The 57,671-nt window shown below is 55.8% G+C and carries 51 protein-coding genes, 1 tRNA gene, 1 other RNA gene and 2 pseudogenes (1 of these 55 running past the window's edge); 20 read left to right on the forward strand and 35 right to left on the reverse strand.

The features are described from left to right. The first annotated feature begins 357 nt into the window (after window positions 1-357). Together OCH02_RS24175 and OCH02_RS24180 are read left to right on the forward strand one after the other, a co-directional pair. The gene (locus OCH02_RS24175) at window positions 358-642 is read left to right on the forward strand and encodes a winged helix-turn-helix transcriptional regulator (RefSeq protein WP_261433338.1); all 285 of its coding nucleotides are present in this window, start codon (window positions 358-360) and stop codon (window positions 640-642) included. A gap of 196 nt (window positions 643-838) precedes the next feature. Then, complete coding sequence (locus OCH02_RS24180) at window positions 839-967, forward strand: hypothetical protein (protein ID WP_261433339.1); 129 nt, start codon at window positions 839-841, stop codon at window positions 965-967. Between the two features lie 15 nt (window positions 968-982). Here OCH02_RS24180 and OCH02_RS24185 read toward each other — a convergent pair whose 3' ends face one another. Then, a complete protein-coding gene (locus tag OCH02_RS24185) occupies window positions 983-1,924 on the reverse strand; it encodes an AraC family transcriptional regulator (protein ID WP_261433340.1) in 942 nt (313 codons plus the stop codon). Between the two features lie 161 nt (window positions 1,925-2,085). On the opposite strand from OCH02_RS24185, the gene OCH02_RS24190 reads away from it, so the two are divergent. From OCH02_RS24190 to OCH02_RS24200, 3 genes are all read left to right on the forward strand, one after another. Continuing rightward, window positions 2,086-2,919 (forward strand): oxidoreductase, encoded by an 834-nt coding sequence (locus OCH02_RS24190; RefSeq protein ID WP_261433341.1) that lies wholly within the window; start codon window positions 2,086-2,088, stop codon window positions 2,917-2,919. A gap of 177 nt (window positions 2,920-3,096) precedes the next feature. Beyond that, entirely contained in the window at window positions 3,097-3,711 is a 615-nt protein-coding gene (locus tag OCH02_RS24195) for a 2OG-Fe dioxygenase family protein (protein ID WP_261433343.1), read from the forward strand. Continuing rightward, complete coding sequence (locus OCH02_RS24200; protein ID WP_261433344.1) at window positions 3,708-4,949, forward strand: cysteine desulfurase-like protein; 1,242 nt, start codon at window positions 3,708-3,710, stop codon at window positions 4,947-4,949. The genes OCH02_RS24195 and OCH02_RS24200 overlap by 4 nt, the downstream gene beginning before the upstream one ends. A gap of 84 nt (window positions 4,950-5,033) precedes the next feature. Here OCH02_RS24200 and OCH02_RS24205 read toward each other — a convergent pair. The 8 genes and pseudogenes from OCH02_RS24205 to xerD all read right to left on the reverse strand — a co-directional run bounded on the left by OCH02_RS24205 (window position 5,034) and on the right by xerD (window position 12,851). Further along, window positions 5,034-5,390: pseudogene (locus OCH02_RS24205) on the reverse strand (putative T6SS immunity periplasmic lipoprotein). A gap of 2 nt (window positions 5,391-5,392) precedes the next feature. Then, window positions 5,393-5,934: pseudogene (locus tag OCH02_RS25455) on the reverse strand (type IV secretion protein Rhs). A gap of 499 nt (window positions 5,935-6,433) precedes the next feature. Next, window positions 6,434-6,507: transfer RNA gene (locus tag OCH02_RS24210), tRNA-Gly, on the reverse strand. 168 nt (window positions 6,508-6,675) lie between these two features. Next, window positions 6,676-8,193: a lysine--tRNA ligase gene (lysS, locus tag OCH02_RS24215; protein ID WP_261433350.1), complete on the reverse strand. Its 1,518-nt coding sequence runs from the start codon at window positions 8,191-8,193 to the stop codon at window positions 6,676-6,678. Window positions 8,194-8,202: 9 nt separating this feature from the next. Then, a protein-coding gene (gene prfB, locus OCH02_RS24220) for a peptide chain release factor 2 (protein WP_112363199.1) occupies window positions 8,203-9,301 on the reverse strand; the annotation gives its coding sequence in 2 pieces (ribosomal slippage) (window positions 8,203-9,225 and window positions 9,227-9,301; 1,098 coding nt in all). Between the two features lie 166 nt (window positions 9,302-9,467). Beyond that, window positions 9,468-11,201: a single-stranded-DNA-specific exonuclease RecJ gene (recJ, locus tag OCH02_RS24225; RefSeq protein WP_261433353.1), complete on the reverse strand. Its 1,734-nt coding sequence runs from the start codon at window positions 11,199-11,201 to the stop codon at window positions 9,468-9,470. Between the two features lie 6 nt (window positions 11,202-11,207). After that, the gene (gene dsbC, locus OCH02_RS24230) at window positions 11,208-11,924 is read right to left on the reverse strand and encodes a bifunctional protein-disulfide isomerase/oxidoreductase DsbC (RefSeq protein ID WP_099063839.1); all 717 of its coding nucleotides are present in this window, start codon (window positions 11,922-11,924) and stop codon (window positions 11,208-11,210) included. A 27-nt stretch (window positions 11,925-11,951) separates the two neighbouring features. Further along, the gene (gene xerD / locus OCH02_RS24235; protein ID WP_261433355.1) at window positions 11,952-12,851 is read right to left on the reverse strand and encodes a site-specific tyrosine recombinase XerD; all 900 of its coding nucleotides are present in this window, start codon (window positions 12,849-12,851) and stop codon (window positions 11,952-11,954) included. Between the two features lie 107 nt (window positions 12,852-12,958). Between xerD and fldB the strand changes: the two genes are divergently transcribed. Beyond that, the gene (gene fldB, locus OCH02_RS24240; protein WP_017893855.1) at window positions 12,959-13,477 is read left to right on the forward strand and encodes a flavodoxin FldB; all 519 of its coding nucleotides are present in this window, start codon (window positions 12,959-12,961) and stop codon (window positions 13,475-13,477) included. A 36-nt stretch (window positions 13,478-13,513) separates the two neighbouring features. Here the strand turns inward: fldB and creD are convergent, their stop codons facing one another. From creD to sdhE, 5 genes are all read right to left on the reverse strand, one after another. Further along, window positions 13,514-14,878 (reverse strand): cell envelope integrity protein CreD, encoded by a 1,365-nt coding sequence (creD, locus tag OCH02_RS24245; protein WP_261433356.1) that lies wholly within the window; start codon window positions 14,876-14,878, stop codon window positions 13,514-13,516. A gap of 82 nt (window positions 14,879-14,960) precedes the next feature. Next, complete coding sequence (gene creC / locus OCH02_RS24250) at window positions 14,961-16,379, reverse strand: two-component system sensor histidine kinase CreC (RefSeq protein ID WP_261433357.1); 1,419 nt, start codon at window positions 16,377-16,379, stop codon at window positions 14,961-14,963. After that, window positions 16,376-17,071, reverse strand: a complete 696-nt coding sequence (gene creB / locus OCH02_RS24255; RefSeq protein WP_261433358.1) for a two-component system response regulator CreB — start codon at window positions 17,069-17,071, stop codon at window positions 16,376-16,378. Before creB ends, creC begins: the two co-directional genes overlap by 4 nt. Further along, window positions 17,071-17,493 carry a protein YgfX gene (locus tag OCH02_RS24260; protein ID WP_261433360.1) on the reverse strand — a complete coding sequence of 141 codons (423 nt, stop codon included), beginning with the start codon at window positions 17,491-17,493 and terminating at the stop codon, window positions 17,071-17,073. Before OCH02_RS24260 ends, creB begins: the two co-directional genes overlap by 1 nt. Then, complete coding sequence (gene sdhE / locus OCH02_RS24265; protein WP_012146600.1) at window positions 17,474-17,740, reverse strand: FAD assembly factor SdhE; 267 nt, start codon at window positions 17,738-17,740, stop codon at window positions 17,474-17,476. The genes OCH02_RS24260 and sdhE overlap by 20 nt, the downstream gene beginning before the upstream one ends. Before the next feature lie 323 nt (window positions 17,741-18,063). Here sdhE and ygfZ point away from each other — a divergent pair, with 323 nt between their 5' ends. After that, on the forward strand, window positions 18,064-19,056 hold the full coding sequence (gene ygfZ / locus OCH02_RS24270) for a tRNA-modifying protein YgfZ (protein WP_261433362.1): 993 nt from the start codon (window positions 18,064-18,066) through the stop codon (window positions 19,054-19,056). 37 nt (window positions 19,057-19,093) lie between these two features. Here ygfZ and OCH02_RS24275 read toward each other — a convergent pair whose 3' ends face one another. Beyond that, window positions 19,094-19,591, reverse strand: coding sequence for a DUF2165 family protein (locus OCH02_RS24275; RefSeq protein WP_261433364.1), 498 nt, complete (start codon window positions 19,589-19,591; stop codon window positions 19,094-19,096). A gap of 162 nt (window positions 19,592-19,753) precedes the next feature. After that, window positions 19,754-20,428: a PAQR family membrane homeostasis protein TrhA gene (trhA, locus tag OCH02_RS24280; RefSeq protein WP_012146602.1), complete on the reverse strand. Its 675-nt coding sequence runs from the start codon at window positions 20,426-20,428 to the stop codon at window positions 19,754-19,756. Between the two features lie 183 nt (window positions 20,429-20,611). Here trhA and OCH02_RS24285 point away from each other — a divergent pair, with 183 nt between their 5' ends. Then, the gene (locus OCH02_RS24285; protein WP_261110523.1) at window positions 20,612-21,220 is read left to right on the forward strand and encodes an HD domain-containing protein; all 609 of its coding nucleotides are present in this window, start codon (window positions 20,612-20,614) and stop codon (window positions 21,218-21,220) included. A gap of 50 nt (window positions 21,221-21,270) precedes the next feature. On the opposite strand, the gene OCH02_RS24290 is transcribed toward OCH02_RS24285, so the two are convergent. The 4 genes from OCH02_RS24290 to OCH02_RS24305 are packed head-to-tail and all read right to left on the reverse strand — an operon-like array spanning window position 21,271 to window position 25,361. Then, a complete protein-coding gene (locus OCH02_RS24290; RefSeq protein ID WP_261433366.1) occupies window positions 21,271-22,596 on the reverse strand; it encodes an MFS transporter in 1,326 nt (441 codons plus the stop codon). After that, window positions 22,593-23,246 carry a DUF4286 family protein gene (locus tag OCH02_RS24295; RefSeq protein WP_261433367.1) on the reverse strand — a complete coding sequence of 218 codons (654 nt, stop codon included), beginning with the start codon at window positions 23,244-23,246 and terminating at the stop codon, window positions 22,593-22,595. Before OCH02_RS24295 ends, OCH02_RS24290 begins: the two co-directional genes overlap by 4 nt. A gap of 52 nt (window positions 23,247-23,298) precedes the next feature. Next, window positions 23,299-24,648: an amidase gene (locus tag OCH02_RS24300; protein WP_261433368.1), complete on the reverse strand. Its 1,350-nt coding sequence runs from the start codon at window positions 24,646-24,648 to the stop codon at window positions 23,299-23,301. Continuing rightward, on the reverse strand, window positions 24,648-25,361 hold the full coding sequence (locus OCH02_RS24305) for a DUF2848 domain-containing protein (protein ID WP_261433369.1): 714 nt from the start codon (window positions 25,359-25,361) through the stop codon (window positions 24,648-24,650). The genes OCH02_RS24300 and OCH02_RS24305 overlap by 1 nt, the downstream gene beginning before the upstream one ends. Window positions 25,362-25,490: 129 nt before the next feature. Between OCH02_RS24305 and OCH02_RS24310 the strand changes: the two genes are divergently transcribed. After that, a complete protein-coding gene (locus tag OCH02_RS24310) occupies window positions 25,491-26,168 on the forward strand; it encodes a GntR family transcriptional regulator (protein ID WP_261433420.1) in 678 nt (225 codons plus the stop codon). A gap of 265 nt (window positions 26,169-26,433) precedes the next feature. Here OCH02_RS24310 and OCH02_RS24315 read toward each other — a convergent pair whose 3' ends face one another. Then, complete coding sequence (locus OCH02_RS24315) at window positions 26,434-27,180, reverse strand: SDR family oxidoreductase (protein ID WP_261433371.1); 747 nt, start codon at window positions 27,178-27,180, stop codon at window positions 26,434-26,436. A gap of 546 nt (window positions 27,181-27,726) precedes the next feature. Here OCH02_RS24315 and OCH02_RS24320 point away from each other — a divergent pair. Further along, a complete protein-coding gene (locus tag OCH02_RS24320; protein WP_261433372.1) occupies window positions 27,727-28,395 on the forward strand; it encodes a response regulator in 669 nt (222 codons plus the stop codon). Continuing rightward, a complete protein-coding gene (locus OCH02_RS24325; protein WP_261433373.1) occupies window positions 28,392-29,798 on the forward strand; it encodes a sensor histidine kinase in 1,407 nt (468 codons plus the stop codon). Before OCH02_RS24320 ends, OCH02_RS24325 begins: the two co-directional genes overlap by 4 nt. Before the next feature lie 97 nt (window positions 29,799-29,895). On the opposite strand, the gene OCH02_RS24330 is transcribed toward OCH02_RS24325, so the two are convergent. The 9 genes from OCH02_RS24330 to OCH02_RS24370 form a co-directional block, all read right to left on the reverse strand. After that, on the reverse strand, window positions 29,896-30,861 hold the full coding sequence (locus tag OCH02_RS24330) for a zinc-binding alcohol dehydrogenase family protein (protein WP_315899247.1): 966 nt from the start codon (window positions 30,859-30,861) through the stop codon (window positions 29,896-29,898). 134 nt (window positions 30,862-30,995) lie between these two features. Continuing rightward, window positions 30,996-34,271, reverse strand: a complete 3,276-nt coding sequence (locus OCH02_RS24335) for an autotransporter domain-containing protein (protein ID WP_261433375.1) — start codon at window positions 34,269-34,271, stop codon at window positions 30,996-30,998. A 248-nt stretch (window positions 34,272-34,519) separates the two neighbouring features. Next, complete coding sequence (gene gcvP / locus OCH02_RS24340) at window positions 34,520-37,399, reverse strand: aminomethyl-transferring glycine dehydrogenase (protein ID WP_261433376.1); 2,880 nt, start codon at window positions 37,397-37,399, stop codon at window positions 34,520-34,522. Between the two features lie 92 nt (window positions 37,400-37,491). Beyond that, window positions 37,492-37,878: a glycine cleavage system protein GcvH gene (gcvH, locus tag OCH02_RS24345; protein ID WP_261433378.1), complete on the reverse strand. Its 387-nt coding sequence runs from the start codon at window positions 37,876-37,878 to the stop codon at window positions 37,492-37,494. A 165-nt stretch (window positions 37,879-38,043) separates the two neighbouring features. After that, window positions 38,044-39,141, reverse strand: coding sequence for a glycine cleavage system aminomethyltransferase GcvT (gene gcvT, locus OCH02_RS24350; protein WP_261093500.1), 1,098 nt, complete (start codon window positions 39,139-39,141; stop codon window positions 38,044-38,046). A 545-nt stretch (window positions 39,142-39,686) separates the two neighbouring features. Further along, the gene (gene ubiI, locus OCH02_RS24355) at window positions 39,687-40,889 is read right to left on the reverse strand and encodes an FAD-dependent 2-octaprenylphenol hydroxylase (protein ID WP_261433380.1); all 1,203 of its coding nucleotides are present in this window, start codon (window positions 40,887-40,889) and stop codon (window positions 39,687-39,689) included. 83 nt (window positions 40,890-40,972) lie between these two features. Beyond that, on the reverse strand, window positions 40,973-42,151 hold the full coding sequence (ubiH, locus tag OCH02_RS24360) for a 2-octaprenyl-6-methoxyphenyl hydroxylase (RefSeq protein WP_261433381.1): 1,179 nt from the start codon (window positions 42,149-42,151) through the stop codon (window positions 40,973-40,975). Between the two features lie 4 nt (window positions 42,152-42,155). Then, window positions 42,156-43,469 carry a Xaa-Pro aminopeptidase gene (gene pepP / locus OCH02_RS24365; protein ID WP_261433382.1) on the reverse strand — a complete coding sequence of 438 codons (1,314 nt, stop codon included), beginning with the start codon at window positions 43,467-43,469 and terminating at the stop codon, window positions 42,156-42,158. A 60-nt stretch (window positions 43,470-43,529) separates the two neighbouring features. Continuing rightward, complete coding sequence (locus OCH02_RS24370) at window positions 43,530-44,108, reverse strand: YecA family protein (RefSeq protein ID WP_174355284.1); 579 nt, start codon at window positions 44,106-44,108, stop codon at window positions 43,530-43,532. A 321-nt stretch (window positions 44,109-44,429) separates the two neighbouring features. Here OCH02_RS24370 and zapA point away from each other — a divergent pair, with 321 nt between their 5' ends. The 3 genes from zapA (at window position 44,430) to OCH02_RS24385 (ending at window position 45,619) form a co-directional block, all read left to right on the forward strand. Beyond that, on the forward strand, window positions 44,430-44,759 hold the full coding sequence (gene zapA / locus OCH02_RS24375) for a cell division protein ZapA (protein ID WP_012146623.1): 330 nt from the start codon (window positions 44,430-44,432) through the stop codon (window positions 44,757-44,759). A 41-nt stretch (window positions 44,760-44,800) separates the two neighbouring features. Then, window positions 44,801-44,983, forward strand: a non-coding RNA gene (ssrS, locus tag OCH02_RS24380) — 6S RNA. Window positions 44,984-45,010: 27 nt separating this feature from the next. Beyond that, entirely contained in the window at window positions 45,011-45,619 is a 609-nt protein-coding gene (locus tag OCH02_RS24385; RefSeq protein ID WP_261433383.1) for a 5-formyltetrahydrofolate cyclo-ligase, read from the forward strand. Window positions 45,620-45,663: 44 nt separating this feature from the next. Here the strand turns inward: OCH02_RS24385 and serA are convergent, their stop codons facing one another. Further along, on the reverse strand, window positions 45,664-46,902 hold the full coding sequence (gene serA, locus OCH02_RS24390; protein WP_261433384.1) for a phosphoglycerate dehydrogenase: 1,239 nt from the start codon (window positions 46,900-46,902) through the stop codon (window positions 45,664-45,666). Window positions 46,903-47,203: 301 nt separating this feature from the next. Next, a complete protein-coding gene (gene rpiA, locus OCH02_RS24395; RefSeq protein WP_135317847.1) occupies window positions 47,204-47,860 on the reverse strand; it encodes a ribose-5-phosphate isomerase RpiA in 657 nt (218 codons plus the stop codon). Between the two features lie 203 nt (window positions 47,861-48,063). Between rpiA and OCH02_RS24400 the strand changes: the two genes are divergently transcribed. Continuing rightward, complete coding sequence (locus tag OCH02_RS24400) at window positions 48,064-48,957, forward strand: LysR family transcriptional regulator ArgP (RefSeq protein WP_012146627.1); 894 nt, start codon at window positions 48,064-48,066, stop codon at window positions 48,955-48,957. Window positions 48,958-49,148: 191 nt separating this feature from the next. Here the strand turns inward: OCH02_RS24400 and OCH02_RS24405 are convergent, their stop codons facing one another. From OCH02_RS24405 to OCH02_RS24415, 3 genes are all read right to left on the reverse strand, one after another. Then, window positions 49,149-49,880, reverse strand: a complete 732-nt coding sequence (locus OCH02_RS24405) for an oxidative stress defense protein (protein WP_012146628.1) — start codon at window positions 49,878-49,880, stop codon at window positions 49,149-49,151. Between the two features lie 111 nt (window positions 49,881-49,991). Beyond that, entirely contained in the window at window positions 49,992-50,609 is a 618-nt protein-coding gene (argO, locus tag OCH02_RS24410; RefSeq protein WP_261433385.1) for an arginine exporter ArgO, read from the reverse strand. Window positions 50,610-50,732: 123 nt separating this feature from the next. After that, window positions 50,733-51,551, reverse strand: a complete 819-nt coding sequence (locus OCH02_RS24415; protein ID WP_012146630.1) for an IclR family transcriptional regulator — start codon at window positions 51,549-51,551, stop codon at window positions 50,733-50,735. 363 nt (window positions 51,552-51,914) lie between these two features. Here OCH02_RS24415 and OCH02_RS24420 point away from each other — a divergent pair, with 363 nt between their 5' ends. The 5 genes from OCH02_RS24420 to yiaK form a co-directional block, all read left to right on the forward strand. After that, a complete protein-coding gene (locus OCH02_RS24420) occupies window positions 51,915-53,468 on the forward strand; it encodes a sugar ABC transporter ATP-binding protein (protein WP_261433386.1) in 1,554 nt (517 codons plus the stop codon). After that, window positions 53,461-54,543, forward strand: a complete 1,083-nt coding sequence (locus OCH02_RS24425; RefSeq protein ID WP_261433387.1) for an ABC transporter permease — start codon at window positions 53,461-53,463, stop codon at window positions 54,541-54,543. The genes OCH02_RS24420 and OCH02_RS24425 overlap by 8 nt, the downstream gene beginning before the upstream one ends. A gap of 15 nt (window positions 54,544-54,558) precedes the next feature. Continuing rightward, window positions 54,559-55,659, forward strand: a complete 1,101-nt coding sequence (locus tag OCH02_RS24430) for a substrate-binding domain-containing protein (protein WP_261433388.1) — start codon at window positions 54,559-54,561, stop codon at window positions 55,657-55,659. Window positions 55,660-55,670: 11 nt separating this feature from the next. Then, the gene (locus tag OCH02_RS24435) at window positions 55,671-56,531 is read left to right on the forward strand and encodes an SMP-30/gluconolactonase/LRE family protein (RefSeq protein ID WP_261433389.1); all 861 of its coding nucleotides are present in this window, start codon (window positions 55,671-55,673) and stop codon (window positions 56,529-56,531) included. 256 nt (window positions 56,532-56,787) lie between these two features. After that, window positions 56,788-57,671: the 5' portion of a 3-dehydro-L-gulonate 2-dehydrogenase gene (yiaK, locus tag OCH02_RS24440; protein WP_261433390.1), read on the forward strand. It continues 115 nt past the right edge of the window; the window shows 884 of its 999 coding nt (coding positions 1-884); it begins with the start codon at window positions 56,788-56,790; its stop codon lies off the right edge, out of view.

A 57,671-nucleotide genomic window follows, 5' to 3' on the forward strand; every position in this document is an offset into this window, starting at 1 on the left:
TTTTGAATTCTTCAGTGAAATTTTTGGCTGACATAAACACTCCTTCATTAAGCCTCTATTATGAGGCAAAAAAGTGTCTATAAAACCCGGGTCTATTCACTATAAATTACCCTTAAGACTGCCGACAATGCCGGCAGTGATTAATCAAACGTCTGGGCAATGTTGCTTCAACCATCCCCGAACATCCGTCACCACAATACCCTGCCGAGCATTGTAGGTTTTCGCTTTATCCCAGGAGACACCATCAGCACGGGCAAACGCCAGCCGGTAGGCCGCTGTGAGACTTTCAGGTGACGCAGCCACAGCATCCTGCAAAGCCTGATGATCCTCAACCACCAGCGTATAAGGACATCAGTCATGCTCACCAAGCAGTTCAGCCAGCTGACGGTGGCGCATACCGGCAACCGTTGGTCCCTGAGTATCCTCTATACGCTGGGCACCCATGGGCCTTTACGCCATGCGGAACTGGGTCGGACACTATCCGGTGTAACACGGCGCATGCTGACAAGAACGCTGCGCCATTTGGAGCGTGACGGATTGATTACTCGTCATGACTACCAACAAAAATACCCCCATCCTCACGTCGAATATCAATTAACCTCAATCGGGGAAGGCGTGCTGGTTAATATGCTGCCAATGTGAGAATGGATCCTGTCAAACATGTCCGAGATCCGGGATTCCCGTAGCAAATTTATGGCTGACGCGATGAAGGGTTAAGGTGAAAAGACAGCGCGAAAATTAGGATTTTTACCTAAAAAACAGTTTTAAATTCAATGGAATTAGGATTCATCTTAAAATACACCGGCATATTTATGGATATTAAATGCCAGGGAACAGGATGAACAAAAAGGAGCCTAAACCCGATTACCAGGTTGAATATGGCGAAGAATGGAAACCGGAAAAAACCTCTAAATGGTTTTGGATCATACTCATCGCCATCATCGGTACTCTGGTCGCCATTTCGTGAAGCGCAGGCTCCCCTTCAGTGAGAAGAAATAAAATCTGAAGGAGTCACAGGCGCAGGCAGCGAAAAGTTCTGCCTCATACGCTCAACTTCATTGAGCGGTGTTAGCCCGAAAAGACGTTTAAACTCACGACTGAACTGAGAAACGCTTTCATACCCTACCCGCGCACAGGCTGCCGAAGCTGTGAGATTATTTCGCAGCATCAGCAATCGAGCCTGATGCAACCGCGTAGATTTAAGATATTGCATCGGGGACGTGTTGGTCACGTTTTTGAAATGACTGTGGAATGTTGGCAGGCTCATGCCCGCCTCTTTCGCCAGCGCCTTCACATCCAGATACGCGTCATACTCGGCGTGTAATTTTCGCAGCGCTTTTGCCACTTTGCCAAACTGCCCCTGCGTGGTCAGCGCATTTCGCAACATCTGCCCCTGCGCCCCGGTCATTACGCGGTAATAGATTTCCCGCATCATCGCCGGCCCCAATATCTCGGCATCCAAAGGTGAAGCCATGACCTGCAGAAAACGCAAAACCGAGAGGCTCATAGCGTCATCCATCGGACTCGATACCATACTTCGCGGAGGCTCGCTGGGGTGCGGACGATGAGCATCGAGTTGCAACATCAAATCAGCCGCCAAACTGAAATCCAGCCGCATATAAATCGCCAACATCGGCTCTGAAGCACTGGCATCCGTTTCCATGGTAAAGGGCACCGGAACGGACACCATCAGATAATGCTGCGCATCATACAAATAGACATCATTACCCAAAAAGCCGCGTTTTCTCCCCTGCACCACAATGACGATCCCCGGTTCATATAAAACTGGTGTGCGCAGTAATGGGCGGTTGGAGCGTAGAAAACGCACGTCCGCCAGGGCCGTTAGGTTGTAGCCTTCATGCGGTGTCAACCGATCCAAAAGCTCAATCATCTGGTCCGTAACCGTTGGCATGAAAAAGGTCATAGGCGTCTGAAAAGAGAAGTGGGAAGTCATTGAAGTGTGACAGTCAGCAATGGGCCTGTCCAGATAACTCAGAGGAATAGGCAAACATCAGAGAGGATCCGGGCTACGGGTTTTATCTTGTCCACCCTAATCTGTCAGTCCACCCTACTGAGGATAATGCCATGAATCGATCAAAATTATTTTTCATCACCGGGGTCAGCAGCGGTTTAGGTCGCGCACTGGCAGAAGAAGCGCTTAAAGCGGGTCACCGCGTGGTCGGAACGCTGCGCAACAAGCAGGCCAAAGATGAATTCGAAACCCTGGCACCGGACCGCTGCTTTGGCCGCATTCTCGATGTCACTCATTTCGCTGCGATTGCCCCACTGGTAGACGCCGTAGAGCGGGAACTGGGAGCTGTCGACGTTCTGGTCAATAACGCCGGTTATGGCCACGAAGGGATTATGGAAGAATCGCCGCTGAGTGAAGCTCTCCACCAATTTGAGGTCAACGTGTTTGGCGCCGTGGCCGTAATTAAAGCTTTCCTGCCTTATTTTCGGGCGCGTCGGGCCGGCCATATTCTCAATGTGACCTCCATGGGCGGCTTCATCACCTTGCCGGGGATCAGCTTCTATTGCGGCAGCAAATTTGCCTTGCAGGGAATTTCAGAAACGCTGACCAAAGAACTACAGCCCTTTAATATTGCGGTCACCGCCATTCAGCCAGGATCTTTTCGAACCGACTGGGCCGGGCGCTCTATGGTGCGTTCACCACGCAGCATCAGCGATTACGATCAGAGTTTTGGACCGATCCGTGAAACGCGCGAAAAACGCAGCGGCCATCAACCCGGCGATCCGGTTAAGGCCGCCAAAGCCATGCTGCAACTCATCAACAGCCCTGAACCCCCGGCATCACTGCTGCTGGGCAGCGATGCCGTCATGTATGTGAGGGAAAAGCTGCACCAAATGAACAGAGATATCGATACCTGGGAAACCCTTAGCCGCTCAACCGATGGCTAATACTGCCTGCGTTCATTCTTGTTTACAGCAACATATAGCTTGAAGGTAGTCGGCGCTGGCTAAAAATTGCGTTGGCAATAGTGTCGACTACAATTCAATCGAAATACCTCCCTACAAAGTCAGTCTTGATTCATATTTGAGGTGATTATGTTACATAAACACGAAAACGTAATAAGTATGACTGCACTTAGCCACCAGGCCACCCAACAATTAATGCCGTCGTTTTCTGGCTTGCCCCATACACAACACGCCGACGGCAAGTACCGCTTGCGCCGCTATTCGGTCGTCAAACATCTCAATGGTCATGTGGTAGAAATTGGACCACGCAATTTCGTTCAGTCTGATGAAATCAACCACTTTCAGGGCAACGTGGTGCGCCATTTCGAGCCGATTGACGACGCCGTATTGCAAAGCGCCGCTATGGAAGAAATGTGCAATCTGTTTGCTGAAAGCAATGATTTACCTGAAGGAACGGAAATAGAAATCCATCAGATGCGCGTGGTCGCTATTGATAATGAAACGCAGGTGGCGCCGGAAGGGATACATCAGGATGGTTTTGACCATATCGCCATGATTGGCATCCATCGGCAAAATATTGTCGGCGGCGAGATCATGCTATACGCCGATAATCACCAGCCCCCGTTCTTTAAAAAAGTGTTGGCGGATGGTGAAGCCGTTTTGCTGGCGGACAGTAAACTATGGCATAACGCCACGCCGATCAGCGCCATTGTCCCGGAACAAGAGGGGCATCTTGACCTGTTTGTTCTGACCGCACGTGGGGAAAGAGCATGACATTTACTGCCGAACTCGCCCGCGCCCAGTTTAGTGCGCTGACCCAAAGCTATGATGATAAACCCGTTATCTTTTTCGATGGGCCTGGCGGTTCTCAGGTTTCGCAAAGCGTGCTGGAGAAAATGACCCACTACCTGGGGAAATATAACGCCAATCTGGGCGGGCATTATTTTTCCAGCCATAAGACTACTGAGGTGATGGATAATGCAAGGGAATCAGTGCGCACCTTCTTGAATGCGCCCTCACCCGATAATATCGTTTTTGGCATGAACATGACCTCGCTGACGTTCCACCTCAGCCGCATCATTAGCCGTGATTGGCGAGCCGGGGACGAGATCATCGTTACCGAGCTGGATCACTACGCCAATGTCTCCGGCTGGCAGCAGGCGGCAAATGACAAACAGGTCACCATGCATCAAATCCCACTGCAACAAGCGGATTGTTCTTTGGATACCGCCCGGCTGTGCGAAAAAATCACCGCAAAAACTCGCCTGGTCGCGGTCACTTATGCATCTAATGTCACGGGCAGCATTGTCGATATTAAAGCCATCACCGAGGCCGCCCACCGGGTCGGCGCGCAGGTTTACGTCGACGCAGTGCATTATGCTCCGCATAACCTGATCGATGTGCAGGCGCTGGGTTGCGACTTTCTGGTGTGTTCTGCCTATAAGTTCTTTGGCCCGCATATCGGCATGGCCTATATCGCGCCGCAATGGCTGCAACGGCTGCAACCCTATAAAGTCGAGCCGGCCACCGACATTGGCCCAGGCCGTTTTGAGACCGGCACCCAAAGTTTCGAAGGGTTGGCCGGCGTAACGGCAGCCATTGACTACCTGGCGCAATGGGGCACGCCAGGCGCTCCTTTAAGGCAGCGTTTGCAGGAAAGTTTTGCCGACTATCACCGCCATGAAGAGAACCTGTGCAGGCACTTCCTGCAAGGCCTGCAGAACGTCGACGGCGTGCGGCTTTACGGTACCTCGCAGGCAGACATTCACCGTCGCACTCCGACCTTTGCTCTGACCTTTAGCGGCCATGCGCCTGAGGAAATTGCCCGTCGACTTGGCCGGCACAATATCTGCGCCGGCAGCGGGCACTTCTATGCACTGGGGTTAATTCGGCGGTTGAACCTGCAGGACAGCGGCGGCGTGCTGCGCATTGGAATGATGCATTACAATACTCAGCAGGAAATCGACATGCTGTTTGAGGTGCTCGCCAGCGAACGCTTGATCCATGCGTAAAGTCTATTGGTGGAAACGCCGAGTCGTGAGGACAGATATTGTCTATGGGATCGGAGTCACTCCATGACAGGGGCGCAATGCCCCTTATTCTTTGGGATAAGAAAATTCAGCAGTGACTAAATGTGACTCTAATTTCTCAGATTGAACAGCGTACGCGAAGATATACCGCTCTCCAGATGTAAACTTAAATCCGAACACAGGAAGACACTCCCCCTTCGGTACATAAACAGGCTTGTCATCAAAAATCTTGTGAAGAGAGTCGCTTTTATCGCTGTTGATTTGAATAGCAGTGATCCGTTCCTGTGGCTCCAGTGGCGACACCACACAAACATGATTGTCTTTGATAAATGCCGTTGTAGATTCTCGATCTACCATTCAATCACCAAGCCCAGGGCATCCCGTTAAGAGAAATACGACAGCCAGCAACATTCTATTTTTCATGATTAACGCCCCTTCCCTGTTACGATTTTCTGGTAAAGCGAGGGGACATCCTGCAACTTATCTCCCCCCTGTACATCCCCATTCGCCCAGGTCTCTGATAGTAAGACCACTTACTGATCCCATAAACCAGCAGTAGCCAGTAATCAGCTAAAATAGAGGCTTGCTGTTCAAGAGAATAATCAGTGAGTTTGTCTTTATCCAGTCTGTAGGTATATTCAGCAGCCCAGCTAAAAGCACCCCGCATTCTCACCCATTGCCCGTGTTGGTGTTGCCACACATGCCCCAGTTCATGGATGAAAACATATTTATCTTCGACGAAAACCGAGTTTGCGGAGAAGTCTTCTCTATACATCGGCTTTCTGTACCATAACTCCCCGTTGGGCGTCATCGTGTAGTTCTGTTTCTGTAGGCCGAATGGTAATTAGCTGTCGCAATGAATCCAGACACGGCTATAAACTATCGAATCACCGAACCCCGTGCGAGCCATTGCAATCTCGCCCAACGTCATCCGGCGTAATGTTCCTTCCTCAACCTGTGCGCTCATAAACTGCCCTCCTTGTCTGATTTATTTCAGGTTATCCAAGGTACAGAAAACGTGCAACTAACGGATTTTGGACAATAAAGCCTTATTGCCCGTTGGTGGTAAGACAACGTGCGGAGCCGTCAGGCGACTTCATTAGGGTGTGTCAGACAGTGATACTCATCAGTACCCGAAGGAGCGAGGCCGAACCGCTGGCAGAGCCTACATTTCGTGTGCAGGGACGAAAACCGCCATGAACCTGTTTAGTGACATCGGGCTTAAATGCGCCTTGCTATGAGCTTTCTGCGAGTATTTAGAGCCTAGGGTGGGGCTTAGGTTTCTTGTTTTACTATCGCGGTAAGACGCTGGAACGACCGCCAACGGTTTAATATGCTCGCAGATCAACTACACACCAAACAGTGACATTTACGGATGTAGTTCAATGGCACGGATAGCGTTATAGGTGAGAAATCACCTTAGCTAGAGGTATTTATAAATTAATGCATTGATTTATAAGTGGAAATGGAGCGGGTGAAGGGAATCGAACCCTCGTATGCAGCTTGGGAAGCTGCCGTTCTACCATTGAACTACACCCGCATCGGTGTGCGGCTGTCATTATAACCGGTTATCCCTGCCGGGCAAGCGGAGATAACGCGTAACTGCTGGTGTTTTAAGCAGTTAGCGATAATAGGCACTATCCTCACTCATCAGACGAAAAAAAACCGGCACAGTCGCCTGCGCCGGTTGATATTCATTACTGCGAAGTTATTTCTGTGGGCGCATTGCCGGGAACAGGATCACGTCGCGAATGGTGTGGCTGTTGGTGAACAGCATCACCATACGGTCGATACCGATGCCCAGACCTGCGGTTGGTGGCAGGCCGTGCTCCAGCGCGGTAACGTAGTCTTCGTCGTAGAACATCGCTTCGTCATCACCTGCGTCTTTCGCATTAGCCTGGTCAGCAAAACGCTGCGCCTGGTCTTCTGCGTCATTCAGCTCGGAGAAGCCGTTACCGATTTCACGGCCGCCGATGAAGAACTCGAAGCGGTCAGTGATTTCCGGGTTAACGTCGTTACGGCGCGCCAGCGGCGAAACTTCTGCCGGGTATTCAGTGATGAAGGTCGGCTGAATCAAATGACTTTCCGCCACTTCTTCGAAGATCTCGGTCACTACGCGGCCCAGACCCCAGCTCTTATCAACCTTGATACCGATGGATTCAGCGATAGCCACCGCTTTACCCATATCAGCCAGGTCAGCCAGATCGGTTTCCGGACGGTATTTTTTGATCGCCTCGGTCATGGTCAGCTTCACGAACGGCTTACCGAAGTCGAACACTTCATCACCGTACTGCACTTGAGTATTGCCCAGCACGTTCTGGGTGAGGGTGCGGAACAGCGACTCGGTCAGTTCGATCAGATCTTTGTAATCCGCGTAAGCCATATAGAGTTCCATCATGGTGAACTCTGGGTTATGACGCGGAGAAACGCCTTCGTTACGGAAGTTACGGTTGATTTCGAATACGCGTTCAAAACCCCCTACCACCAGACGCTTCAGGTACAGCTCAGGGGCAATACGCAGGTACATATCGATGTCCAGCGCATTGTGGTGAGTCACGAATGGACGAGCAGAAGCCCCGCCCGGGATCACCTGCATCATAGGGGTTTCGACTTCCATGAAGCCGCGTTCCACCATGAAGTTACGCATTGCCGCCATGATCTGAGAACGCACCTGGAAGGTCTTGCGCGATTCGTCGTTGGCGATCAGATCCAGGTAACGCTGACGATAACGGGTTTCCTGATCGGCCAGGCCGTGGAATTTGTCCGGCAACGGGCGCAGGGCCTTGGTCAGCAGGCGCAGTTCGGTGCAATGGATAGACAGCTCGCCGGTCTTGGTTTTGAACAGCTTGCCACGTGCGCCAAGGATGTCACCCAGGTCCCACTTCTTGAATTCTTCGTTGTAAACGCCTTCCGCCAGATCGTCGCGGGCGACGTACAACTGGATGCGGCCACCGACGTCTTGCAGCGTGACAAAGGATGCCTTGCCCATGATACGGCGGGTCATCATACGGCCGGCAACGGTGACTTCTACACCCAATGCTTCCAGCTCTTCGTTGTCTTTATCGCCGTACGCAGCGTGCAGCTTGTCGGACGTGGTGTCGCGACGGAAATCATTCGGGAACGCAATGCCGTTCTCGCGCAGCGCAGCCAGTTTTTCACGGCGTGACTGCAACTCGTTATTGAGATCCAGCGCCTGTTCGGCGCCTTGTGGTTGTTGCTCAGACATTTCTGTTCCTTATAACCCGGCTTTCAAACTTGCCTCAATGAATTTATCCAGGTCGCCATCTAATACGGCCTGCGTGTTGCGCGTTTCAACGTTAGTGCGCAAATCCTTGATTCGGGCGTCATCCAGCACGTAAGAGCGAATTTGGCTGCCCCACCCGATATCGGACTTGTTGTCTTCCATCATCTGTTTATCAGCATTTTTCTTTTGCATCTCAAACTCGTACAGCTTGGCTCGCAGCTGTTTAAACGCTTGATCCTTGTTCTTATGCTGAGAACGGTCGTTCTGACACTGCACTACGATGTTGGTCGGCAAGTGGGTAATACGCACCGCCGACTCAGTTTTGTTCACGTGCTGACCACCCGCCCCCGAGGCGCGGTAAACGTCGATTCGCAGGTCCGCCGGGTTGATGTCGATATCAATATCATCGTCCACTTCCGGGTAGATAAACACCGAACTGAACGAGGTATGACGACGGCCGCCGGAGTCGAACGGGCTCTTGCGCACCAGGCGGTGTACGCCGGTTTCAGTACGCAACCAGCCGAACGCGTAATCGCCGATGATCTTGATGGTGGCGGACTTCAACCCTGCCACATCGCCGTCGGACTCTTCAATCACTTCGGTCTTGAAGCCCTTGGCCTCTGCCCAGCGCAGGTACATGCGCAGCAACATGCTGGCCCAGTCCTGTGCTTCGGTGCCGCCGGAACCCGCCTGGATATCCAGATAGCAATCAGCACTGTCGTATTCACCAGAGAACATACGACGGAATTCTAATTGTTCCAGCTTGGCAGACAGTTGATCAAGCTCAACGACGGCTTCGTTAAAGGTTTCTTCATCGTCGGCTTCAATCGCCAATTCCAGCAGGCCAGAGACGTCTTCGCCCCCCTGTTCCAGCTGATCGATGGTTTCAACGATGGCTTCAAGCGCTGCGCGCTCTTTACCCAGCGCCTGTGCGCGCTCGGGTTCGTTCCAAACGTCAGGTTGTTCCAGCTCTGCGTTAACTTCTTCTAGGCGTTCTTTCTTGGCATCATAGTCAAAGATACCCCCTAAGAACGGCAGTCCGCACGGACAGGTCCTGAATTCGGTTTTTTACCGGGTTAATTTCAAACATGTTTTTTGCGTTCTTTTACGTTGATGTCGTCGATGGCGAAATGCCATTGGAACCGGTAATTCTAGCGGATCCAGGCGTCAGTTTATAGCCGGTTGGTTAGTTTTTGTGGGGGAAGAAAACATGCCGGGGTTTGGCAGAGCAAACCCCGGGATAAAGCAGCCACAAATCAACGCGGCCAGAGGTGTTGGATCAGTAACTGCACGTTGCGGTTGCCACGGAACTCGTTGACGTCGAGCTTGTAGGCCAGCTCCACTTCGCGCACGCTGCTGTCTGGCCACAGGGTGGTGTCGACGTTGAAAGCGATACCATCCAGCAGTGGGCCGCCGCCAAGCGGTTCCACCATCAGTTTCAGGTGTTTCTCACCTACCAGCCGCTGCTGCAGGATACGGAAGGTGCCGTCGAAGGTCGGTTCCGGGAACGCCTGGCCCCAGGGGCCTCCTTCGCGCAACAGCTCCGCCGTTTCCAGCGAAAGTTCCTGCATCGCCAGTTCGCCGTCAGACCAAATCACCCCTTCCAGCATCGCCGGATCGAGCCATTCCCCCACCAGATCGCCAAAGCGCTGGCGAAACTCGTCGAATTTGCTCTCTTCCAGCGACAGCCCGGCCGCCATGGCATGGCCACCGAACTTCATCATCAACCCCGGATTCAGCGTATCCAACCGCTCCAGCGCATCACGCATGTGCAGACCGGCTATCGAACGCCCGGAGCCTTTAAGAATGCCCTCACCAGCCGGTGCAAAGGCGATCACCGGACGATGAAAACGCTCCTTGATGCGCGAAGCCAAAATCCCAACCACGCCCTGATGCCACTCCGGATGATACATCGCCAGCCCGTATGGCAAGGCGGTGCTGCTGCGCTCCAGTTCGTCGCACAGCTGCAGAGCTTCAACCTGCATGCCCTGTTCAATCTCACGCCGTGTCAGATTGAGCGCATCAAGATCGTTAGCCAACATACGCGCCTGCGCAATGTCATCACTCAGCAACAACGCCACGCCGATCGACATATCATCCAGTCGTCCGGCGGCATTGAGCCGTGGCCCCAGCGCAAAGCCGAGATCGTTGGCTGCCAGCTGACGTGCATCACGATTAGCCACTTCCAGCAATGCCCGGATGCCAGGCCGACATTTGCCGGCCCGGATGCGGTTCAGACCCTGGTACACCAGAATGCGGTTGTTGGCATCGAGCGGTACTACGTCAGCCACCGTACCAAGCGCGACCAGATCCAGCAGTTCTGCCAGATTCGGCATCGCCAACGCACGTTGTTCGAACCAGCCGCTGTCACGCAGGCGGGCACGCAACGCCAGCATCAGATAGAAAGCCACACCGACACCGGCCAGAGATTTGGACGGGAACTCACAACCACGCAGGTTCGGGTTGACGATCGCTTCCGCCGCCGGCAGGGTTTCCCCCGGCAGGTGATGGTCGGTCACCAGCACCTGCATACCTTTGGCGTGGGCCACGTCCACTCCTGCATGGGAAGAGATGCCGTTATCCACCGTCAGGATCAATTCCGCACCGCGCGTTGCCGCCTGCTCGACCACTTCGGGGCTCAGGCCGTAGCCGTCCTCAAAACGATTCGGTACCAGATAGTCGACCGCACTGCCGCCCATGCTGCGCAGCGCCAACACCGTCAACGCGGTACTGGTGGCGCCATCGGCGTCGAAGTCCCCCACCACGATGATGCGACGACTCGCGGCCAGCGCCTGTTGCAGAATGCCAACGGCGGCGTCAATGCCATCCAACTGTTGCCATGGCAGCATGCCTTTGACGCTGCGCTCCAATTCCTGCTCAGCCTGAACGCCACGCAGCGCATATAAACGGCGCAACAGCGGGTGCAGGCTGGCTGGCAGATGGCTATCGTCCGCCGCCGCACGGCGGCGTAGTTGTGTTTTGATGCTCACCGGCGATTAACCACCGGTTTTGGTTGCGGTCTGATGCGCGTCCAGCATGGCGGCCATCTCTTTTGGCCCCTGATACCCTGGGATCATCATGCCGTTTTCCAAAATGATGGCCGGAGTACCCTGAATACCGAACTGCACGCCGAGCGCATAGTGTTTGCTGATGTCGGTTTTACAGGTCGCCGGAGAAACCGCGTCGCCTTTCATGGCGGTATCGAAGGCCTTGGCCTTGTCGGCGGTACACCAGATTGACTGCATGTCTTTCTCGGCCTGGGAATTGAGACCCTGACGCGGGAACGCCAGATAGCGGACGGTAATGCCCAAATCGTTATATTCTTTCATCTGCTGGTGCAGCTTGTGGCAGTAGCCACAGGTGATGTCGGTAAACACGGTGATCACGTGTTTCTGCTTTGGCGCTTTGTAGACGATCATCTGATCTTTCAGCGCTTCCAGCTTGCCGGTCAGCAGTTGGTTGGTGACGTTAACCGGCTCTTTGCCACTGACGTCGTACAACGGGCCTTGCAGAATGTGCTTGCCGTCTTCGGTCACATACAGCACGCCGTTATCGGTCAGCACGGTTTTCAGGCCGGTCACCGGTGAAGGCTGCACGTCCGCCTGTTGAATGCCCAGGCTGCCAAGCGCTTTTTGGATTGCCGCATCGTCGGCATGGGCCGCGCCGGTCACTGAAGCCACCAGCAGGGAGAGCAGCATTAAACCTTTCTTCATTCTTCCAATCCTTTTGAACCCGGCGTGTCAGGCACGCGGGTGGTGCTGTTGATGTAGCTGTTTAAGTCTTTCAGTCGCTACATGCGTGTAAATTTGTGTGGTCGAGAGGTCGCTATGCCCCAATAACATTTGTACGACACGGAGATCGGCCCCATGGTTCAGCAAATGGGTAGCAAACGCGTGGCGCAGCACGTGTGGCGACAACCTCTCGCTGTCAATACCCGCTAGGATCGCATAGTGTTTGATGCGATGCCAGAATGTCTGTCGGGTCATTTGCTGGCTGCGGTTGCTGGGGAACAAGACGTCCAGCGCCTGACCGTTGACCATCCACGGGCGGCCATGCTCCAGATAGTTTTCTATCCAGTACACCGCTTCTTCACCCAACGGCACCAGTCGTTCCTTGTTGCCTTTACCTATCACCCGCACCACGCCCTGACGCAGGCTGACATCGCTGATGGTCAGCCCGACCAGTTCGGAGACGCGCAGCCCGGTAGCGTACAGCACTTCCAGCATCGCCTTGTCACGCAGCTCCAGCGGCTGATCGACACAGGGCGCCTTCAGCAGCGCATCGACCTGCGCTTCGCTCAAGTCTTTCGGCAGGCGCTGCGGCAGTTTCGGCGAAGCCAGCAGGGCAGTGGGATCGTCGCTACGCATATTTTCGCGATACAGGTATTGGAACAGACGGCGCATGGCGCTCAGCAAACGGGCGGAGCTGGTCGCTTTATAGCCCCCCTCCACCCGATCGGCGAGAAACGCCTGTAAATCCAGCACCTGTGCCTGTAACAGCGAGGTATTTTTCTGATTCAGCCAGGCCCCCAGCGCCTGCAAATCCAATCGGTAAGAGGCCAGCGTATTTTCTGCCAGATTACGTTCGAGCCACAGTGCATCCAGGAATTGCTCAATCAACGCGCTATCTTGCTGTTGCACGCGGTCCTCTCTTTGTTACGTTTATGCCACAGGCATTATGCCTTAAGCCGGTACAAATCGGGTATACTCGCTGCAATTCTACCTACGGCAATATAAACGGTTTACACATGAAGATTGGTCTGTTTTACGGCTCCAGCACCTGCTACACCGAGATGGCGGCAGAAAAAATCCGTGAGATTTTAGGTGAAGACCTGGTCGACCTGCACAACCTGAAAGATGTTTCCCCCAAGCTGATGGAAGAGTACTCCATCCTGATCCTCGGCATGCCAACCTGGGATTTCGGTGAGCTTCAAGAAGATTGGGAGGCAATTTGGCCACAGCTGACCACGCTGGATCTCCAGGGGAAAATTGTCGCCATGTATGGCATGGGCGATCAACTCGGCTACGGCGAATGGTTCCTCGATGCACTCGGCATGTTGCACGATCACATTGCCCCACTGGGCGTACAGTTTATTGGCTTCTGGCCGATCGACGGCTTCGAATTCACCAGTCCGAAACCGCTAAGCGCCGACGGCAAACACTTTGTTGGCCTGGCGCTCGATGATGTGAACCAATACGACATGAGCGAAGAACGTCTGCAACAGTGGTGCGAACAGATCCTGCTGGAGATGGAACCCCTGCTATAATGCCCATGGGCGCGGTAGCCGCGCCCAGTTCGATGCTTATTTCCACAACCGGAAGCGATTTTCCCCCGCGCCGGTTGGCGTTTCTCCGTTCAAGCGCGCCGGATCGGCCACCTGATACCAGTCCAATTTACGCGTCAGCAGCATAATTCCCGCCAAAATAGCGAACAACAGCCCTGCCCCCAGTACCAACGCGTTATCTTCCGACTGCAGCAACAGATACAGCACGCCATACAACATCAACAGACTGGCCGCGAACAGCGCCCCCCGCAGCCAGCCGCGCAGTACCGCACTGAGGTAAAAGGCGATCAGCCCACTGCAGGCGATACTGGCCAGCAGATAAGCGGTGGCGAAGCCAAAATGCTCGGAGAATGCCAGCAGTATCAGGTAGAACAGCACCAGTGCCGCGCCGACCAGCAGATACTGAATCGGGTGCACCCGCAAACCGGTCAGGGTCTCGAACAGGAAGAACGCCATAAATGTCAGGCCGATAAACAGCACCGCATACTTCACCGCGCGCTCGGTCAGTTGATAGTGATCGACCGGTTCAATCAGGCTGGTGCTAAACGTTGGCAGCTTGTCTTCGCCAAGAATTTCGTCGTCGTAATGGAAAGCGCTGTTGATGTTGTTGGCAAACCAGGTGCTGCGCCAGCGGGCACTGAAGCCTTTATCCGTCACTTTGCGTTCGTCCGGCAAGAAGTTACCGAGGAAATTCGGATGTGGCCAATTGCTCTGCAATGTCAATTCACTGCTGCGACCAAGCGGGACCAGAGACAGGCTGCTGGTTCCGGCCAGCGTCAGGGTAAACTCAGCATCCAGCCCCGCTTTTTGCAATGCGGCCAGCGTCAGCGGTGCATGAATACCCTGATGTAACACGCTGACCTGAGTTCCTGGCTCAAAGGGGGTCTGTGACTGTGCGCTGGTAAGCGGTGAGATGCTCTTGATACCGCGTGAATCGCTCAGCGAAACCAGCAGGAAAGGCTGACCCATAGTCACATTGCTGCGCTGCAAGTCTGTCACATCCGGCTGGCCAAACTTCACCTTAAACTGCAGCGGTCCCTGATAGACCTGAGTCTGGTAAATGCCCAGCTTGCGCACCTCCACGTTCGGCTTGCCGCTGACCTGCAAATTCTCGGGCAACAAATAGCGATGATGGCGAATCACTTGTACCACCTTCTGCCCCTTGTCATCCGTCTTCTCTTCCCGCTCGCTGTAAGGGATGACGATCAACGGCCCCAAAATGCGCTGCGCCCGGCTGGTGCTTTCGCTGACCTGCCCAACCACGCTCTGGCGGTAGCCGCTGCGCTCATCAATCACATTCATTAGCATCGTTACCGGGATGATCATTAAAATCATTAGTCCCAGCAGAGTGGTTATTTTCCAAAACAGTACCGATTTCATCATCGTCGCGCTCCATGTAGGTAATGGAGTCACGATAATGCCCTCGGGTGAAAGCAGAATGTGGTTATGTGAAGGGACGGTGAAGTCAGAGCGATACGGTGAAAACAGCGGTCACGCCGTGCGGCTGACGGTTGATCAACTGAATGCTGCCTCGGTGCAAGCGCGCCACTTCCTGCACAAAATTCAGCCCCAGACCGCTGCTTTTCGGCTTATCCGAGCGGGCCAGAGAATAGAAACGCTCGAACACTTTATCCAGTGCATAATCCGGAATGCCGCTGCCGTCGTCACAAACGGTGATCTGGTAATGGCCCTCGTGGCGTTCACCGCGCACCTTGATGCTGCCGCCAACTGGGGTGAAGTCCAGTGCGTTGTCCAACAGGTTGGTCAGCGCCTGGCTAATCAGCAGTCCATCGCCGCTCAGGGTGATATCTTCCACCCCTTCAACCTGGAGCAAAACGCTACGCCGCGTTGCCTGCGCCTCTTTGCCTGCCACAGCCAGACGCACCAGCGTCGCCATTGCCAGTGGCACAAGTTCCAAGGCCGGCCGGCTCTCCAGCCGCGCTTGCACCAGCAATTTATCCACCAGTTGCTGAATGCGCGCACTCTGCTGTTCGATATTGGTCAGAAAACGCTGTGCAGTGGCCGCCGGCGGTTGTTCCTGCAGCAGCTCGGCCGCACCGCGGATCGCCGCCAGCGGGCTTTTCAGTTCGTGGGTCAAGGTATGTACATACTGCTCAATGTAGGCCTTGCCCTCCAGCTTTACCCGCATGCTGTCCAACGCCTGCGCCAACTGGGTCAATTCGTGGCCGCCCATCTTTGGCAACGGCAGGCTTTCACCCTGCGCCACACCGTCAGCGTAGTGCACCAGCCGCCCAATCGAGCGGTTGATCCACCAGACAAAGCCCAGGCCGATCAGCAAGGCAATGCCCAACAGCAGCGCACCGGCCCACAGAATACGGCGTTCGCTGCGCTTGATCACCGGTACCATGGTGCTGTTGGGTTTACCGACGCTAAGCACACCGATGATTTTCCCCTGATCCATTACCGGCGCGGCAACATACATCACCGAGCTGTTTTCATCCTGCGGATCGCTGCGCGTGCTGCGTGCGCCGTACTGGCCAAGCAGCGTCAGATAAACGTCATTCCAGCGTGAGTAATCCTGGCCGAGCGCCTTGCCGCTGGAATCAAAAATGACCTTGCCGTTTTGATCGGTAAGATAAACGTGATATTCGCTGCGATCCTTGCGGATGCCGGCAATATTGGCGCCAATGGGGCGTTGATTGAGTTGAGAGAACGCCTGTGACAGTTGCCCGTGCGCCACGTCGGCGTCCTGCATGTCCAGACGTGCAATCTGCGCCAGCAGGTTGGCAGTGTCCACCAGTGTGCCTTCGGTAGCGCGCCGCACGCCGGGTTTCACTTCTTGCACGAAAATGCTCAGTACGAAATAGCCCGCCACCGCCACAATCAGGAAGTATCCCAACAGCAGGCGCAGGCCTATTCTCATGGCTGGCGGCTCACGCTGTAGCCGAGGCCGCGATGAGTATGGATCGGGGGTTCAGCGGGATCGATGGCGCGCAGCTTGGCACGCAGCGTTTTAATATGAGTGTCGACGGTGCGATCCAGGCTTTCTTCGGCCAGCGCCCAGACGCTTTCCATCAGTTGCTGGCGTGAAAATACCCGGCCGGGTGCCAGCAACAGTGTTTTCAACAGCAAAAATTCGTAACGGGTCAGCAGCAACGGCTGCTGATGGTAATGGATGGCCGCGGCCTGTTCATCCAGGCTAAAAGGGCCGAAGTGATACAGAGCCGGCTGCTGCAGGCGCTGCTGTTTTTGCAAACGGCGCAGAATTGTGCGCACCCGGGCGCTGACTTCTCGCGGAGAAAAGGGTTTGGCAACGTAATCGTCGGCACCGATCTCCAACCCAATCAGGCGATCAAGCTCATCGCTGCGGGCGGTGAGGAATAAAATAGGCAAATCCGCCGACTGCGATAACAACCGGCGGCAGAGTTCAAAACCATTGATGTCCGGCAGACCAACATCGAGGATCGCCAACGCAGGTGCCCCTTGCGCCAGCGCCTGCAATGCCGGTTCACCGCGTTCAAACCAGCGCACCTGAAAGCCTTCGCTCTCCAGGGTATAAATCAGCGTGTCGGCAATGCTGGGTTCATCTTCCACCAGCCAGAGCGTCGGCTTCATCAGGACTCCTCGTCATCACTGGCGGGCGGATACAGCAGGCGTTGACGCAAATGCCGCCAGTCGGCTTTAGCCATGGAGTCGGAAGCCAACCACAGCCGACGGCGCTTTTTGCCCCCCACCGGCTGTAACGTCAACAAAATGCCGTAACGTGGCATCCAGGGCTGTTTTAGCAGTTGCCACTCTTGCCCATGCCAACCCAGGCGTTGATTCTCCAGCAGGCGCAACTCACCCTGTCGCGACGCAATACGCTTTTGGCTGCGAATGCACTCGAACACCACCAGCGTCAGTAACACCAGCCAGATCGGACCATAGCCTTCCGGCCAGGGTGAAATCAGGATCAGCAGGATCAATGCGCCATGTGTCAGCAGCGAAAATAACTGTGTGCGCCAGGAAATACGGACGTCACATCGCCACTGGGCCACGGTCTTTATTTCGCGTCTGGATCAGTGTCACCATTCTCTGCAGTTCACTGTCCTGCGGAGCGCCATGATTCATCAGCCAATTGAAGAGATCGGGATCGTCAGACTCCAGCAGACGGATAAACAGCGCTTTGTCTGTATCGTTCAACAGGTCATATTCATACTCGAAGAAGGGCATGATAGAGATGTCCAGCTCACGCATACCGCGGCGACAAGCCCAGTGGATACGTGCTTTGTTATTAATATCCATGTTGTTATGACTAACCTCTTTTCAGCGTGGCAACGCCATCGCAGGGTTCAACTGACACACTGTATGGCAACGCCGGCGCGATATAATTCCATCAGCCAAAGATCTGTCTGCAAGGGTTACCCTTGGCCGCAAGCCTATAGAGTAACAATTTGACATACTCGCCGGGAAGGACGTTCTCGGTGTAAAGCGTAATAAAGCGCTAAATGTCAAAAAAAGCGCTGTCTGCAAGGCAAGCGTGAATAACAGTTTGCAAAGGCCGCCACCTCTTTTACCATGGGGCCAACACACCTTCAGGTAAGCTAAACGTTAAGCAGGATCTTACTATGGCGTATAAAATTCCATTTCCACCCCGTCAGCCTTCCGCTTCCTCCCATCTGCCCCTGACCCTGATCTCACTGGAAGATTGGGCGCTGGTGACATTGAACGGGCCGGACCGGGTGAAATACCTTCAGGGCCAGGTAACCGCCGATATCGAAGCGCTGCCGGACGATAGCCACGTGTTGTGCGGCCACTGCGACGCCAAGGGAAAAATGTGGAGCAATCTGCGGTTATTCCATCGCGGTGAAGGCTTTGCGTATCTGGAACGCCGCAGCGTGCTGGACAGCCAACTGGCTGAAATCAAAAAGTACGCGGTATTTTCCAAACTCACCATTGCCGCAGACAACGAAGCGGTGTTGCTGGGCGTGGCCGGTTTTCAGGCACGCGCGGCGCTGGCAGGGGTTTTCAACCGCCTGCCGGATGCGGAGCATCAGGTAGTACAGGACGGTGAAACTACCCTGTTGCACTTCTCGCTACCGGCAGAACGTTTTCTGTTGGTCACCACCGCCGCCATTGCCGAACAGTTGGTTGCCAGGTTGCACGAGCAGGCCGAACTGAACGACAGCCAGCAGTGGTTGACGCTGGATATCGAAGCCGGCTACCCGGTGATTGACGCCGCCAACAGCGGGCAGTTGATCCCACAGGCCACCAACCTGCAGGCGCTGGATGGCATCAGCTTCAGCAAGGGCTGCTACACCGGTCAGGAAATGGTGGCACGCGCCAAGTTCCGCGGTGCCAACAAACGGGCACTGTACTGGCTGGAAGGCAAGGCCGGACGAGTGCCGCAGCCTGCTGAGGACGTGGAATTGCAGCTGGGTGAGAACTGGCGCCGTACCGGTACGGTGCTGAGCGCCGCCAGATTGGCCGACGGCACGCTGTGGGTACAAGTGGTGCTGAATAACGATCTCGACGCCGACAGCAAGCTGCGGGTTCGCGACGATGCCACCAGTCAATTGACCATCAAACCGCTGCCATATTCACTGGCGGAAGAAAAATAATCCCCAGGCAGCAGGCTCACCCCTGCTGCCTGATTCCTTACTCGTCCAGTTCGCCGTCGCGCTGCACCAGATAGATCAGCACCAAAATGAGGGTGACAAAGAATCGGAAAGCGTCGGGCACCCCGTTCCATTGTTTTGACATCCACATGCCGAACCACTCACCGCCCACCGACATAAAACCCACCTGCCAGGTCAAAAAACCGAGCGTCAAACCGGCCACTGCCAACGTTTTCTTTCTATTGAAGGCCACTGCGGACAGTTTCAGGCCGCACAACAGACGCAGGCCCCCTATCCAACACAACAATGCGGTCAGGCTTTCCAGCGCAATGATGCCAATATAACCGGCGTGATGCAGCCACGGAGTCTGTATTGAACGGTAAGTGATGGTGGCGTCAGGGAAAATGGTGTCCATCATAAATACATGACGAACAAAGGCGAAGTTGGAGCCGTAGTCCGTGATATTGCCAAATGCCACCAGCGTGGCGAACAGCGCCATCGCGCACACCAGCAACGCTTTGGATAAGCGAACGATCATATTGATGAGTCCTGAAAAGGTTAACGTAAACACCGAAGGTGTAGTTCGCGGGCTCAGGAATGAAAAAATGGGCTTGCTGGATACCCGAAAGAAACAAGCGCCTCTTTTCTAACTGAAAAGAAACGCTTAATCAACATGATATTAACGCCTGCCGAGCGGATATCAGACGTACAGATAAATTGCCATAAAGTGGCACAGGCTGCCGCCGAGCACGAAACCATGCCAAATCGCGTGGCCGAAGCGGAAACGCTTCGATGCATAGAAGATCACACCCAGGGTATAAACCACGCCACCGACCGCCAGCAGCGTCACACCGCCCAGCGCCAGACGAGTCGCCAACTGATAAATCACAATCAGCGACAACCAGCCCATAGTCAGATAGGTCACCAGCGAGAGCGCTTCAAACCGGTGCGCAAACGCCAGTTTGAACAGCACGCCCAGCAGTGCCAAACCCCAAATTACCGCCATCAACCCCTTGGCCAGCGGTGAGTTCAAACCCACCAACAAAAACGGCGTGTAGGTACCGGCAATCAAAAGATAAATGGCGCAGTGGTCAAATTTTTTCAGCCAGTGCTTGGCTTTTTGGTGGGGAATGGCATGGTACAGCGTGGAGGCAAGGAACAGCAGGATCATACTGCCGCCATAAAGACTGTAGCTGGCGATGGCCGTCACGTCAGCGCCGGTATCTACCGCCTGAACCAACAACAGTACCAGGCCGACAATACCAAAAACCAACCCTATACCGTGACTGATGCTGTTAGCGATCTCTTCCGCCCACGGATAGGCCGTGGCGGCCATTTTTTCAGTACCGGCTTTCACTACGCCCGTTTTTCCCATTACACACAACCCCTCAAAACAGCCAACATTGTTCGAAATTACCGCAAGGCAGCTTAACTGAGAATAATTTCAGTGTACACGTGTACGCCAAAATAAAACTGTGTGCGCGTGTAACCATCGAAATCCCTCGCCCGCTGGTCTACAATCGTTCGGCTTCAACCCATCTACCTTGAGGTTTACACCATGTCATCCGCTGTACCCGCGTTAGATTTCGGCTCCATGACCCAGGTCATCCAGTTCCTGATGGAAATCGACAAGTTGAAAAGCGTGCAACGCCGCACCAAAGTGCTGGGCACCCAACGCCAGGAAAACTCCGCCGAACATAGCTGGCACTTTGCTATTGCTGCCATGAGCCTGGCCCCCTATGCCGGTGAAGGCGTAGATATTCAGCGAGTGATCCAGATGGCGCTGCTGCATGACATCGTTGAGATCGATGCCGGTGACGTACTGGTCTACGATCTGGCGGCCCGCGCAGCGATCCATGATGTGGAAGTGGCGGCGGCACGCCGTTTGTTCGGTATGCTGCCGGACACTCAGCGCGAGTATTTCACCGCTTTATGGCAGGAATATGAAGATGGCGAGAGCGCCGATGCGCGCTTCGCGCTGGTGCTGGATCGCACCATGCCGATGCTGATGAATCTGCATAACCAAGGCCAAAGCTGGGTTGAGAACGGCATCAGCCTGGAGCAGGTACTGGCGCGCAACACCACCATCGCCGACGTTCAGCCCGAACTGTGGAAGTACCTGCTACAGCACCTGCAGGACGCACAACGCAAAGGCTGGCTGAAGTAACGCCGTTGCTGTTGTGACAGGCCGGGTGACCCCTTCACCCGGCACGCCATTCACAGCGGCTTGTGAGCCGTTTCCTTCGCCGCAATCACCGCCCACAGTGTGATTAGCAAAGCCAGCACCACATAGGCCGAGATCGCCAGCGTGCTGTCGTAGGACTTGAACAACGAGGCGATAATCAACGGCGCAAAGCCACCGCCGATAATACCTGCCAACGTGTAAGCCAATGACGACCCCGCATAACGCACCCGGGTTGGAAACTGTTCGGTAATAAACGCCGCCTGTGGGCCATACATTGCCGCATGGATCAGCAGACCCACTACCACCGCCAGGCAGATCAGCACCGGCTGGCTGCTGTCAAGCAGCATAAAGAACACAAATGCCCAAACCATCGCCGCCAATGCCCCGCCGATATACACCGGCCGGCGGCCAAAGCGATCGGACAGGGCGCCGAACATCGGCACGGTAATCGCGTTACCGATCGCCCCCAACATGGTGGCAGCCAACGCCAGCGGGCGCGGCAGGTTCAATACCGTAGTGACGTAGGTCAGGGTAAAAACCACCACCAGCGCATACAGCACGTCGGAACCAATACGCGAACCGCCGGCGATCAGCAGCGGACGCCGATGCTGGGTGAAAACTTCGCGGATCGGTGCGTGGGTAACATCCTTCGATGCCTCCAGTTTCAGAAACGCAGGCGTTTCCCCCACGCCACGGCGTAGCCACAGGCCAAACACCACCAGTACCAGGCTCAGCAGGAAGGGAATACGCCAGCCCCACTGCTGGAAATCCTCCGCCGTCATCGCCACCGTCACCAGCGTGATAAGCCCGGTGCCGATCAGCGTTCCGCAGGAAGGCCCAACCTGAGCAAAGGAGGCATTGCGCCCACGCTGATGGGGCTTGCCGTGCTCCATCGACAGCAGTACCGCCCCCGCCCATTCGCCCCCCAATGCAATACCTTGAATAAAGCGCAGTGTCACCAACAGCAACGGGCTCCAAATACCCCAACTGGCATAACCGGGTAGCAACCCCATCAGCGCAGTAGTCACGCCCATGATCACCAGCGTGGTCACCAATACAAAACGGCGCCCCAGCACGTCACCAAGATGACCAAAGACGATACCGCCAATCGGCCGCGATACATAACCAACCGCATAGGTGGAAAACGCCAGAATAGTGCCCACCAGCGGATCGAAAGAGGGGAAAAATACGTGGTTGAAAATCAGCGCCGCCATGATGTTGTAGACGGTGAAGTCATACCATTCCAGTGCGGTGCCAATCGAACTGGCCGCCGCCAGTTTGCCGGTGTTCGGCGGATGGGCGGAAGCATCGGCAGTGGGGGCGTCCGCGATTGACTGTTGAGTGGTTGAAGTGCTCATGATGAAAGCTCCTGTGTGGTCAGCTGCCAGCCGAGGGCATAATGCAGGGCATCGGTGGCGGGGATTTTCAATTGGCCGCAGGCCAACTCACTCAGCCGCTGGCCGGCTTCGGCGCTGCTGCTTTCGATCAGCATCATCGGCAGTAGCCGGCGGTTTTCCCGCGATTCTTTCGGCAGCGGTGAGCTGAGATCCGCGTCCGGCGACAGCAGGCTACTGCGCACAAAACCGGGCTGTTCCGCCAGGAGGCTCCCCAAATGATTGATGCAGGCCTTCAGCACATGCGACTCCACCGGTTCGAGAGTAAGGATAGCCAGATGGCTGCCGCAGCCCTGACCGGTCACCGCCTCTACCGCGCAGACACGACGCATCGGATCGCGCATTTTATCGAGACTCGCTACCGACCAGGGGGTCTGTTCGGTAAACGCGGCGCGGTAGGCCGCCGAGGTAAAGCTGGCCAGGGATTCGGTTTTATACAGCCCGAGGTATTTGCGCCCGCCCTGTAGTGCCTGATAACGCGTGCCCGACAAGAAACCAGGCACCCGCACCCGCTCTTCCACGTGCTCGCGGTCGTACCACTTATTGAAATCCGCCTCGTCCTGCGCGGCGACATCTGTTGCGACAAACAGCATTCCGTTTAGGGAACCGGTCATGGGTACTCTCCTGTTAGCTCAAAGTAAGGCGGGGCCGTTCCCCACCGGAAAATCACGCCTCGGCAAGGCAGCGTTCGATCGCCAGCGCCCAACCCAGCAACGTCTCGTCATGCAGCGGCAGTCCGGCCACCATCAGCCCCACAGGTGCCGTATCGGGCCGTTGGCAAGGCAGCGACAGCGCGCAACCATCGAGGAAATTGATCACCGAAGGGTTACGCAACGCGGCGCCGTTGATACGGAAATAGGCGTCTTCATCCTCTTGCAGCTCGGCAATGGTCGGCGCAACGAAGGGCAGGGTTGGCATCAACAAGGCGTCAAATTTTTCCACTACCGCGGTCACCCGCCGTTGCCAATCGGCACGCAGCATCCGCAATTGCTGCAGATCCTGCTCATCGAGCAGCTGGCCACGACGAATACGCGACAGCACCCGCGGGTCATAGTTTTCGGCATGTTCGCTAATCAGCGGCTGGTGCCAGCGCCAGGACTCCAGCGCGGTGAAACCACCGGCGGCGTTGATCGTTGCCAGCTCGGCGAACTCATGACAGGGAATAAATTCAATCTGTGCCCCGGCCTGCGCCAGCCGCTGGACGCTGAGATGAAAGGTGGCGGTGACTTCATCATCCAGGCCATCCAGCACCAACGTTTGTGGCACGGCAAAGCGCGCCTGACTCAGCGTTTTCTGCTGCGGGTGCAGCGGCTGTTCGGCAATCACGGCATCCAGCGCAATGCAACCTGCAACGTCATGGGCAATCACGCCAATTGAATCCAGTGAGGGTGACAATGGCAGTAAACCATGGCTACTGATGCGCCGGGCGGTGGGTTTATAACCAGTCAGACCACAGAAGGCAGCCGGAATACGCACCGAACCGCCGGTGTCGCTGCCTATCGCGCCAAAGCACATGCCGTCGGCTACCGCAACCGCCGCACCGGAAGATGAACCACCTGGAATACGCCGTACGGGGCGATCCCACGGGTTGGCAGGTGTGCCGTAGTGGGGATTGATCCCAAGCCCCGAATAGGCAAATTCGGTCATGTTGGTTTTGCCGATCACCAGCGCGCCCGCTTGCAACAAACGCGCCACCACGGCGGCATGGGCATTAGCCGCTGGCGCACTGGCCAGTACGCGTGACCCGGCCGCAGTAGCTTCACCGGCGACATCAAACAGGTCTTTGACCGACACCGGTACGCCGTCCAGCGCCGACAAAGGGTTGCCCGCGGCACGCCGCCGATCGGCAGCCAATGCCTGCTGCTGTGCCCAGTCGCTATAAACATGCGTAAAAGTGCGAGCGCCCTCCCCCTGCGGGTCGGCGATTTGCGCCAGCGCGGTAGCGGTCAGTTGCACAGCAGTGAATTCACCGCTGGCCAAGCCGGTGGCGACCTGCGTTAAAGTCAGCTTTTTCATCACGCCACCACCGGCAGTTCTATGCTGCGATAGCCGTGGCTGATGGTACGTCCCAGCACTTCGTCCACCAGTTCCATACGAAACTCGGCCGCCGGACGGATACCGCCAATCGCCGCCACCGTACCGCAGGCCATCGCCAGGCCATCTGGCGGTTGCGGGACCGTCAACCCGCCCTCCGGCACCTGCTGACCACTTAAATAGCGATCCAGCAGATCGCCGGGAGTACGCAGACTGGCAAGGTAACCCTGTTGATAAAGCCGGAACTCGCCGTTTTCTTTGATCCAGGATCGCAGGATCAACGAATCCCAGTGCGCGCTCACCTCACGCAACGGCCAGGCGGTGCGGGCTACCGGCTTGACGCAGATTTGTTTGGACAGCGCGACGCTGTGCGCCTCCAATTGGCGATCGGTATGATCTGAGGCCAGCGAAACAAACAGTTCCCCCTGATGAGTGAAGATCAAGGGCTCCGCTTCGCCGGAGCTGGCATTGCCGATCACTTCAATACAGTCGTTCTGACTGAGCTGGTTAACGGCCACCCGATAGAACAGCGGGATTGCACTGGGCTGGGGCACGCCGAGCTCGGCCAACTCCCTAATATGGTGCAGGATCGCCTCGCGATCCCGGCCGGTCCAGCCGGCGATCACCAGATGGTCGATCTCGACATCCAGCGCCCCGGCACCGCTGGATTCAGGTAAAGTGAAGGTCAGTCTCATGGCATTTGTGCCTCTTTGGTTAAAATACTGTGAAATTTCACTATATCTTTAGTTGCCAAATAAGCGATTTCCATGCCATGTTTTTGTGTACTATGTCTAAAAACTTTCTTCTTGCAGGAGCAGAACGTGATGAGCCTTGACGCAGAGAGCCAGGAACTCCCGACGGCAGAGGAAGCCGGAATGTCACTGAATGAATTGGCCTACCGGCGCTTTAAGCAGGCGCTGGTGACGTTAAGCTATAAGCCCGGTGAATATCTCAATACCGCGCAGGTGATGGGTGAGCTGGATATGGGCAGAACGCCGATTAATCAGGCAATCCACCGGCTGGCTAATGAAGGGTTGCTACAGGTGATCCCGCGTAAGGGAGTGATGGTCTCGCCGCTGTCGATGGATGACGCACTGGAGCTGATTGAAGTGCGACTCGCCAATGAAATGCTGTGTATGCGGCTGGCAAGCAAGCGAATTACCGAACCGCAGGTCGCCGCACTGACAGCCCTCAATCAACAAATCGAAGCCGCCAGCCAGCGCCGCGACCGGGTACAGATGATGACGCTGGACCACCAGTTCCACCAGCAGTTGGCGCAGATCGCCGGGAATAATATGCTGGCGGACATCCTGAGCGTGCTGCACGCCAGGGCGCAACGCTTTTGGGCCAGTACGCTGTCACGCGAAGGTCATATGCGAGAGGTGATCGAAGAACATCGAGCCATTATCGCGGCACTGGCTGCACAAGACGACGCCGCTGCAGCCAATGCCGCAGAGGCGCACATTCTGTCTTTCCGCAGTGCACTGTTGCATGAGGGCTGACACCCTTGAACTGCAAAGGGTCCGCCTAGAGACCGTTTGTAATAAAATTGACTGAATATCTACAACACGAGTATTGGTCATAGGATAATCGGTAATGACTCCTCGCTGGGAAATATGGCCGTCAGCGACACATTGAAACTGGCGCACTATATCCCACCGAAAATTGACATTAGCGGAGTCGCAGCATCCCATGAAATTGAGTTAATAGGGTAATTAGCGGTGACAAACGGGAAATGACGCCTAAAGTCATTTCCCTTTATCCCTGTTAACGGCCGCCGGAGGCCTCGATAAAGCTGCCGGTGACGTAAGAAGCGGCATCGGACAGCAGCCAGGCGATGGCTTCTGCCACCTCTTCCGGGGTGCCACCGCGCTGCATCGGCAGGTTGCCTTTCACCCTGTCAACACGCCCCGGCTCACCGCCACTGGCATGCATTTCAGTGTAAATACACCCCGGCCGCACCGAGTTAACGCGAATACCTTGTGCCGCCACCTCCAGCGCCAGCCCGGTGGTCAGGGTGTCGACCGCCCCCTTTGATGCGGCATAGTCGATATACTCCCACGGAGCCCCTAAACGAGCGGCGGCAGAGGAAACGTTGACGATAGCCCCGCCCTGTCCACCATGACGATGCGACATACGCATCACCGCTTCCCGGCAGCAGAGGAAAGAACCGGTGACGTTGGTAGTCAATACCCTGTTGATACGCTCGGCGGACAGTTGCTCAATGCTCGACTGCTGAAACAGAATACCGGCATTGTTGACCAGTGCGTCAATAGGCCCGAGGGTGGCATCCAGTTGGCTAAACATCGCCACTACCTGGCTTTCATCGCCAATATCGGCCCGCAGCGCCAGCGCCCGATCGCCCAGTGATGCTATCTCCGCGACCACCTGTTGCGCCGCAGCTTCATTCTGCAGATAGTTAACGCCCACCGCATATCCCTGGCGGGCCAGCAGCAGCGCCGTGGCGCGGCCAATACCCCGGCTGGCGCCGGTGACCAGTGCAACTTTAGTCATAGTGTTCCTTTCTCTGATTGGAAAGTCATAACCGGTAACCGGCGCTCAGCAAAGCTACCTTCTTCAACAGAGTATAGATATCCATGCTGCAGAATATCCAAGGGTATTTTTCCACTTTTTTCCCTTATTAAAATAAACCTTATAACTGCACCAAACGACGCAGCTGTTTTTTAATCCGCGGTTTTACGCTTTTATAAAAGGTGAGGGACTGCGCAAGCTGAATATGTGGCATGGGCGAGGAAAACAGGACGGAATGATTCCCCCTTTGCGCGCCAACGTCGGAAGGCGGTATGACCAACACCAACAATAAAATTGCGCCTGTACAGGTAACCGCCGTTGAAAAATTGTCGACACGCATTCGTCCCTACCCTGATGATTTGTGCAGCAATCAGCGTACGCGAAATATATCGACGCTCCCTTAACGCCAAATTAATCCCAGATTAAGGTTTGCTTAAGAACGATGACGCAAAAAGGATGGCGGCGTTGTCTTCCCCCGGTGGTTGTAGTTATATAGCCGCCAGCACAGTGACATAAACCGGATACCCCATGAACATATTGTTAGTGGAAGACGATCTGCAATTGGGCAAGGCCCTGTGCCGTGCATTAGAGCTGGCGGGCTTTGAGCTATGCTGGGTGCGGCTGGTGCATGATGCTCAAACCAGGCTCTCACAGGGTCATTTCGATTTAATGCTGCTGGACCTGACCCTGCCAGACGGGGATGGATTAAAGAAACTGGTTGAGTGGCGGGCCGCCGGACAAAATATCCCGATCATTATTCTGACCGCCCGCGACCGCATCGAAAGCCTGGTCAATAGCCTGGACTCCGGTGCGGACGACTTTCTGGCCAAACCTTTCGCCTTGCCTGAGTTGATATCACGCGTGAAGGCGGTTAACCGCCGCATGGCCGGGTTTGCCTCCCAAACCTGGATCCTGGGCAATCTGTATCTGGACCCAATCAATCACCAGGTGACGCTGGATGACGAACTGCTGTTGCTATCGAAAAAGGAGTATCGACTGCTGCATGAACTGATGCGCTGCGCCGGTACCGTGGTGCGCAAAACCGCACTGGAGCAGAGTCTGTTCGGCCATGGCGACAGCGTGGAAAGTAATTCTCTGGAGGTGCATATGCATAACTTGCGGCGCAAGATTGGCAAGGAAAAAATTATAACCGTGCGCGGCATAGGCTATTTATTAAAAAAAGAGACTCTGGGATGATAAGTTTAAAATCCTTTTTTATGCGCACTATTATTTTCCAGGTTTTAGCCATATTACTGCTCTGGGGCGCATTAATTGGTTGGGTGAAATACTCATATTACCCTGATGCGGAAAAGTATTTAGATAATCAGCAACGCATTGTCGCACGTGGTATTGCCAATATTCTTGACAAGACAGATGTTACCAACCGCAGTTATCTTGAGGTGATTAAAGATATCGAAGTCATGTATATCGACTCGATCAAAAACGGCATGCAGGATGAAATAGACTATCGGCCACTATTTGTGGTTTACGATAGCAATAATCAGATGCTTTACGCCTCACCGTCACAGGAAAAACCGCTGTTCCTGCCGCCGTCGGTGCTGTCCGGCACCATCAGTTACGCCAATGTGAAGTGGCATATTGCCGGCAGTTGGAGCGATAAACAGCAATTTAGAGTGATCGTTGGCGAATCCTTTGACAACCGCACCACTATTTTCGGCAATCCGGCAGAAAGCACCGCGATCCCGCTGTTGGTCACGCTGGCAGCCATCATTGTCACTTTGCTGCTCACCGCCTATCTCAGCCTGCGGCCACTGCGGCAAATTGCCAGAATGATCTCTGACCGCAAGCCCGGTACTCTGTCCCCGATTAATGCGGCCGAACAATATCAAGAAATCCGACCAATCGTTTTGGAAATCAATAAACTGATGGCGCGTATCGATGCTGCCAATCAACGTGAAAAACGCTTTATGGCCGATGCAGCGCATGAGCTGCGCACCCCGATCGCCGCCGTGCTGGCACAGTTGCACCTGTTGACCCAGGTGGCGGATAAAACCGAACGTCAGGAAATCATTGAAGACATGCAGCAAGGGTTGGATCGTGCCGCATCGCTTTCGCGCCAGCTGATTGACCTGGCCAAACTGGAGTCGGAAGACTTCCCACTGAAGATTGAAACGGTGAATATCCACGCGGAAATCGGCAAATGCATTGCCCAGCACGTTCCCTATGCGCTGGAGAAGAACGTCGAACTCTCGCTGGATGGCAGTGAAAATGTGATGATTGATACCGATCGCCACTCGCTGATTACGATTTTTACCAACCTGTTGGAAAATGCCATCAAGTACGCGCCTGACGGTGGCCGAATCGAAGCCAACATCCGTTCGCTATCGCCACTGGGTTGCTACATTACTCTGCGAGACAATGGCCCCGGTATTAACCCTGAATACCACAAACGGTTATTCGAACGTTTTTATCGCGTGCCAGGTACTCTGCAGGTCGGCAGCGGTCTGGGGCTGGCGATTGCCAAAAATCTGGCGGATAAAATCGGTGCGCAACTGCGGGTGGCCGAAGGGCTTGATGAACGCGGCATCGGCTTTGTTATTGATCTGCCAGAGAACTATCTGGCGTCATCAGAGAGTTAAGCCACCATAGCTCCCAATTTCACTGCAACGACATCCGCTTGATTTGCTGTGGTAAACAAATGGGCAACCTGTTGTTTGCCCATAAATATAAAAATAGCTATCCGGTAATGCGGATCACCGAGCGGACGTCGCTTTTCTTGTTCAGATCCCACACTTCAGCGATCTCGGATAAGCCATGCTCCTGAGTGTCGACCGAAATCTGCCCGGTGGCCGCCAACGCCAGGATCTCACTGGCATATCTCTGCATCTCAGCCGCCGGTGGAAAATTGCCGGTGCCGCTACCCATAATCTGCAGTTGGTTACTGCGCAATACTGCCGCCGGCAAGCGAATGTCTGGCCCGGCCATCGACCCAACATTGACCAAGCGAATACCTCGCCCCCCGGCGTAGGAAGACAGGTCGTGGTTGTTCAGCGTGGCCAGCAGCGCTTCAGTCGCCGTACCCCAGATATAATCGACTATCACCTGATATCCGTTCGGCCCTGCGGCAGCAGCGAAAGCCTGGGTTAGCGCATCCCCTTCCAGACTGAGATCCACCGTAGCATCGACATCCAACGCATCCAGCACGCTCTGCCGACGGCCTGCTGCAACAATGCGCCCTGCGCCCGCCTGGCGTGCAGCCGCCACCGCCAGTTTCCCCGAGGTGCCGGTCGCGCCAATAATCAGTACCGTCTCGCCAGCCTGAAGCTCGGCACGCCAGTGCAGCGGCAGCCAGGCAGCGAATGCCGGGTTGATCAAGGCGGCGGCGGTAGCATCATCCACACCCGCCGGTACCGGCACGGTCCAGGAAGCGACGGTACGCTCAGCCAGAGCACCGTGCGGCTGTCGGAATGAGGCAAAATAAACCCGCTGGCCGTCCGGTGTATAACCAACGCCATCGGTTCCAGGCACGATCGGCAACACCTTTGGGCTGGAGTAATGGGTTCCCGCTACCATGGCACGATCCAACTGTTTGATACCGGCGACAATCACCTCAATCAGGGTTTCCCCCTCTCTTGCTTGCGGTTCATCCACATGACCGACAACCGGTGGCTGACCTAACGCGTTTACCATTGCAGCTCTCATCATTGCTCCTTATTCCGTTTGGGTTGCTATGCAGCGACAATAAAAAAGGGACACCGCATCATGCAGTGTCCCTTGATAACACGCTTTGCCGAATGTGTTATGGGGTTTTACTCAACGGCAACTTGCTGAAGAAATCAGAAGCGCCAGTTCACAGACAGATTGCCCTCTAATGAATTGCTGCCCTGACGGAACAGCTCACTGGAAAGCCCGGCCCCCACAGAAACATCTTTATTAAGCTGATACTGCACCCCTGCCTGTGCTGCCAACCCATCACGCCCGGCCAACGTGCTTTTGCTATCGAAAGCAGAGGCGTCATAACCGACGAATTGAGCACGCTGGGTGACATTGTTGCTCAGCAGCTCATGCTGCCAGCCAAGGCGCAGCGTGGCAGACAAGGCCTGTGGCCCCTGATACAGCGCCTCCACGCCCAGCGTGCTTTGCAACGAGTCGGCATAATGGCCTTTAATCTGCATCGGCAAGGTGCCAGAACCTGACTCTTTAATCGTGCGATGGGCGGTGGCGGTATAATCCAGCGCCGCCACCGGGCCGAAGCTAAACGACTCGGTTAATGCAAAATGATACCCGCCACCCAGGGTTAATGAGCCATTCCAGGCCGTCCAGTCGCTCTTGCCGGTACCGCTCACGCCGGCAATATCAAATTGGCGCTTCATCTGATTATCCTCCGCCCCTATGCGCCCCAGGCCATAGGCAAACGGCCCAACCATGGCATCCTGTGCGTAGTTGAACTGCAAGCCAACATCAAAGGAGGTGCTGTGCGTGCGCGCCCGATCGGCGCTTTTGGCGTTGACCGTTTGCCCGCCGACCGCCGCGTGGAAACCGGTGGTCAGGCCCGGCAACAACCCGTTACGTTTCTCGGCACCGAACAGCACACCATAACGCGATGCGTTGTAACCGGCGATCGTGCCCGTATTGTTTTGCCAGTTACCGCCGCCGTACGGCAGGGCAAAACTGATCCAATCTTGCTCGTCGTCCGTTGGCGCCAACGTCAAATTGCGTTCCGGTGCGGTCAAGGCGCGGGTTAACTGGCGTTCGCGGTCGAATGAGGTCTGAATCAGGCTGTTATAAGCCGACGGCTGCAGCTGCGCCAGCGCACTGTTCACCTGCCGACCTTCGGGGCTGGAGAAATCCAGCGCGGTCAGTAACGGCCGCAGGTCGTTCCCCGCCGTCGCCGCGGCACGGGCTAACGCCAGACCCACATTTCGTTCATTCGCATTCTGCGCATATTGACTGTAGGCCGATACACCACGGGTCGCGCTGATTTGATATTGCCCGGCCTCCAGCGGTGCCACATGGAAGCTTAGCGTCGGTGATACCGCCTCAACGCTGAGCCGATCGAATTCACCGTTGACCTGCCCCAATTGCAGCAGCGAAGCACTGTTCAACTGCCAGTTTGAGGCATACCAGCCTTTTACAGGCATCAGCGTCAAAACGCCACCCAGACTGGATTTTCCGCTGATGTGTAGTTGATCGCCACGGCCCAGGCTGTCGAACATCAGTTGCAAACGCCCCTGCGGCCCCTGCCGATAATCACCGTCGATCGACAGCTTACCAAAAGGTGAACCTGTGGTGAGTAAGCCATTGTTGGTAAACCACCCGCCATCCGACAGCGCATAGCGGCTATTGCCCGCCAACTGTGCGCCAGGCTGGATATCCACACTATAAACCTGATGGTTACCGTTCAGCGTGGTTTTCCCGCCCTCGGCTACCAACGCCAGGTTGTCCTTGCCACTAATGTTGCCGTTATAGGTGAAGTCGAAATCATTATCCGCCACGGCGGTCACCTGCCCCAGCGCATCCGGCCGTAGACCGAAGGTTAAACGGGTGAGGCGAGCCAGGTTATTTTCGTCCCGTTGAGCATAGTCAGAAATAATGTCGCCCTGAATATCGGCGCCGCGCATCACGTTAATCGCGCCGGCCAGCGCATTCACTGACTGGTAAATTGCCGCTTTGGCCCCCTTTAGCGAGCCGGTGATATCGAAATGGGAGACCAGTGGCGCAGCCCGGTATTGGGACAAGTCAATGCCATCCCACAGCCAGATATATGAACCACGGTATTCTTTCTCATTGCTCATCAGGTTGTTGCCGAAATCCAGTCTGGCAGCCACACCGTCCTTACCGATCGCCTCCAGGCTACCGCGTTGGATAATCGTGTGGCTATCGCCGTAAGCCACCAATAAGCCGGTGCCGTAGTCACCATTCGCCTGCACGCGGGTACCTGGCGCAATGGTCAGCGTATTGCCCACACCGTCAACCCGAATACCGGCGGCGGCAACACCATCGGCCAACAAGTCACCGCGTTGCTCTACCCGGTTGTTACTGCCGTAAATGTGCAACCCGACACCGCGGACGGCGGTATTGGCTTTACCGTCGAGATACGCAGTTCCTGCAGCATTGCGCGCGAAATACCCTTGCTGGTTAACCACATCCAGGCCACTGCCATACACAGAATGACCGAAGAAGTTACGGCGATCGATGTCGTATCCTATGTCCTGTAGCACCGCCAGTTCGGCTTCCATCATAGAGGTGTAGTTACGGTAGTTTTGATGGCTCATCAGGCTGCGATCCAGCTCACTATGAGCCATGTAATTATGATCCACATCGCCAAACTCGTCGAGGATACGCACCGGAACTCCCGGCATGGCGCCAGCCAGCACTTCCTTGACGTGGCTACCGGCGAAATAGCCCTGATCTTTGCGCAAGTCAAAACCTGAAGGGTCGTCCGGCCCCTCGCATCCTTTGCATAAAATAGCCTGCCCTGGCCGCGCCGGATTACCGTTATCGTCAAACAGATGTGATGTCCAGCTCCCCTGCGTCGTACCGAACTGGGTCACGCCATCATTCGCCACACCAGCGAAGGTGCTAATCCCTAACGCATGGGCAATCTCATGAAATGTGATGACTTCCAGATCAAAGCGGGAATCGGTCGGGACCTGGGCAGGTGAGGCCAATACCGGGGCAAAGTCCAGTTTTCCGATGTGAACTACAGCGTGGGCGCCACTGTTCAACACCCCCGCCTCCTGGCCTTGCAATACCGCCTGAAGTTGGGTCAGGCTGAATGGGGTTTCGCTGACATCAGGGCTCATCGCTCCGGCATTTTGTTCATCAAAGGTACCGACGTTGATCACCCCAGGCAATTGGCCAGCCTTGGGTTTAATGATATCGGCCCAGCGCTGCGCCGCACCGATCACCTGAGCCTTTTGAACGTCATCCAGTACCCAAGATGAGTACAAGGGACCCCACTCATCCGTAAAATAACCGTCGTCGGTGGGAGTGAAGAAATTCAGTTTAAACACCGTTTGTCCGCTGCTATTGCGGACTTCATAACTCTCAACCGCCTGCGCGGAACAGAAGGGTAAAGCCGCAATGATTGCGATAGCCAACCTTTTCATAGAGCACTCCTTGTGAGTTAATCTTCCCTGCAAAAATATTTTGCTGAGACCAATTTAACCACGAGGGTTTAAACGGAAATGAAACAGGGCCGAGTCTTAACTCGGATTGAAAAAAATGGTGGGTAACAGCCTGAAAAATAAAAAAACCGCAATTAATCAAAATGATAAACAAGAAAATTCTTAGATGTTTCACGCAAAAAAAAGCAGCGCATGATGCGCTGCCTCTTGATCCCCATCGACAGAAGAACCTATTCGTATTCGCTCATCGGTACGCAGGAACAGAACAGGTTACGGTCGCCGTACACGTCGTCCAGGCGCTTCACGCTCGGCCAGTATTTGTTCTCACGCACACCGGCGATAGGGAACACGGCCAGCTCACGGCTGTAGGCATGCTGCCAGTCGCTGACCAGTTCCGCCTGAATGTGCGGCGCGTTCACCAGCGGGTTATCTTCCAGCGGCCATTCACCTTTCGCCACACGATCAATCTCGCCGCGGATAGCCAGCATCGCATCGATAAAGCGATCCAGCTCTACCTTGCTTTCCGATTCGGTGGGTTCAACCATCAGCGTGCCCGCTACCGGGAACGACATGGTCGGCGCATGGAAACCGTAGTCAATCAGACGTTTGGCAATATCCATTTCGCTGATGCCGGTCTCTTCTTTCAGCGGACGAATGTCGAGAATACATTCATGCGCCACGCGGTGATCGCGACCGGTATACAGCACCGGGTAAGCGTCCTTCAGGCGGGTCGCAATGTAGTTGGCATTAAGAATTGCCACCTGGCTCGCCTGCTTCAGCCCTTCCGCACCCATCATGCGGATATACATCCAGCTGATGGGCAATATTGAAGCGCTGCCGAACGGTGCGGCGGAAACCGCGCCCTGCTCCGTGAGTACGCCGTCAATCTGTACCACACTGTGGCCTGGAACGAACGGCGCCAAATGCGCTTTTACGCCGATTGGCCCCATGCCTGGACCGCCACCGCCGTGTGGGATACAGAAGGTTTTATGCAGGTTAAGGTGTGAGACGTCCGCACCAATATAACCTGGGGTGGTGATGCCCACCTGAGCATTCATGTTGGCACCGTCGAGGTACACCTGGCCGCCGAACTGATGAACGATCTGGCACACTTCACGGATAGTTTCTTCGTACACGCCATGGGTCGACGGATAAGTCACCATGATACAAGACAGCTCTTCACCCGCTTGCTCTGCCTTGACGCGCAGATCGTGCAGATCGATGTTGCCGTTCTTGTCGCAGGCCACCACCACCACGCTCATCCCTGCCATTTGGGCAGACGCCGGGTTGGTACCGTGTGCGGAGCTTGGGATCAGGCAGATATGACGGCCGGCTTCGTTACGGCTTTCATGGTAATGACGGATCGCCAACAGCCCGGCGTATTCACCCTGCGCGCCGGAGTTCGGCTGCATGCAAACCGCGTCGTAACCGGTCAATTGCACCAGCCATTGTGACAACTGGCCAATCATCTGCTGATAGCCTGCAGCCTGCTCTGGCGGGCAGAACGGATGCAGCTCGGAGAATTCAGGCCAGGTAATCGGGATCATTTCTGCCGCAGCGTTCAGCTTCATGGTGCAAGAACCGAGCGGGATCATCGCCTGGTTGAGTGCAAGATCCTTGCGTTCCAGACGGTGCATATAACGCATCATCTCGGTTTCGCTGTGGTAGCTGTTGAATACCGGATGAGTCAGGATCGGATCCTGGCGCAGCATGCCTGCCGGGATCGACTGGCTATTTTTGCTTACCGCCGCGTCCAGTGCGTCGATGTCCAGACCGTGATTGTCGCCCGCCAGCAAGGCGAACAGCGTTTGTACGTCTTCACGTGAGGTGGCTTCGTCCAGCGTGATGCCTACCGCACCGTGAATGTCGGTACGCAGGTTAATGCCAAAGCTCAGCGCACGTTCCAGCACCGCGGCCTTGTCTTTCACTTCTACCGTCAGGGTGTCGAACCAGGTTTTATGACGCAGTTGCAGGCCGGCCTGTTGCAGCCCGGCAGCCAGAATGTCGGTCAAGCGATGGATACGCCCGGCAATGCGTTGCAGGCCCTGTGGGCCATGGTACACCGCGTACAGGCTGGCAATGTTGGCCAGCAGTACCTGCGAGGTACAGATATTCGAGTTGGCTTTTTCGCGACGGATATGTTGCTCACGGGTTTGCATCGCCATGCGCAGCGCGGTGTTACCGGCGGCATCGCGGGAAACGCCGATAATGCGGCCCGGCATCGAACGTTTGAATTCGTCACGGCAGGCGAAGAAGGCGGCATGTGGGCCACCGTAGCCCATCGGCACGCCAAAGCGCTGCGCGGAGCCGAATACCACGTCGGCACCCTGTTTGCCCGGTGCGGTCAACAGCACTAATGCCATAATGTCGGCGGCCACGCTGGTGCCGATTTTACGGTTTTTCAGTTCCGCCAGCAGTGCGCTGTAATCGTGCAATTCACCGGTAGTGCCAACCTGTTGCAACAGCACGCCAAACACGCCCTGCAGTTCCAGCACCTTCTCGGCTTTATCCACAATCACTTCAAAACCGAAGGTGGCGGCGCGGGTACGTACTACGTCCAGCGTCTGCGGATGTACGTCGTCAGCCACGAAGAAACGGTTGGCGTCTTTCAGCTTGCTGGCGCGTTTGGCCAACGCCATCGCTTCGGCTGCCGCGGTTGCTTCGTCCAGCAATGAAGCAGATGCCAGATCCAGACCGGTCAGATCGAGAGTCACGGTCTGGAAGTTCAACAGCGCCTCAAGACGGCCCTGCGACACTTCTGGTTGATAAGGGGTATAAGCGGTGTACCAACCCGGATTTTCCAGCATGTTACGCAGGATCACCGGCGGCGTCAGCACCGCGCTGTAGCCCATACCGATATAGGATTTGTAGCGCTGATTCTGTGAGGCAATTGCCTTCAGTTCGGCCAGCGCCTGATGTTCAGTAGCCGCATCGCCTACCGGCGGCGGCGCAGGCAGTTGAATGTCTGCCGGCACAATCTGTTGGATCAGCGCGTTGAGCGAGCGTGCGCCCACCGCTTCCAGCAACTGCTGCTGTTGTTCTGCAGAAGAGCCGATATGGCGTTCGATGAACGCACCGCTGTGTTCAAGTTGGCTGAGTGTCTGAGTCATTGCTACAAATTCCTGAATGCTTACGGGGTACGGGATATAGCTTGATCTATAACTAAAACGCCCCGGCCAATGAGCCTGGGGCGTTACAACAGTTACTCGTCGATAGAAGCCTGATACGCACCGGCGTCCAGCAGATTGCCAAGTTCGGCAGTGTCAGAAGCCTTGATGCGGAACAGCCAGCCTTCGCCGTACGGGTCGCTGTTAACCAGCTCCGGGGAGCTTTCCAGCGCATCGTTGGCGGCGATAATTTCGCCGCTGATTGGCGCATAGATATCGGAAGCGGCCTTCACCGACTCCGCCACTGCACAATCTTCGCCAGCGGCAACTTCACGGCCCGCTTCCGGCAGATCGACAAACACCATGTCGCCCAGCAGTTCCTGCGCGTGTTCGGTAATGCCTACCACGTATTCGCCATTACCTGCGTCACGCACCCACTCATGGGAAGATGCATACTTCAATTCTGTTGGCACATTGCTCATAGCCAGCTACTCCTTCGAAGAAATAATTTCCCTGCGTCTTTCACACCGCAGCGTTGTTGGCGGCGTGCGTTCACCTCAGTCACTTACTTCAGTAAGCTCCCGAGGATTCACGCACTTGCCGCCTAGCCGCAGCGCGAAATCCATTGGGAATAACCAATAAAAAAATTAATTAGTCAGTGGCTTACCGGCACGCACGAATCCAGGTTTGGTGACCTTGACCGGCATTTCACGGTTGCGGATCTGTACGATGGCCTGCTCACCGATACCGGCGGGCACGCGAGCCAGGGCAATACTGAAACCCAGGGTCGGTGAGAACGAACCACTGGTGATAATCCCTTCATGCGTCTGGCCTGCTTCATCGGTGAATCGCACCGGCAGCTCATTACGTAATACGCCTTTTTCCGTCATGATCAAGCCGACCAGTTGTTCGGTGCCCACTTCACGCTGTTTTTCCAGCGCTTCACGGCCGATAAACTGACGGTCTTCCGGCAACCAGGCAATGGTCCAGCCCATGTTGGCGGCCAGCGGCGAGATACCTTCGTCCATTTCTTGCCCGTACAGGTTCATGCCCGCTTCCAGACGCAGGGTGTCACGTGCGCCGAGGCCGGCCGGCTTCACGCCCGCTGCCAGCAGTTTCTGCCAGAAATCGACCACCTGCTCTTTCGGCAGGGCGATTTCATAACCCGCTTCGCCGGTATAACCGGTGGTGGCGATAAACAGATCCCCGGCCTGTACGCCGAAGAATGGCTTCATGCCTTCAACCGCGCTTTTTTGTTCCGGGGTAAATAAGGTGGCGGCACGTTCTTTGGCCTGTGGGCCCTGCACCGCAACCAGCGCCAGATCGTCACGCACCGTCAGGGCTACGCCGTATGGGGCTGCGTGTTCTTCGATCCAGGCCAGGTCTTTGTCACGCGTGGCGGAGTTCACCACCAGGCGGAAATAGTCTTCAGTAAGGAAGTAAACAATCAGGTCGTCAATCACGCCGCCGGACGCATTCAGCATGCCGGTGTACAGCGCTTTGCCAGGTTGAGTGAGTTTGGCGACGTCGTTCGCCAGCAGGTAACGCAGGAACTCGCGGGTGCGGGCACCGCGCAGATCCACAATGGTCATATGGGAGACGTCGAACATACCGGCATCCTGACGCACGGCGTGGTGCTCATCGATCTGGGAGCCGTAATGCAGCGGCATCATCCAGCCATGAAAATCTACCATGCGCGCACCGCACGCCACGTGCTGGTCGTACAGTGGGGTTTGCTTTGCCATCTTTTCCCTCATTTCACTCAGAAGCTGAAGATAGGGTGCTGCTACGCAATACGTCAGATAATGGCTCGGGGCCGGATTGCGTGGCGCACTGACTGCCCAACAGAAACGCTGCGCCGAAACGTGCAAAAACTGCGGCTAACCGCCGCGACGCAAACGATACCTTTGTCCTGACGTTATCACCGAACGACCCCATTAACCATAAGTTAAAATAGGTTTGTCGTCGTTCAGGGCCAGTAAAATGTCGGGCTAGTGTGCAGAGTTTTTGACTGGAAAAATGCGCTTTAAGGCACAAAACCAACAATTAAAGCACCAAAAATCCGAAGTTATATAACAAACTCACGGCCGGATGCGGAATTTAGACTTTTGATAACCGAACATGGAATTAGAAAAACTAATGGTAAAATCCGCCTGAAATTAGATTTTTTCAAATGAAGGACTCTATAAGGAAAAGCGATGGGTATCAGGCGCAGGGCTGCGCCTTCGGGAGCGATGTTAATGCGGGGGAAATAAGGCAGAGAGGCCTGGCGACCTCTCTCAGACAGCAGTCAGGCCAGCCACTCCGGCAGATCATTGAGGCCCATCGCCTGACGCACCAACCTGGGCTTCACGCCCGGCAGGCTATCGGCCAGGCGTAGTCCGACATCACGCAGCAGCTTCTTCGCCGGATGGTTGCCATCAAACAGTTCGCGGAACCCCTGCATGCTGGCCAACATGACCGCCGCGCCGTGTTTGCGGCGACGCTCGTAGCGACGCAGATACAGATGTTGGCCAATATCCTTGCCCTGACGTTGCAAACGGCGCAGTTCGGCGATCAACTCGGCGGCGTCCATAAAGCCCAGATTCACCCCCTGACCCGCCAGCGGGTGCACGGTATGTGCTGCATCGCCTACCAGCGCCAGCCGGTGCGCGGCAAAGCTGCGGGCGTAACGCCCGGTCAGAGGGAAGGTCTGACGTTCACTTTCCACCGTGCAGGCACCGAGGCGCAGGTCAAAAGCCATCGCCAGCTCACGGTTAAACTGCTCCGGCTCCAGTTGCTTCAGCCGCTCCGCATCGATCGGCGCCACCGACCAGACTATCGAGCTTAAATGCGGATCGCTGAACGGCAGAAACGCCAGAATGCCATCACCGTGGAACACCTGCCGTGCCGTCGCCAAATGTGGTTCTTCAGTGCGGATGGTGGCCACCAGCGCATGGTGGCGATAATCCCAGAAGGTTAGCGGGATATCGGCATGCTGACGCAGCCAGGATTGGGCGCCATCGGCTCCGATGACCAACCGGGCGGTCAGCATGCGGCCATCATCCAGGGTGATAAAAGCGTCGTTTTCGCCCCAGGCTACCTGCTTGAGCGCCGCCGGGGTAATCAGCGTGACGTCGCTCAGGCTTTCCGCCCGTTTCCACAACGCCTGCTGGATCACCGAGTTCTCAATGATATGGCCGAGATGACTGAAACCGCACTCGTCACCACGAAAGGCTATTTTGCCGAAGCTATCGCGATCCCAGACTTCCATCGCGTTATAGGCGCTGGCGCGCTGGTTGAGGATCTCGTCCCACACGCCAATGTGCTGCAGCAGGCGCTCGCTGGCGGCATTGATAGCGGAAACACGCAGTTCCGGCTGTGGTTGCGGCGGCATCATATCCGGTTGCTGGTGCTCCAGCACCGCAACGCGCAGGCCGCTGCCCTGCAAACCACAGGCCAGAGCCAGCCCCACCATACCGCCGCCGGCGATAACCACGTCAAATGATTGCATGCTGCTTAATTTCCTTAAATGACTCGCTGTGCCATTGCCCAGCGCTTTGGGCGCAGCACGCTACGCCCCTGCGAATACACCGCTTAGCGATCGACCCAGCCCAAAGTACGCTTGGCAAAGGCGTCTCGCACCGCCGGTAACCGGGCCATCGCCATCAGGCCCAGATTGCGCCCGACCACCAGGGGGCCGTAGCGATTGGCGAACAGCCGGATCAGGCCGTCTGTCACGCCGATGGTCGCCTGCTGATCTTGCTGCCGCCGTTGTTGGTAACGGCCCAACAGCGTATAGCCACCGGGATCTTCTCCGGCCTGCTGCGCCTCGGCCAGGGTTTCCGCCAGCGACATCACGTCACGCAGGCCGAGATTGAACCCCTGCCCGGCGATCGGGTGCAGCGTTTGCGCGGCATTGCCCACCAGTGCCAGGCGATGGCTGACATGCTGATTGGCGGTCAATAGGCTGAGCGGATAGCTGTGACGTTTCCCGGCGCGAAGGATGCGCCCCAAACGCCAGCCAAATGCCTGCTGCAATTCACTGATAAAACGTTCGTCGTCCCAGCCGTCAACCTGCTGGCGATCTTCACGCGCATGGCACCACACCAGTGAGCTTCGTCCCTGAGACATCGGCAATAATGCCAGCGGCCCATACCGGGTGAAGCGTTCAAAAGCGCGCCCCTGTGGATGCTCGGCGGTGGTGACATTGGCGATGGTAGCAAACTGCGGATAGTCACTTTGCTGCCACTGCACATTACAGGCCTGTGCCAGCGCCGAACGCGAGCCGTCTGCCGCCACCAGCAGTTTTCCGCTGATGCGCTGACCATTATCCAGCAGCACGTCGGCCTGCTCCGCGGTGCGCACCACATCGACCACTCGGGCCGGGCAGTGCAGCGTAACGCCGGGCGCCTTGGCCAGCAGAGCAAACAGCCGTTGACCGGCGTCGTGCAGCTCAATCACCTGCCCCAACGCGTCAACCTGATAATCCTGCGCGTGCAAATTAACGAACCCGGCGTGGCCGCGATCGCTAACGTGCACCTGGGTGATGGCCGTCGCGCAGTCACGCAGCGCCGGCCAAACGCCGATGCGCGTCAACTGCTGACAGGTGCCCTGCGCCAGGGCAATGGCGCGGGCGTCAAATCCCGGATGGCTGCGGTCGTCCGGTCGGGTCGCTTCGACCAGATCAACCGCCAATCGTCCCTGAGTAAGCGATGAAATGGCCAACGCCAAAGTCGCGCCCGCCATACCGCCGCCAACGATGATTACACTCATGCCATTACCTTGCCGCCGCCATCAGTGCTTCGATGGCGTCAGCGTCTTTCACGACGCTGGCAGTCAGGTTCTCAATGCCGGTCGCGGTGATCAGAATGTCGTCTTCAATACGAATGCCCATGCCGCGATATTGCTCCGGTACGTCGGCATCCGGCGCAATGTAAAGCCCCGGTTCAACCGTCAGCACCATACCCGGCTCCAGCGTACGGTCGCGATCCGGCGTGCCGTAATGGCCGACATCATGTACATCCAGCCCCAACCAGTGGCCAAGGCCATGCATATAGAACGGACGATGGGCCTGCTCGGCAATCAACTGTTCCACTTCGCCTTTCAGGATCCCCAGCTCTACCATCCCGGTAATCATGATGCGCACGACTTCATCATTCACCACACGGATGCTGATGCCCGGCTTAAACATCTCCAGCGCCCGCGTCAGTGACGCCAGCACGATGTCATATACCGCGCGCTGCGGTCGGCTGAATTTGCCGTTGACCGGGAAAGTACGGGTGATGTCACCGGCATAGCCTTTAAACTCACAGCCGGCGTCGATCAACACCAGATCGCCATCGCGCAATTCACTCTCGTTCTCGGTGTAATGCAGGATGCAGGCGTTGTCTCCACCACCGACGATGGTGTTGTAGGACGGAGAGCGGGCACCAAGGCGGGTAAACTCATGATGAATTTCCGCCTCGAGCTGATATTCGAACATCCCGGGACGGCATTTCTCCATCGCGCGGGTATGGGCCAACGCACTAATTTCACCTGCGCGGCGCATGATAACCATCTCTTCGGACGACTTGAACAGGCGCATTTCATGCAGCCACGGACGCCAGTCGGTCAGGGTCGCCGGTGCCTGAAGATTCTGGCGGAAGCCTTTGCGTAGCTTGTCCAGCGCGTTGAACAGAATTTGATCGGCATAGGCGTATTGGCCCTGTGCGTGGTAAACCACGTCCAGGCCATTGAGCAACAGAGGCAATTGGTCGTTGATTTCATTGAACGGCAGAGCGCGGTCTATCCCCAGCTTTGCCGGAGCGGCATCCTGGCCCAGACGGCGGCCAAACCAGGTTTCCGCCGCCAAATCGCGCACCCGGTTGAACAGCACGCTGTGGTTATGCGTCTCGTCACTCTTCACCAGAATCAGCACCGCTTCCGGCTCGTTAAAGCCGGTCAGGTACCAAAAATCGCTGTTCTGACGGTAAGGATATTCAGTATCGGCACTGCGCGTCGCTTCCGGCGCAGAGAAAATAATCGCCGCGCTGGCCGGAGCCATTTTCGCCAACAGCGCCTGACGGCGGCTGTTGAATTCCTGCTGAGTCATCACCTTCTCCTGAAATCAATCTGCCTGTGTTCACGGCCTTAAGGACGTGAAATCGGGTATTTAGTGCAAGGTCGGTTTGGCATTTTCCGGTGCCGTCGGCTTGCGGCGAGTAAATTCGGTGTGGCACAAAATGGCCGCCATCCGCACATACTCCACCACTTCCTCCAGAGAGTGCTCAAGCTCTTCCTGGTCTTCGTCTTCTTCATAACCGAGTTGGGCGATGTTGCGCAGATCGTCAATCGCCTCACCCACCTCGTCTTTCACCTGAGCCAGTTTCGGCTGCATCATGCCGAGCCCGAGCAGGAAGTGGTTCACCCAACCGCTTAGCGCGTCGGCGCGATCGAACACGCTGACCGTCTCACCTTCCGGCATCATCAGTTGGAACATGAAATCATCGTCTTCCAGCGTTTCACGCGTAATTTCATGAAGTTGCTGGAGAGGTTGGCTCAACGCCTGCGGGAAGGCCACGCCTTCGTTAGTCAGATCATACACCAGCGACTGCCAGCCGGCGTCGCGGCTGCCACCGCACAGCAGGCCGCTAATCAGGCCGTGCATTTCTGCTGCGGTCAACGCCACCGCTTGCTGGTTGAGGGCAAGGGTCAAAGATTGGTAACTTGGAAATGTATTCTGTATAGACATGCGTATTCGTCATCGTTGGCAGGATAAGTTCGTGTTATGCTACCACCAAGGTCCGTCGCTGTACCAGATAAGCACGACGCCTCAGTGGCTAGTTATAATCGTGATGTGTCAGATCTCACACACTGCCGGCAGGGAACAAAATGAAGCTAAATACGCATTTTGAAACCCTTTTTTGACTGGTAATGTCTGTCGCAGTAGATTACAACCAGGTACTGAAAAAGGGGTTGTATCTTGGTACCGAGGTATATATAGTGGCGCCCGCTTTAGACGGCCCGGTAGGGGCTGGTTGAGGCTGGCGCGAAATTTAGGCAGGAAGGTGGCATGTCTGCACAACCAGTAGATATTCAAATTTTTGGTCGCTCTTTAAGAGTCAATTGCCCGCCAGAACAACAAGATGCGTTGAACATGGCAGCGGTCGATCTTAACGAACGGTTGCAAGATCTTAAAGTTCGCACTAGAGTCACAAATACTGAGCAGCTCGTTTTCATCGCAGCATTGAATGTTTGTCACGAACTTGCTCAAGAACGGTTGAAAACCCGTGATTATGCGTCCAATATGGAACAACGCATTCGCATGCTACAACAGACCATTGAACAGGCTTTGCTTGAACAGGGTCGCATCTCTGAACGTCAGGATGCACAATTCGAATAACTTAAGTTGCTGAAATCCAAGATTTTGGCAATGAGTAAAAAATTTCTCTGAGATGTTCGCCAGCGGGCCAGTCCCCTGAGCCGATATTTAGTACCAACAGAATGTGATGATCCGCGATCGGTGTGCATGCTCGGCCCGCCGAGAAGCCTTAAGATTGCGACAGCACGTTCACCTTGAACCATGGGTTCAAGGGTTACAGCCTGCGACGGCATCTCGGAGATTCCCCTTTCTCAGCGGTAAGTGTGCTGACTATGTCTTTTCAAGCCCAGTATGCCCAGCAGCGGCAAAACATCCGTAACCAAATCCGTCAGCGTCGACGTGCTCTAACCTCTGAACAACAAAATAACTTTGCCCTGCAAACTGCCGAACGTATCGCTGCGCATCCGCGCATCCAGGCGGCACACAGCATTGCAGTATTTTTGTCGTTTGACGGTGAGTTGGATACCCGTCCACTGATTGAGCGGTTATGGCAACAGGCTAAGCAAGTCTATCTGCCGGTGTTGCACCCGTTTAGCCCCGGCAACCTGCTGTTCCTGCGTTACACCCCGGAAACGCCGCTGGTTAACAACCGTTTCAATATCCTTGAGCCACAGCTCGATGTACGCAACGTCTTGCCGATCGGATCACTCGACGTGGTGCTGACGCCATTAGTGGCGTTTGACCGTTCGGGCCAGCGTTTGGGGATGGGCGGCGGTTTTTACGATCGCACTCTGCAAAACTGGCAACACTTCGGCCCCTACCCGATCGGGTTAGCGCATGACTGCCAGCAGGTGGAACAGCTGCCGGTGGAGCATTGGGATATCCCGTTGCCGGAAATCATTACCCCATCTCAAAATTGGACATGGCAGATAGCCAAATAGAAAAGGCCGGAAAAATCCGGCCTTTATCGTTACAGCACGTTCAATCAGAGCAGCAGACGAGCACGGATAGTGCCGTCAATAGCCTTCATGCGTTGCAGTGCAGCATCAGCACGTTCGGTTTCCGCTTCAATATCGATAACCACATAGCCGATTTCCGGACTGGTTTGCAGGTACTGCGCGGCGATGTTCACCCCTTCTTCAGCGAAGATCTGGTTAATCTGCGTCAGTACGCCAGGGCGGTTTTCATGGATGTGCAGCAAGCGGCTGGCGTTAGGGCCATGCGCGGGCAGTGATACTTCCGGGAAGTTTACCGCCGACAGGGTCGAACCGTTGTCAGAGTATTTCGCCAGCTTGCCGGCCACTTCATCACCGATGTTTTCCTGTGCTTCCTGAGTAGAACCACCAATGTGCGGGGTCAGGATCACGTTGTCGAACTCGCACAGCGGGGAGTTGAACGGTTCGCTGTTGGTAGCAGGCTCTTCCGGGAATACGTCGATAGCCGCACCGGCCAAATGCTTACTGGCCAGAACTTTGCACAATTCTGGGATATCCACCACGGTACCGCGCGAGGCGTTGATCAGAATCGAGCCTGGCTTCATCAACGCCAGCTCTTCTGCGCCCATCATGTTCTTGGTCGACAGGGTTTCCGGCACGTGCAGTGTCACTACGTCGCTCATATTGAGCAGATCGGACAGGTGGCGTACCTGCTGGGCATTACCCAACGGCAGCTTGTTCTCGATATCGTAGAAGAACACTTTCATGCCCAGGCCTTCAGCCAGAATACCCAGTTGGGTGCCGATATGGCCGTAGCCGATAATCCCCAGTTTCTTGCCGCGCGCTTCAAACGAGCCGACGGCCAGTTTCTGCCATTCGCCACGGTGCGCTTTGGCGTTGGCGGACGGAATGCCGCGCAACATCAGCAGCAGTTCGCCCAGCACCATTTCAGCCACGGATCGGGTATTAGAGAAAGGTGCGTTAAACACCGGAACGCCGCGTTTGGTCGCCGCCTTCAGATCAACCTGATTAGTGCCGATACAGAAACAGCCAACCGCCACCAGCTTCTCTGCGGCAGCGAAAACTTCTTCGGTCAGATGCGTGCGCGATCGAATACCGACGAAGTGAGCATCGCGGATCGATGCCTTAAGCGATTCGGTGTCTAACGCACCTTTGTGATATTCAATGTTGGTATATCCGGCTGCCAGCAGATTATCTACCGTGCTCTGATGAACCCCTTCCACCAACAGGAATTTAATCCTGTCTTTCTCCAATGATACTTTTGCCATTTACCCGACCCTATGTTCAGACTTCAGAAGCGGCTGTTGTGAAACAGCACGCATCCAACATAACAAAAATAACGCAGGCGGCAATACAAACGATTGCCCGCCCGTCAGTACAAGGCGCAGCGTTGTTAGCGGTTTCTGGCAGAAAATGCCATAGGGAAAGAAATAGGCAGAAGCTTCGTGGAGCTATCGCTCACAATGTGACATATGTCACCAAATTTGGCGCTTTTAATAAAAGATATTTTAACCAGTGAATTATGCGGCCCGATGGGATCCAAGACCGCATACCTGGAGGGGCACTACATTATTCGACAACCTTCACGCCGTCAGGCGTACCCACCAGCGCCACATCGGCACCCCGGTTGGCGAACAGACCCACGGTCACCACACCGGCGATGCCGTTGATTTTGTTTTCCAGCGCAATGGCGTCCATGATACTCAGATTATGCACATCGAGGATCACGTTGCCGTTATCGGTCAGGACATTCTGACGATACTCCGGCAGCCCGCCCAGCTTCACCAGCTCACGCGCTACGTACGAGCGAGCCATCGGGATCACTTCTACCGGCAGTGGGAATTTACCCAACACTTCAACCTGTTTGCTGGAGTCGACAATACAGATAAATTTGCGCGCGATAGCAGCAATGATTTTTTCACGCGTCAGCGCAGCGCCGCCGCCTTTGATCATCTGCATATGGCGGTTGATTTCATCCGCGCCGTCGACATAAATATCCAGTGAATCCACTTCATTGCTGTCGAAAACATGAATACCGAGGCTTTTCAGCTTGGCGGTTGAGGCATCAGAGCTGGACACCGCCCCTTCGATCTGGTGCTTGATCGAGCCGAGCGCGTCAATAAAGTGGGCGGCGGTCGAGCCAGTGCCGACCCCAACGATGGTGCCCGGGGTAACGTAATCCAGTGCTGCCCAGCCAACCGCTTTTTTCAGTTCATCCTGCGTCATAATATGTCCACTGCCTCTGTACGAAAACGTGTGCGTATTATAGGGTAAATCGCTATTTTTCACTTAGGCAGGATCACACTTCTACACGCCAAGCCGCATTTTTAGGCGCGGTGCGGCAAAATGGCCCGGTGATTTTCCACCTGTAATACACCAGAGATGTGGCATAGTGCCTGCATCAATTTACTTTAAGGGATATCTTTCCGATGAAACGCCCAGACTATCGAACGCTGCAAGCGCTGGACGCGGTGATCCGTGAGCGTGGCTTTGAGCGCGCCGCGCAAAAACTTTGCATCACACAATCGGCAGTATCCCAGCGCATCAAGCAGTTGGAAAACCTGTTTGGCCAACCGCTGTTGGTGCGTACCGTGCCGCCACGCCCGACCGAGCAGGGCCAAAAGCTGCTGGCGCTGTTGCACCAGGTGGAATTACTGGAAGAAGAGTGGCTGGGCAACGATACCGGCATTGATACGCCGCTGCTGCTGTCGCTGGCGGTTAACGCCGACAGCCTGGCGACCTGGCTGCTACCGGCATTGAAACCGGTGCTGACAGATTCGCCTATCCGCCTGAACCTGCAGGTAGAAGACGAAACCCGCACTCAGGAACGCCTGCGCCGGGGTGAAGTGGTTGGCGCGGTAAGTATTCAGCCGCAGCCGCTGCCAAGCTGCCTGGTGGATCAACTGGGCGCTCTGGACTATTTGTTTGTCGCCTCGAAAGGTTTTGCCGAGCGCTACTTCCCGAACGGGGTTACGCGCTCCGCGTTGCTCAAAGCACCGGCGGTGGCGTTCGATCATCTCGACGACATGCACCAGGCTTTCCTGCAGCAGAACTTTGATCTGTCGCCGGGCAGCGTGCCCTGCCATATCGTGAACTCGTCGGAAGCCTTCGTGCAGTTGGCACGCCAGGGCACCACCTGCTGTATGATCCCGCATCTGCAGATTGAGAAAGAGTTGGCTTCGGGTGAACTGATCGATCTGACGCCGGGCCTGTTCCAGCGCCGCATGCTGTTCTGGCACCGCTTCGCGCCGGAGAGCCGCATGATGCGTAAAGTGACAGATGCCCTGCTGGAGCACGGCCGCCAGGTTCTGCGCCAGGATTAACGAAAAAAGGTTCGCCGTAGGGCGAACCTCAGATTACTAACAAAGTCCGTTATTAGGGAGAGCGTGCCGAAGGGGTCGTAGCGGCTTGTCCGCCGAAGTGCCCCTCGGTGCGCTAGGCCCGGGTATCTCAGGTTCAAAAACCACTTCCCCCCTCAATTAGCGAACCTTTTTCTTACTGAAACACGCCTGAATTATTGTGCCGCGTTGCGCTGCAGCTCAAACACCACATCCACCTGATCGTCAAAGTGAATGCTTTGCTGTTCGTAGGTTTGTGCCGCGTCACTTTCCGCTGCCGCACCCGCCGATTTATACATACGCGCTACCGGCATCGGCTGGTAGTTGGCGACATGGTAACGAATGCTGTATACCGGCCCCAGCTTGGCGTTAAAGCCTTTCGCCAATGAAGCCGCCTGCTGTGTCGCGTTCTCGATGGCCTTCTGACGCGCCTGCTCCCGGTAAACATCCGGTTTTGCCACACCCAGCTCAACGGAACGGATCTCATTGAGACCGGATTTCAACGCACCGTCCAGCAGCTCGTTCAATTTGTCCAACTGGCGCAACGTCACCTGTACCTGACGAACGGCACGGTAGCCTTTCAGCACCGACTCACCGGTTTTCAGGTAATCATATTCCGGCTGGGTGCGCAGATTAGCGGCGCTGATGTCTTTCTTCTCAATATTGTTTTTTTGCAGGAAATCAAAATATTGCGCCACGCGCTCATCAACCTGCTTCTTCGCCTGGGCGGCGTCTTTGGATGAAACGCTGACCTCGATTGCCAGGGTGGCGATATCTGGCGTCGCGTCAACGCTGGAGGTGCCCGAGGTCACTACGTGCGGCCCTTCCGGCACTTCTGCCGCCTGCAGCGCCAGAGGTAACGTCCCTAATCCAATCATTGCGGCCATAGCCAATGCTTTAAGCTTCACGGTGTCTCCTTGATGACAGGCTCTAACTGATTACCGGCCTGAAAGGCCAGTTCCTTGGCATCAAAGCTAGCATATCGCACGGGTTTTTGAATTCGGATTAGTGACAAATTCTCATAAACTTGCCCCTTGCCAGGCCAACTGCAAGGCGATGCCCCACATCACCACCCCGACCAATATATTAATGACGCGCTGCGCCATTTGGGTTTTCAGCCACGGCGCCAGCCAGGAGGCCAACAGCGCCAACGCGAAGAACCAAACGATGGAAGCGCTCACTGCCCCCAGCGCAAACCAGGAGCGTACGTCCGGCGTCAATTGCCCCCCCAAACTTCCCAGCACTACAAAGGTGTCGAGATAGACATGCGGGTTCAGCCAGGTCACCGCCAGCATGGTAACCACCAGCCGCCAGCGACTTTGCTTCAGTTCCTCCGCCATCGCCAGCGCCAGTTGTCGGCTAAATGCGGTACGAAATGCTCCCCAGCCGTACCACAGCAAAAAAGCTACCCCGCCCCAGGTCACCAGCGCCAGCAGCAGCGGCGAGCGGCTCAGTAAGGCGCTGCCACCGAAAATCCCGCCGCAGATCAGCACGATATCGCTCAGCGCGCACAGGGAAGCGACCATCAGATGATACTGGCGGCGAATACCCTGATTCATAACAAAAACGTTTTGTGGGCCAAGCGGCAGGATCATCGCGGCGCTCAGGGCGAAGCCCTGCAAAAAGACGGCTAGCATGGTATTCCTCACAGAGAAAAAAGCGCCGTTCAGCGGCGCGTATCGGTCAATACGCGCATCATAGGAGGAAAAAATTATTAGGTGAAATTGATATTTCTAATCAACTATCAGCAAGGCTAATAATCAGGCGGGAATAACAAATCCCAGCTCCTGAGAAATACGCTGTGCGGTCGCCAGCACCGGCTTAATCAGGGCTTTGACACCAATCTGTTGCAGTTTGGCGGTCGGCAAAGAGACCGAAACCGCATAAGGCACCCGCTGTTGAATATCAAATACCGGTGCCGCCACGCAGGACACCCCCAGCTCATTCTCTTCGCGATCCATCGCCATGCCCTGCTTGCGAATATCGGCCAGTTCCTCATACATCTTCGGCAACTCGGTGATGGTATTGCGCGTCAACGTCTGAATTTCATGCTGATGGGTTTGCCAGTAACGATCGGGATAGTCGCTGTTGCCGTAGGCCATAAAAATCTTGCCCATCGCCGAGCAATACAGCGGCATATGCTGGCCGATATAGGCGCGAGTGCGCATCATGCCGGTGGTTGGCTCCAGCTTGTAGATCAAAATGACATGGTCGTCTTCACGGCTGGAGAAGTTAACCGTCTCCCCCACTTCCAGATTGAGCTGTTCCAGATGCGGCGCGGCGACATGGATAATATTCAGCGAAGAAAGCGCCTTCTGACCGACAGAAATAAACTTGGTGGTCAGGCGATAGCTGCCGGGCGACGGCGCCTGAGTGACATAACCGCTGGTATGCAGCCCTTGCAGCAGGCGATGAACCGTACTTTTGTTCATACCGGCCAACTCAGACAGGTGCGCCAGTGGGCAGCCGTTAGGGAAGTTGCTCAGGATCTCAATCAGTTGCAAACCACGGAACAGGCTTTGGCTGCCCAGGGGTTTGTCTTTCTTGTCATCTTTCTCGTCGACAGCTTTCAGGCTCATAGCGCAATTTCTCCAGTGTCGAGCCGCCAGCCAACGCCGCGGCGTGGCAAACGGTCCCTTTGCCGGGAATGTTACCCCAAGGCCCGCATCAGGTGAAGACGGAACGCCGTTTCATTGTCGTCAGCGGGTTAAAAACTCGCAACATTCCGCTAACTTCCGAAGTGAGCTGTGCGTCACAATTCCGCAAAGAGATAAATAACAAATTGTTTTAAAAGGATAATTAAAACTCCTCTGGCTTTGCTTTAGATCGGCAATCAGCATATTATTTTTTGAAATCGAATTTCGTATATTGAAATTTAAAGGCGATATAACCACCAACTGGCATCACGCCGATCGCGGATGCAGGGACCAGGGGCGCATCACATGACACCAGAAAATGCGGAACAACCCATTCTCACCCTCAGCCATATCGTCAAACGCTTTGGCGGTAACGTCGCGGTGAATGACGTCAGCCTGCAGGTGATGCCGGGCGAAGTCCTGGCCTTGCTGGGCGAAAATGGCGCGGGCAAATCGACGCTGATCAAAGTACTGGCCGGGGTTTACCCACGCGACGGGGGCGATATTCAGTTTCAAGGGGCCAGCATAGCCTCCGCCGCGGCGATAAAAAGTGACAGCCGCCAGCCTATTGCCTTTATTCATCAGGATCTCGGGCTGATCGAATGGATGACGGTAGCGGAAAACATGGCGCTGGTGATGGGTTTCCCACGTCGTTTCGGCCTGATCGACTGGCGTGCCATTCGCCGCCGTGCCGTTCAGGCACTGCAGGATGTCGGCATAGAGTTGGATCCCGACGCCAGAGTCTTCGAACTGTCGCGGACCGAAAAATCGCTGTTGGCGATAGCCCGAGCGGTCGCGGTCAATGCCGAACTGCTGGTGCTGGATGAGCCCACCGCCTCACTGCCCGCCAACGATGTGCGCCACCTGTTCGCGGTGATTAACCGGCTACGAGCCAAAAAGGTCGGCATGATTTACGTCACCCATCGGCTGGATGAAGTGATCGAAATTGCCGACCGGGTGTGCGTTATGCGCGACGGCCGTTATGTGGCGGGTGGCAATACCGCCGATTTTTCGCTGCGCGATCTGGTGCAGATGATCGTCGGCGAAGCGATGGCTGACGATCAGCGTGAACCTCTACCCGAAAATCGGCCGCCCGTGCTGCAGCTCAATAACGTGGTGGTCGGTGATATCGGCCCGGTCAGCTTCAATCTGCAGCCTGGGGAAATGCTGGCGCTGGCCGGTCTGCGCGGTGCCGGTCAGGAAGAAATTGGCCGGTTACTGTTTGGCCTGCGTCACGCTGATGAAGGCGAAGTCCGCTTTCGCGAGCAGGGCTACACTGCCAGCAGCCCGCAGCAAGCCATGGCCTGCGGCGTCTCATTGGTCGCAGGGGATCGCACCGGCGAAAGCCTGGTGATGTCGATGAGCGTGCGTGAAAACCTGTTTATCAACCCTGTCGCCAGCGGCCACAAACTGCTGTCACGCTACAGCCGCCGGGCCGAGATCGGTGCCAGTTGGTGGAAAGTCCAGTTGTTCGACGTGCGGCCCAAGGACGTCAATATCGATATCAGCGCCCTGTCCGGCGGCAACCAGCAAAAGGTGGTAATGGCACGCTGGATGCATCTGGCCGCCCCCCTGCTGATCCTGGAAGATCCCACCGCCGGCGTCGACGTCGGCGCACGGGCGGAAATCTACCATCTGTTAAATAAATCCCTGGAGGAAGGCGTGGCGGTATTGGTTATCTCCAACGACTTTGAGGAGATCGCCCATATCTGCAACCGCGCACTGGTGTTTAACCGGGGAAAAGTGGTCGGCGAGCTGAAAAATCAGCAGGTGTCATTCGCCAATTTATTGGAACTGGCCTCCGCCAGCGCCGGGGAAACTCTCGAGACAAGGTTAGAATCTGAGGTGGGTCATGTCTAAAACATCTGTTAAATCAACGGCACTGGAACAAAGAGTCAGCCTGTCGCAGGACGGCGCCGGCCCGTGGCTGATGCAGGTTCTTACCCGCTACGGCCTGCTGTTGCTGTGCATTGCGCTGGTGATCCTGTTTTCACTGATCTCCCCCACGTTCGCCTCCATGCTGACGCTGCAGGCGATCCTCTCCAGCAAAGCAAAAATCGCCCTGTTGGCGCTGGCGGCGACCATCCCGATGATCGTCGGCAAAATTGACCTTAACGTCGGCTTCGGCATCGTGCTATGGCATATCCTGGCCATTACCTTACAGGTGGAATACGGCTTTTCGTGGCAGATGGCGGTGCTGACGGTGCTGGCACTCTCCGCGCTGTACGGCCTGTTGAACGGTATTTTGGTGGCGCTGGCGGATATCGACAGTTTCGTCGCCACCCTGGGTTCCGGCACCGTGCTGTATGCCATTGCGCTGTGGCATTCCGGCGGACGACAGATCGTCGGCGATCTGCCGGACGCCTTTATCGCCCTGCACCACACCGAGATCGGCGGGATCCCGATCGTGGCGTTCTACGTGTTGATCGTCGCGGTGGTGCTGTGGTTGATCACCGAACACACGCCGCTGGGCCGTTGTATGTATGCCGTCGGCGGTAACCCGGCGGCGGCGCGGCTGAACGGCATTTCGGTCAATCGCTTTACCATCGGTGCCTTTATCGCCTCCAGCGTGCTGACCGGCTTTAGCGGGGTGCTGATCGCCGCCGAGCAGGGTGTTGGCCAGGCCAGCGTCGGCATGGACTATCTATTGCCCGCGCTGGTGGGTGCCTTCCTTGGCAGTACCACCATTCGTCCCGGTCGGGTTAACGTCTGGGGCACCGTGGTCGGCATTGCCATTCTGGCTATCGGCATCGCCGGTATCCAACAGTTCGGCGGCGAGTTCTGGGTCGAACCGCTGTTTAACGGTGCGACGCTGTTGCTGTCAATCACGCTGGCAGGCTACGCCCAACGCCGTCGGCTACTCAATCAAAAAGCGGTTCAACGCAGCCCAGCCACTCCGGCTGATAAAAATAACCAAAAAGCGATCAATCCTTAACCAGGAGTTCACCCTATGAAACGTCTTTGGATATTGCCCACCACCCTGCTGCTGGCCGGTGCCGCCTCATCCGCCTGGGCCGATGCCTATCTCGACCAGGCCACGGCGGCGGTCGCCAAGGCCACCGCCAGCGTCACCCAGTGGGATGGCCCCACCAGCGGCCCGCAGTTGCAGGCCAACAAGAAAATCATCTTTATCGCTTCGGACATGAAAAACGGCGGCGTGCAGGGCGTGCAGGAAGGGCTGAGCGAAGCGGCGAAAGCGGCCGGCTGGAAATTGGAAACCCTGGATGGCGGCGGCTCAGTGAAAGATCAGCTGGCTTCACTGAACCAGGCAATTGCCCAGAAGCCAGACGGTATCGTAATCGGCGGCTGGAACCCGAACGTAGCCAAGATCCCGCTGAAAAAAGCCATCCAGCAAGGCATTGTGCTGACCGGCTGGCATGCGGTGCCTGAGCCGGGGCCAATCGCCAGGTACAACGTGTTTTACAATGTCACCTCCGACTCCAATGACGTAGCTCGCATCGCCGCCCAGTATGCGGTGGTGCAGTCCGGCGGCAAGGCCAGCGTGTTGATCTTTACCGATTCGCTGTACCAAATCGCGCTGGACAAAGCCAACGTAATGAAAGAGGAAATCGGCAAATGCAGTGGCTGCAAGGTGGTCGAGTTTATCGACACCCCGCTGGCGGATACCGCCAACCGCATGCCGGCCATGACTTTCAGCCTGCTGCAAAAATACGGTGACCAGTTCCAGTACGCGCTGGCCATTAACGATCTGTATTTTGATTTTATGGCCCCGGCGCTGAAAACCGCGGGCAAAGGCGGCAACAATGCGCCCTACAGCATCTCGGCCGGGGACGGCTCTATTTCCGCCTACCAACGCATCCGCTCTGGGGGTAGCCAATCGGCTACGGTACCGGAACCGCTTAAACTGCACGGCTGGCAACTGCTGGATGAGTTTAACCGCGCCTTCGCCAAACAGCCGCCTTCCGGCTACGTCACCCCGGCGCACCTGGTGACCCGCGACAATATCGCTGCCGACGGTGGCAGCAGCAACCTGTATGACCCGCAAAATGATTATCAGGGCCACTACAAAGCCATTTGGGGCGTGAAGTAAGCGGAGGCAGCATGAACCCACTGATGACAGGTCGCCCGCTTGAACGCCTGTGTTCACCGGCCATTTGGGCCGAGGGGCCGGTGTGGCTGCCGCTGCAGGATGCGGTGGTGTTCAGCGACGTGAAAGGCAACCGCATGTTCCACTGGTCGCGACAGGGAGAACTGAGCCTGTGGCGCTCCCCGTCGCACTATGCCAACGGCAATGCGCGCGATGCCGAAGGACGGGTGATCAGCTGCGAACACGGGCGGCGCGGTATCAGCCGCACCGAAAGCAACGGTGAGATGCAAATGCTGGTCGATCGGGTAGACGGCAAGCGCTTCAACTCCCCCAATGACCTGGTGGTTCGCTCCGATGGCACCCTTTGGTTTACCGACCCGCCCTATGGCATTACCGGGGATGAAGAGGGTTACAAATCGGAAAGCCAGATCATCGGCTGCTACCTCTACTGTTTTGATCCGCGCGACGGCTCGCTGAACATTGCCGCCAGTGACCTGCAGCGGCCAAACGGCCTGGCGTTCTCACCGGATGAGTCACTGTTATATGTGGCGGACATGTCGATCGTTGATTTCCCGACCCTCGGGCGCAGTGAACTGCGGGTGTATCAGGTCAATGGGCGTGAACTGGACGCCGGTCGGCGTTTCGTCAGCGTAGCGCCCGGCTTCCCGGACGGCTTTTGTGTTGATGCGATCGGTAACCTGTTTTGCAGCTGTGCCGATGGGGTACTGATCTTCAACAGCCAGGGGAAACAGCTCGGTAAGATTGAGGTGCCGGAACGCGTCTCTAACTGCACCTTCGGTGGGCCGGACGGCAATGAGTTGTACATTACCGCCACCACCTCGTTATACCGCATGGTGCTGAATACTCGCGGATAACGGGGAAAAATGATGTTGGCAGAGCGGGCCTGTTCCGCTCTGCTTTGCCACGTCTGAAGCACGCCAACGCCCCAAAATGTGTTGTCGATCACAAATCCATCAGATTAATTTAACACACTGTTTTATATAAATAACTTTCTCCTCCGTCGCTTTGACTTCGTTTAACCGCAGGTATAGCATTTATTTGAAATGCAATTCCGTATAATGAAATTCAGAGAACATAAAACAAACAAATGCACCGTGGCGGAGAATCAGCATGAGAGTGAGTTACACCGATCTAAAGCAGCAATTCAAACGCGTGCTATTGGCGCGGGGCGTGGCGGAAGGCACCGCCGATGACTGTGCCGGTATGTTCGCCGATACCTCCGCCAGCGGCGTTTACTCCCACGGCGTTAACCGTTTCCCACGTTTTATTCAGCAGTTGGACGCTGGCGATATTGTGCCGGACGCCGAGCCCAGCAAGCTGCTGTCGCTGGGTGCAATTGAGCAATGGGACGCCCATCAGGGCATAGGTAACCTCACCGCCCGCAAAATGATGGATCGCGCCATGCAGTTAGCCGACGGCCACGGCATCGGGCTGGTGGCCCTGCGTAATGCCAACCACTGGATGCGCGGCGGCGGCTACGGCTGGCAAGCGGCAGAGAAAGGCTATATCGGCATTTGCTGGACCAACTCAGCAGCAGTGATGCCGCCCTGGGGGGCCAAAGAGTGCCGCATCGGCACCAATCCATTGATCGTCGCGGTGCCGGGTAACCCAATCACCATGGTGGATATGTCGATGTCGATGTTCTCCTATGGCGCGCTGGAGCTGAACCGGCTGGCGGGCAAAACCCTGCCAGTGGACGGCGGCTTTGACAACGACGGGCAATTGACGCGCGATCCGGCCACCATTGAAGAGAACCGTCGCATTCTTCCAATGGGCTACTGGAAAGGATCGGCGCTGTCGGTCGTGCTGGATATGATCGCCACCCTGCTTTCCGGCGGATCTTCAGTCGCGGACGTCACCGAGGACAACAGTGACGAGTACGGCGTGTCACAGGTGTTTATCGCCATTGAGATCGAACGCTTGATCGACGGTGCCACTCGCGATGCAAAACTGCAGCGCATCATGGACTACATCACCAGCGCCGAACGCGATAA

It is taken from the genome of Serratia quinivorans (assembly GCF_946227985.1).
In the GTDB taxonomy this organism is placed as follows: domain Bacteria; phylum Pseudomonadota; class Gammaproteobacteria; order Enterobacterales; family Enterobacteriaceae; genus Serratia; species Serratia quinivorans_A.

What these genes read in the sequence shown, in the direction of transcription:
- OCH02_RS24175 (WP_261433338.1), top strand. Translation starts at nt 358, where the DNA reads ATGCTCACCAAGCAGTTCAGCCAGCTGACGGTGGCGCATACCGGCAAC.
- OCH02_RS24180 (WP_261433339.1), top strand. Translation starts at nt 839, where the DNA reads ATGAACAAAAAGGAGCCTAAACCCGATTACCAGGTTGAATATGGCGAA.
- OCH02_RS24185 (WP_261433340.1), bottom strand. Translation starts at nt 1,924, where the DNA reads ATGACCTTTTTCATGCCAACGGTTACGGACCAGATGATTGAGCTTTTG.
- OCH02_RS24190 (WP_261433341.1), top strand. Translation starts at nt 2,086, where the DNA reads ATGAATCGATCAAAATTATTTTTCATCACCGGGGTCAGCAGCGGTTTA.
- OCH02_RS24195 (WP_261433343.1), top strand. Translation starts at nt 3,097, where the DNA reads ATGACTGCACTTAGCCACCAGGCCACCCAACAATTAATGCCGTCGTTT.
- OCH02_RS24200 (WP_261433344.1), top strand. Translation starts at nt 3,708, where the DNA reads ATGACATTTACTGCCGAACTCGCCCGCGCCCAGTTTAGTGCGCTGACC.
- lysS (WP_261433350.1), bottom strand. Translation starts at nt 8,193, where the DNA reads ATGTCTGAGCAACAACCACAAGGCGCCGAACAGGCGCTGGATCTCAAT.
- dsbC (WP_099063839.1), bottom strand. Translation starts at nt 11,924, where the DNA reads ATGAAGAAAGGTTTAATGCTGCTCTCCCTGCTGGTGGCTTCAGTGACC.
- fldB (WP_017893855.1), top strand. Translation starts at nt 12,959, where the DNA reads ATGAAGATTGGTCTGTTTTACGGCTCCAGCACCTGCTACACCGAGATG.
- creD (WP_261433356.1), bottom strand. Translation starts at nt 14,878, where the DNA reads ATGATGAAATCGGTACTGTTTTGGAAAATAACCACTCTGCTGGGACTA.
- creC (WP_261433357.1), bottom strand. Translation starts at nt 16,379, where the DNA reads ATGAGAATAGGCCTGCGCCTGCTGTTGGGATACTTCCTGATTGTGGCG.
- creB (WP_261433358.1), bottom strand. Translation starts at nt 17,071, where the DNA reads ATGAAGCCGACGCTCTGGCTGGTGGAAGATGAACCCAGCATTGCCGAC.
- sdhE (WP_012146600.1), bottom strand. Translation starts at nt 17,740, where the DNA reads ATGGATATTAATAACAAAGCACGTATCCACTGGGCTTGTCGCCGCGGT.
- ygfZ (WP_261433362.1), top strand. Translation starts at nt 18,064, where the DNA reads ATGGCGTATAAAATTCCATTTCCACCCCGTCAGCCTTCCGCTTCCTCC.
- OCH02_RS24275 (WP_261433364.1), bottom strand. Translation starts at nt 19,591, where the DNA reads ATGATCGTTCGCTTATCCAAAGCGTTGCTGGTGTGCGCGATGGCGCTG.
- trhA (WP_012146602.1), bottom strand. Translation starts at nt 20,428, where the DNA reads ATGGGAAAAACGGGCGTAGTGAAAGCCGGTACTGAAAAAATGGCCGCC.
- OCH02_RS24285 (WP_261110523.1), top strand. Translation starts at nt 20,612, where the DNA reads ATGTCATCCGCTGTACCCGCGTTAGATTTCGGCTCCATGACCCAGGTC.
- OCH02_RS24290 (WP_261433366.1), bottom strand. Translation starts at nt 22,596, where the DNA reads ATGAGCACTTCAACCACTCAACAGTCAATCGCGGACGCCCCCACTGCC.
- OCH02_RS24295 (WP_261433367.1), bottom strand. Translation starts at nt 23,246, where the DNA reads ATGACCGGTTCCCTAAACGGAATGCTGTTTGTCGCAACAGATGTCGCC.
- OCH02_RS24300 (WP_261433368.1), bottom strand. Translation starts at nt 24,648, where the DNA reads ATGAAAAAGCTGACTTTAACGCAGGTCGCCACCGGCTTGGCCAGCGGT.
- OCH02_RS24305 (WP_261433369.1), bottom strand. Translation starts at nt 25,361, where the DNA reads ATGAGACTGACCTTCACTTTACCTGAATCCAGCGGTGCCGGGGCGCTG.
- OCH02_RS24310 (WP_261433420.1), top strand. Translation starts at nt 25,491, where the DNA reads ATGAGCCTTGACGCAGAGAGCCAGGAACTCCCGACGGCAGAGGAAGCC.
- OCH02_RS24315 (WP_261433371.1), bottom strand. Translation starts at nt 27,180, where the DNA reads ATGACTAAAGTTGCACTGGTCACCGGCGCCAGCCGGGGTATTGGCCGC.
- OCH02_RS24320 (WP_261433372.1), top strand. Translation starts at nt 27,727, where the DNA reads ATGAACATATTGTTAGTGGAAGACGATCTGCAATTGGGCAAGGCCCTG.
- OCH02_RS24325 (WP_261433373.1), top strand. Translation starts at nt 28,392, where the DNA reads ATGATAAGTTTAAAATCCTTTTTTATGCGCACTATTATTTTCCAGGTT.
- OCH02_RS24330 (WP_315899247.1), bottom strand. Translation starts at nt 30,861, where the DNA reads ATGAGAGCTGCAATGGTAAACGCGTTAGGTCAGCCACCGGTTGTCGGT.
- OCH02_RS24335 (WP_261433375.1), bottom strand. Translation starts at nt 34,271, where the DNA reads ATGAAAAGGTTGGCTATCGCAATCATTGCGGCTTTACCCTTCTGTTCC.
- gcvP (WP_261433376.1), bottom strand. Translation starts at nt 37,399, where the DNA reads ATGACTCAGACACTCAGCCAACTTGAACACAGCGGTGCGTTCATCGAA.
- gcvH (WP_261433378.1), bottom strand. Translation starts at nt 37,878, where the DNA reads ATGAGCAATGTGCCAACAGAATTGAAGTATGCATCTTCCCATGAGTGG.
- gcvT (WP_261093500.1), bottom strand. Translation starts at nt 39,141, where the DNA reads ATGGCAAAGCAAACCCCACTGTACGACCAGCACGTGGCGTGCGGTGCG.
- ubiI (WP_261433380.1), bottom strand. Translation starts at nt 40,889, where the DNA reads ATGCAATCATTTGACGTGGTTATCGCCGGCGGCGGTATGGTGGGGCTG.
- ubiH (WP_261433381.1), bottom strand. Translation starts at nt 42,151, where the DNA reads ATGAGTGTAATCATCGTTGGCGGCGGTATGGCGGGCGCGACTTTGGCG.
- pepP (WP_261433382.1), bottom strand. Translation starts at nt 43,469, where the DNA reads ATGACTCAGCAGGAATTCAACAGCCGCCGTCAGGCGCTGTTGGCGAAA.
- OCH02_RS24370 (WP_174355284.1), bottom strand. Translation starts at nt 44,108, where the DNA reads ATGTCTATACAGAATACATTTCCAAGTTACCAATCTTTGACCCTTGCC.
- zapA (WP_012146623.1), top strand. Translation starts at nt 44,430, where the DNA reads ATGTCTGCACAACCAGTAGATATTCAAATTTTTGGTCGCTCTTTAAGA.
- OCH02_RS24385 (WP_261433383.1), top strand. Translation starts at nt 45,011, where the DNA reads ATGTCTTTTCAAGCCCAGTATGCCCAGCAGCGGCAAAACATCCGTAAC.
- serA (WP_261433384.1), bottom strand. Translation starts at nt 46,902, where the DNA reads ATGGCAAAAGTATCATTGGAGAAAGACAGGATTAAATTCCTGTTGGTG.
- rpiA (WP_135317847.1), bottom strand. Translation starts at nt 47,860, where the DNA reads ATGACGCAGGATGAACTGAAAAAAGCGGTTGGCTGGGCAGCACTGGAT.
- OCH02_RS24400 (WP_012146627.1), top strand. Translation starts at nt 48,064, where the DNA reads ATGAAACGCCCAGACTATCGAACGCTGCAAGCGCTGGACGCGGTGATC.
- argO (WP_261433385.1), bottom strand. Translation starts at nt 50,609, where the DNA reads ATGCTAGCCGTCTTTTTGCAGGGCTTCGCCCTGAGCGCCGCGATGATC.
- OCH02_RS24415 (WP_012146630.1), bottom strand. Translation starts at nt 51,551, where the DNA reads ATGAGCCTGAAAGCTGTCGACGAGAAAGATGACAAGAAAGACAAACCC.
- OCH02_RS24420 (WP_261433386.1), top strand. Translation starts at nt 51,915, where the DNA reads ATGACACCAGAAAATGCGGAACAACCCATTCTCACCCTCAGCCATATC.
- OCH02_RS24425 (WP_261433387.1), top strand. Translation starts at nt 53,461, where the DNA reads ATGTCTAAAACATCTGTTAAATCAACGGCACTGGAACAAAGAGTCAGC.
- OCH02_RS24430 (WP_261433388.1), top strand. Translation starts at nt 54,559, where the DNA reads ATGAAACGTCTTTGGATATTGCCCACCACCCTGCTGCTGGCCGGTGCC.
- OCH02_RS24435 (WP_261433389.1), top strand. Translation starts at nt 55,671, where the DNA reads ATGAACCCACTGATGACAGGTCGCCCGCTTGAACGCCTGTGTTCACCG.